The following is a 57,438-nucleotide window of genomic DNA, read 5'->3' as shown; positions in this document are numbered from 1 at the left end:
GGCACTGGTACAGTCGCACTATCCGTTTGCATCCGTGGCGGATTTCGGCTGCGGCAAGGCCGGCTGGCTGCACGCCGCGCGTGGCCTCGGTGTGGAACAGGTCCACGGCTATGACCTGCCGGAGATTGACCTCGCCGAGCGGGGACTGGATGCGCAGGAATTCACCGCCGTCGACCTATCCCAGCCCGTTTCCCTGCCCTGTCGATACGATCTCGCGGTGTCCACCGAGGTCGCCGAGCACGTGCCGCCGGCGGGCCTGGACAACTATTTCGATACCCTCACCGGCGCCGCGCCGGTGGTGTTGTTCTCCGCGGCGCTGCCCTACCAGGGCGGCCTGGGGCATGTGAACGAGAACTGGGTGGAGTACTGGCACCGCTTTTTCGCGCGCCGCGACTATCACTGTATCGACTGTTTTCGCGAGCGGTTCTGGCACGACGCCAGCATTCCCTATTACTACCGCCAGAACTTGTTTTTGTACGTTGCGTCGGAGCAGTTGCCAGGCTTCATTGCCGGGGGCCTGGTGGAGAATCCGGCACCGGTGTCGCTCATCCACCCGGACATGTACCTCAAGCGTGTGCACCGCGATGCTGCGCTGTCGTTGCACCCGCGGCACACGCTCGCCGCGGATATCGCGGCCTACTACGCGGAAGCCGGCGACAGCGCGGACGAGGCGCCGCTCCAGGGCTATGGTTCGGCCTCGTTCCGGCGCCGGCGTCCTGGCTTTCTTGCGCGCTGCCGGCGGTTTCTACGGCGTCTGTTTTCCTGATGTCACCGGGTTTGGCCCGCACTTCACGCCCGGCCGGCAGGCCGCTGGCGTGCGCCCCCGCCGGGACGGTCAGCCAGCCAGCCTGTGCTACCATGGCCGCGACCCTGCGCCGGGGTGTGGGCGGCGCAGGCCACACCGCCGAAAAACAATAACGGGAACGGAGAACAAGCCTTGCTCTGGCGAGAGTGGTTAAGTGCCGAGGACCAGCTGAAGACCGGGCGCTATGCCTGTATCCTCGCCGGCATGCGCACTGGCTCCAACCTGCTGCAGTCCTATCTCAACCAGTGTCCGGGCATTGTGTGCCTTGGGGAGTTGTTCAATCCGGTATTCGTCGGAGTGGATCGCCCCGATATGGAAGAGGGCGGTTTTGGCGGCTATCGCCGGGACGACGTCCAGGCGCGTGACCGCGACCGTATCGCTTTCTTCAACCGCCTGCTCGCCGAGGCGGGAAACCGCGAGCTGGTGTTTCGTCTGTTCGATGGTCACGGTGCCTGGGCCTGGAGGCGCGTCATGCGCAACCGGCAGGCGCGCAAGGTCGTACTCACCCGCGACCCGTTGGAGGCCTATGTCTCGCTGGAACTGGCGCGCGCCACCCGGCAGTGGGTGCTGCTCGACTCCGCTGACCGCAAGGTGACGCAGATTGAATTCAACCCGGTCGACTATCTCGCGTTCGCGCAGGAGCGGGCCACCTACTACAGCAATATCTGCGGCCGACTCGAAGCCAGCGGCCAGGCCTTCGTGCGTATCGACTATGCTGAACTGGACGACCTGGAGGCGGTCAACCGGGTGATCGATTTCATCTGTCCCGGTCAGGCCCTGTCCGCGCTGCCAGACACCCTGGTGCGGCAGAACCCGGGTACCCTGGCCGCCAAGATCGCCAATTACGACGAGGTGGCCGGGTTCCTCGAGGCGCGGTCTACGCGTACGATTCGCCCCTTTTGATGCACTCGCAGCGGTAACAGGCAGGCATGACGCGACATTCAAAACCGAGAGAACAGGCGCGCTCGCTAAAGACAAAGCTGGGCGTGCTCAAGCATCTGGCCATGTTCGCCTTCGCCGCCGCGCGCCGCGTGCGCGACCTGGAGTGTGTGCAGGACAACACCGCGGCGATCGCCCCCGGGGACGTCCTGTTGTTCAGTACCCTGCGCAACGAGCAGTTGCGTATTCCCTATTTCCTCGAGCACTACCGCGCGCTCGGCGTCGATCACTTCTGTTTCGTGGACAATGGGTCGAGCGACGGCTTTCGCGAGTATGTCAGTGGCATGCCGGATGTCTCCGTGTGGTACACCGAAGCTTCCTACAAGGAGGCCGCGTCTGGCATGCACTGGCTCAACGGCCTGCTGCACCGCTACGCCCACGGCCACTGGTGCGTGGTCTGCGATCCGGACGAACTCCTGGTTTACCCCCACTACACCAGCCGTTCGCTGGACGAACTCGGCGCGATGCTCGCCGGCCGACGGCGCTCGTCGATGTTTACACTCATGCTGGACCTGTACAGCGATTACATCGACTCCGGCGAGTATCGTTCCGGCGACGTGCCCTGGGAGGTCTGCCCGTGGTTCGATGCTCATGGGTATCGGGGCACGGACAAGAGCTACTGGCACAACCTGCACGTCAAGGGTGGGGTGCGTGCGCGGCAGTTCTACGGGTCCGGAGACGGCGAGCCGCCGGCCCTGAACAAGCTCAGTTTCGTGCGCTGGAAACCCCACTATTACTTCGTCTCGTCAATGCACAACCTGGCCCCGCGCCGGCCGAACAAGGTGTACGAGGACGATGACATCACCGGCTGTGTACTGCACTTCAAGTTCATATCGGCGATTGTCGACAAGGTGCGCGAGGAAATGCATCGCAAGCAGCATTACAACAACTCCGCCGAGTACCGGAAGTACGCCAGCGCGGTGAGTAGCCGTGAGCGGCTGTACGACGCCGATGTGTCGCAGCGCTACTCGGGCTGGGAGCAACTGGTGGAGTTGCGGCTGATGAATCCCGGCCCCTGGTGGAAGTGACGTGAACAAGGCGTACGTGGTCATCGCACACCAGTGCAACAGCGGGCTGTTCGCCCTGCTGGGTAGTTTGCTGCGCGATGGCAGCCATGTCGCCGTGCATTTCGATCGCGCGGCCTCTCCGGGGGCGCCGCCACGCGCGCTGCTGGAGTTCGCGGACCGGCATCCGAAGCTGCTGCTGGCGGACCCGGTGGCAGTGGTCTGGGGCGAGTGGTCCATCGTGCAGGCGACGCTCAACGCCCTGCAGTGCCTGCGCGAGACCGGCGAGGCATTCGACTACGTGACCCTGCTCAGCGGCGCCTGCATGCCGACCAAGCCGATCGCGCTGCTCGATCAGTTTCTCGCCGACAACCGCGGCAGCGAATTTATCGAGTGTGTGGACCCGGGCTACAACCTGTGGGTGAAGGGCGGTTACCAGCAGGAGCGCTGGCGCTATTACCACTTCGTCAACTGGCGCAAATCGCCGCACCTGTTCGACCTCGCCATCCGCGCCCAGCACGCGCTGGGCATCAAGCGGCAGATGCCGGACGGGCTGGCGCCGCGCATGGGCTCCCAGTGGTGGACGCTCAGCTGGCCGACCCTGTGCCGTATCCTCGACTACCACGAGGAACGCCGTCTCGAAAAGTTCTTTGGTCGCACCTGGGTGCCGGACGAGTTGTTTTTCCAGACCCTGGTGTACGCGCTGGTAGACGATCGCGATGCGATTCGCGGACACGGCCTGACCCATTACGACTTCGACCCGATGGGGATGCCGCGGGTTTACTACGACGACAACTTTGCCCAGTTGATTTGCTCTGCGCGTTTTTTCGGGCGCAAGATCTCCCCCTGGGCGACGTCACTGCAATCCAGCCTGGCGGCAGTAGCGGCCATGGATGTGCCCGCCTTTATCAGCCGGCTGGACGACGCGCACGGAGCGGCCCCGATACCGTTTCCCCGCGACGACCTGGCACTGAAGACCTTGCAGTTTTTCGGTACGCCGGTGAGCGCGCGCCGCTCACGCCCGCGCTGCAGGTTGCGGCGCAACGGCCGTTACTTCGTGGTGGTGTCCTGCGACGAGGGTCGTTCCCGTGCCCTGCAACGGCGCTGCAACGCCCTGCCGGGGTACGCCTGCCATGGGCACCTGCTGGGCAACAGCTGGCAGTCGGTGGTGGATGACATCAATGCGCCGGCGGTGAGCCGTGTACTGTCCCTGGCACAACGCGATGCGGACCGACGCGGCTTCCTGCGCCAGGTACTGTCTTCCAGCGAGGGGGAGTTGCCCGGCTTTCTGCTCAACCCCGAGCGGGACACCGCCGGTCGGGAAATGCTCCGGGAGCTGTCGCGAGACCCCGCATGCACGCTTATTCTCGATCAGCATTGGCGCGCCGACCCGACGCTGCCGGCGCCCGCGGACGTCCTTTCGCTGTTGCCGGACTGCGCTGGCCCGCCGGCGAAGGACGGCAGCGCATCGCTGGTGGAGTATGCGCGCCAGGCCACGCTGCACGACACCAGTGCCGATCGCCTGCGCCTGTTGCGCTGGCTGCATGCCCAACTGGTCGGGAGCGCCTGCGCCACGGTACTGGTGGGCGAGGGTGAACTGGAGAACTGGTCGCCCGGCCTGCTGACGCCCTGAGTCGCTTCAGCGATACAGGCGGCGCCACCAGCGGCGCAGTCCGCTGTGCAGCCGCCGCGAGAGTGGTGCTTCGGGCACCGCGCGCGAATCGTACTCAGCGGCAATGGCCGTCAGTTGCCGGGCCAGTCCGGGGTCGGTCTGCGCCAGCAGGCCGGCGGCCCGCTGGATCGCCGCGAGCTCCTCGCTGTCGAGCAGGGGCAGCTCGCGCACCCCGCGCAGCAGGTGGCGCAGCGCGGCGTTGGCGGAGTCCTCGTTCCAGAGGTCGGCCGCGTCCTCCGGGTAGGCGGAGAAATCCTCGGTGAATGCGGCCGGCGCACTGCCGAGGCCGTAGCGCTCGTGAAGTACCGTGTTGCCCTGGCGGAACCTGTCGTAGAACGCCTGTGCCTGGGCGCGCGAGGGCAGCAACTTGCCGCTGTCGTCCAGGTAGCGGGCGAGTACCGTCCGCGTGCCCGGTTCGAATTCCTGCTCGCTGAGCAGGTGGCCGAGCTTGGTGCGCTCGAAGCCGGTGGATTCATTGACCCGCTGTGCAGCGCCGGGCAGCGGCAGTCCGGCCGCGCGGTAGAAATCCTGTACCACATCGCCCGCGTGCAGGGCGTCGGGCTGGAACAGCCGCAGGCACAGGTTTTCGTGGCCGAAGCTGTCCGCCCACAGTTGCATGCGCTGCGCGTAATCCAGGTAGGCGTGCAGGTGCGGGCCATACACGGGCAGGGCGCGATTGCCGCCGCCGTAGTAGGTCGCGGCGACGATGGCGTCGCGGCGGCTGGCCTGCTGGTACTGGGAGACCGCCTGCTGGTCCTGCCGGCGCAGGTAGGCGATGACGCGCACGCGGGAAAAATGTGCCGACAGCGCCCGGTACAGCTCGCGCAACTGGCCGGCGTCGAACACCCAGGCAAAGGTCTCCGCTGACATCAGTACGTCCCCGGGTTCCCGGGCAAGCGCCGCGGGCAGGTCGCGCCGCGGTACGCCGGCGATGCGTGTGCCCGCCGCAGGACGAAATCCGATCCAGGGCGAGGCATTTCCAGAGCTCAGGGTATCGCCCTCCGGCGAAGTGCAGAACAGAGTGACGCCGTGTTCAGACAGCTGCTGGCGGTCGCGGAACAGGCTGCGCTGGATCGCGGAGGTCCCGGTCTTGTGGTTGCCGATGTGCAGGGTCAGGGTGCGCGTGTCGCCCATGGTTTACCCCGCGCGATCCGCCGGTTTGGCCGGCGTGTTTTCCAGTCGCCCCAGCAGGCGGCAGACGAAAAATACCGCGAGCGGGGCGGCGTAGAGGAAGGCGCGATTGACCTGCGAGTAGTCCAGGGCGAAGCGGTAGCGCCCGGTGAAGAAGTAGACGAACAGCAGGAACGCGACGCACAGCACCAGCGCCAGCCAGCTGCCGAGGGTGGCGCGCAGCAGGCGCGGCCGCAGCAGGCTGAGCACCAGCGCCGCGGCCGTGACGTACCACAGCAGGTGCCAGTTGATCATCAGGAAGTTGGCGCGCAGCAGGGCGTCCTGCACCGGGTGGAACTCGATGCGAAAGTCGCCGACGGCGGGAATGGTCACCTGCTGCGCGGACAGGGTCAGCGGGCCCAGGCCGGGAATCTGCAGGTGGATACCCCAGGTGAGTACCACGACCAGCAGGGCGAGCGCCGGTAGCGCCAACAGCAGCAGGCGGCGCCAGTCCAGGCGTATCGCGACCAGCAGCGCGATGATCATGCCGGCGAGAATGATGCCCGGGATCTTGAGCTGGGCACAGAAGGCGGCGTAGGCGAGTGCCAGGCCGGCGTAGACCAGCGAGCGGCGCTCCTCCCACTCGGTCAGCGCAAACACCGCGGCGGCGAAGGTGGCTGCCACCCACAGGTCGGCGTAACCGGCCAGTGCCGAGTGTACGTTGACGAAGGGCTGGCTGAACAGCAGGTAGACGCCCAGCACCGCCAGCGGCAACGCCGCACCGGCCAGGCGCAGGTGACCATAGAGTATCGCGGCCAGCGCCAGGGCGACGGCGACCCAGGGCAGGAAGACCAGGCTGCTGTCGCTGCTGCCCACCGCAAGCATACCCCACAGTTCCAGCAGCGGTACGCCGACCGGGTATTTCCAGGCGTTGAACGCACCCAGGGTATAGGCGCGGTCTTCCGGCGGCAGGAGCAGCCAGTCGTTGGGGCTGACGAAAGGGGTGAACTCGCGGTAGTGGAACCAGACGATGGCCTTGGGCGACCAGTTCATCCAGGCATCCCAGGGATACAGCGGGCGCAGCAGCAGTTCCTCGCCGATGGTGAGATAGCGCCAGGCGAGCAACAGCAACAACAGCGCCGCCAGCCCCAACTGCCAGCCGGGGAGCGCTGCGCGCGCCGGTGCCGGGGGCTGCAATACCGGCCGGCGCCAGGCGAGGGCTGCCCCGGCGAATCCCAGTAGCGCCAGCGCGCTTGCCGGCCCCCAGAAATTGAGCGCGAGGCCGGTGAGCCCCCAGGCGCGCAGTGCCGCGGTGGCGAGGAAAACACCGAGCAGGTAGCCGTGGCCCAGCACTACGAAGGTGTTGTAGCGGGCGTAGCGCCCGAGCAGCCAGTAGACCCACACGCCGCCCACCAGCCAGGGCAGGGCGATGGCGAGCAGGGCCCCGAGTAGCGCGCTCATGGCGTCTCCCCACGGTAGCGGTACACGCTGCCCGGCGCCCGTCGGTCCACGCGCACTACCGGCAAGGCCTGGTCGCCCCAGCGCAGCTCGCCCCGCCCGCGGTCGAAGCGCAGGCCGGGCACCTCGTCCAGCACGATCAGGTAATCGCCCTCGCGCAGGGATTCACGGATCGGGTGTTTGCCGAAATTGAAGATGTTGTGCGGCAGCAGGTAGTACTGCAACTTGAGGCGCCGGTAGCCGCGCCGGCCCTCTTCATTGAGCAGGTGTACCTTGGCTCCGGGTGGTGGCAGGACCTCGCTGTGCAGGTGTTGCGCGTAGCTGTACAGCTCGCTGTCGATATCGGCCAGGTGTTTTTCGGCCCGCGACTTGCCGCTGAACAGCAGACGCGTCTCCTCCAACTGGTTGGACAGCTTCACCTGCCACAGCAGGTCCAGCGCGATCCACGGCAGCAGCAGGCAGAGCAGGGCGCTGGCTATCAGGCTGGCGCGGACCAGGCGGGCCAGCAGCAGCGCCAGGAGCAGGGCGAGCCCGGCCCAGGCGGCGGCGCCCAGCACCGGCGAGAGCACGGTTTCCGTGGGCGTGCCCGGCAACTGGTGCGCGGAGCGCTGGGTCCAGGTGCGCTGCGCCCGCCACTCCGCCCAGATGGACTGCCACAGGCTGGCGTTGGCCGCCGGCAGCAGGGTGAGCCGGCGGATTTGCGGCGAGACGTCGCGCAGTTCGCCGTAGATGTCCAGCCCCACCTCGATCACCGAGCCGCGCCAGGTCGGGTCCTGAGCCAGCAGTCTTACCGAGCTGTTCTCGCCGGAAAAGGGCAGGGCGATGTGATGCACCGTGTCCGGGTCGTCCGCCGTGCGCCATATAAAGTAGTAGTAGCTCGCCAGGTTGCGCCCGCGGATATCGAACTCGAGGTAGGGGTAGTCCCTTGCGTCCAGGGCCACGCGCCGGGTGAGGATCGCGCGGCTGTCGACACCTTCCTCCAGCCGGGTGACGTGCAGGCTGTCCCCCGCCCCGGGTTCGGCGCCGCCCATGCGCACAATGAGGTCGGCGCCGTTGATAGCCCAGGGTGTCGCCGCTGTGCCGGGGCGGGCATCGACGGCTGCGCCGGGGGTGGTATCGAGTGCCGCCCCGGAGCGCTCGAGCAGCCGTGGGTAGAGCGACAGCAGTACCGCGGCGGAGATGGCCAGGGCGAGCAGGGCCACCAGTGCGGCACGCGCAAACGCCAGGTTGCCGATCGCAGTCGGTTCGGTGGGCGCAGTACTTCCCTGACTGCCACCGCCGTTGAACATCAGCCGACAGTGGCCCCCGGCTCGGCGGCGCTACCGGCGGCGACGGCGGCAGCGCGAATCCCGGGCCAGTGGGCCAGGGCCGCGGCCATGCCACTGGCGAATTCGCGGAAGCGGGCCAGTGCCTCGGTGTCGTCTATCGGTTGCGGCAGGTTGCGCAGTGCGCCCGGCGCCGCGGCCTGTTGTGAGGCCGCCTGCACCGACTGCAGGCTGTCCTGCAGCCACTCCTGCCACTGGGGCGGGCGCAGCATGCCGTCCTGCAGCAGGCGCTGGTACAACAGCATGTCATCGGCCTGCAACTCCGCCGCTTCCCGGCGGAACATGATCGCGAGGTCCACATCGACGGTTTCGGCGCACTCCCCGACCAGGGCAGCCAGGCTGTGCAGGCGGGCTTCGGGAGAGATGCCGGCGCGATACACGGTGCGGTCGGTCACGCACTTGCCGAAGTTGACCTCGGGGCGGCCGTCGCGCGGCGCCGGGTCCGGGTTGGCCGGGCGCGCGTCCAGCGGCAGGTGCGGTACACACCACGGGTAGGTGAGTACCGCCGACTCCGGATGCAGGTACTCGGTCATCGCGCCGAACAGGTAGTCTTCGCCGCGAAATGCGGGGAAATACGGCGGCAGCAGGCGCGAATTGTCGAGACCGGTCACCTGCGACATCACCGCCATCTTGGTGAAACCCGGGTGCGGGTAACCCAGCCAGTAGCTGCGCGAAGCCAGCGCACCCTGGATGCCGCCCGGATACGCTGCCATGCGCCGGGCCGACTCGCCCTGCAGTTCGAACAGCCACTCGGTGCCCTGGGAGCCGGGGTCGCCCAGCGTGCCGTTCTGGGTCACCAGCAGCGGTGAGTCAGCGCTCCACTGCCGCAGCAGGGCGGAGGAACTTCCGTGCAACTGTTGCGGTGTGACCGGGCCCAGCTCGAGGCGGGCGACAGCCTGACCGAGGCTCAGTCCCAGGCATTGCGCGTGGCCGGACAGCGGGTCGAAGTCCAGCACCGGGTTGCGCGCCAGTGCCTCCTGCGCGTCGCGGTAGAACTCGACCTCGCGCGTGGTGGAGCCGAACTGCATGCCCTCGGCGCTGTGCGGGGCGGCATGCGCGCTGCACAACACGTCGTCGTCGAGAACGATGGCGCGGTAACCTACCGAGAGCAGCAGGCACAGGTTGCGCGCCAGTCCATAAGTCTTCGCCCCGGACCAGCGTTCGCGGTCGATGAGGAAGCGGATCGCCTCCTCCGCGGCCGGGTTGGCGGCGATTAGCGACTGCATGAATTGGCGGGTCTGCTCGGCGCCGAAGTAGTGCATGTCGCGCGCGGAAGTCAGGTTGAACTTCTCCACCGCGGCCTGGTTGGCCTGGGCATTGCCGGCGTCGCGGGAATCGTCGATCAGGTAGAGGGCGTCGTGACGGCTGAGCTTGCCGGTGCGCAGCATGGACTCCAGCAGGCGCTCGACCGCCGCCGGGCGGTCGCAGGTAATCACGAACACGCGGGTGGCGGGCAGGTCGACCGGCGCCGCCTGCGCGGCGTTCAGGCGTGCGCAGGCGCTCTCGGCGCTGGTCATGAAGCCGGCGTCGCGCAGCATGCCCAGTACACCCATGACATCGGCCTGCTGGCCGGCCAGTTCCGGGACGCTCGTGGTCAGTATCCCGGTGTGCTCTTCCAGCGTGCGGAAACTGCGGCACATGCGCATGCTCTGCGCCACCGGCGGGGCGACCAGCAGCTGCTGGCCGCTGTCGCGGTCGAGCAGCAACACCGTGCCGTTTTTCATGTCGACCATGTCGCACTCGGCGAAGGCGTAGAGGCCGGAGGAGGGTGCGCCGGCCGCGCCGGCCGGGGTGTGGCTATCGCTCATGCAGTGGTAAAGCCCGGAAAATAAAGCGGTAAGTGTAGGTGCGGGTGCGGGGAGTGTAAACCGCGCTAGCCGCGTGCGGCGGCCAGTCGTGCGGCCAGGGACAGTGCCGCCTCGAGGCTGCCGGGGTCGGCGGCGCCAGTTCCGGCGAGGTCCAGGGCCGTGCCGTGGTCCACCGAGGTGCGCAGGATGGGCAGGCCCAGGGTGACGTTGACGGCGCTGCCGAAGCCGGCGTACTTGAGCACCGGCAGCCCCTGATCGTGGTACATGGCGAACACCGCGTCGCAGTTATCCAGCACACGCGGGTTGAAGGCGGTGTCCGCGGGCAGCGGTCCTTCCAGTTGCATGCCGGCGGCGCGCAGGCGCTGCAGGGTGGGGATGATGACATCCAGTTCCTCGCGGCCCAGGTGCCCGCCCTCGCCGGCGTGGGGATTGAGGCCGAGCACGGCGATCCGCGGTTCGGCAATCGCGAACTTCTCGCGCAGGTCGCGGTGCAGGATGCCCAGGGTCTGTTCCAGCAGTTCGCCGGTGATGGCATCCGCCACCGCGCGCAGCGGCAGGTGGGTGGTGGCCAGGGCGACGCGCAGTTCGCCGGCCGCCAGCATCATGACCACGCGCGGGGTGCCGGTGCGCTGCGCCAGCAACTCGGTGTGGCCGGAAAACGCGATGCCGGCGTCGTTGATCACCGACTTCTGCACCGGGGCGGTCACCAGGGCCGCGAATTCGCCGGACAGGCAGCCGTCGGTGGCGCGCAGCAGCGTGTCCACCACGTAGGCCGCGTTGGCCGGGTCGAGTTCTCCCGGCAGGGCGGGAGCGGCGAGTTGCAGCGGGCACACGGGCAATTGCCCGGGGCGGTGCGGCTGCGGGGGCGCGGCGGGGTCGTAGGGCAGGATATCCAGCGGCAGACCGAGCAGCGCGGCGCGTTCGCGCAGCAGTTGCGGGTCGCACACGGCGACCAGCTCTACCTCCCGCGGGCGCTGGGCGATGGCTGCGACCAGGTCCGGGCCGATGCCCGCCGGTTCCCCCGGGGTGATGGCGATACGCGCGGTCACGCGCCGTGCCCGGCGCCGTCGCGGCGGCGCTTACTTGATATCGACAAAGGCCTCATCGCGAATCTGCCGCAGCCAGGCGTCCAGTTCCTCCTGGTACTTGCGCTGGTGCAGGAAGTTGGTGGCCATATTGCGGCGTGCCTGGTCGCTCATGTCCTGCTCGCGGCGGTCTTCCACCTGCAGAATGTGCCAGCCGAACTGGGAGCGTACCGGGTCGGAGATCTCGCCCACCGCGGTGGCGTTCATGGCCGCCTCGAATTCCGGCACCATCTGCCCGGGCATGGTCCAGCCCAGGTCGCCGCCCTCCTGGGCGGAGCCGATGTCCTCGGAATACTGCCGCGCCAGGGCGCCGAAGTCCTCGCCCGCCTCGATGCGCTGCCTGAGCTCGGTGACCCGCTCGCGGGCCTGGGCGTCGCTGAGAATCTCCGAGGGCTTGACCAGGATGTGCCGCACCCGGGTCTGGTCGACCATCAGGTTGCTGCCGCCGCGCTTGTCGGCCAGGTTGATGAGGTGGAAGCCGCTGTCGGAGCGCAGCACGTCCGAGGTCTCGCCGACGGCGAGCGAGGGGGCGATGTCGGCAAACAGCGAGGGCAGGTCGTCCAGCTTGCGCCAGCCGAGGCTGCCGCCGGAAAACGAATAGGGCCCGGGAGCACCGACCGCCTGCTCGAAGCCGGTGCCGGCGCTGATGCTCGCGCGTACTTTTTCGGCGTAGGCGCGCGCCGCTTCTATTTCCTCTTCGGACGCGTCGGGGGAGACGGCGAGGAGCGCGTGCAGGATCAGGTACTCCTCCTGCACCAGCTTTTTGCCGTCGTCGGTGGCGAGGAAGTTGTCGACTTCCTGCTCGCTGATCTGGATACGCTGGTTGACGTTGCCCTGCTGTACGCGCTGGATGATCATCTCGCGGCGGATGTTCTCGCGGGCCTCCTGGTAGGAGCGGCCCTGCTGCTCGACGGCGCTGCGGAACTGGTCCAGGGTCAGGCCGTTCTGGGCGGCGATGCCCTGCAGGGCCTGGTTCAGCTGGGCGTCGGTGATGCGCACGCCCACGCGTTGGCCCATCTGCAGCTGGATGCTCTCGAGGATCAGCCGGTCCAGGGTCTCGCGGATGATCTCGTCGTCCGGCGGGGCATCGACACCTGCCGAGGCGAGGTTGCCCTTGACCATGGCGATGCGGTCGCGCAATTCGCTGGCCATGATGACATCGTCCTCGACGATGGCCACCACCTGGTCGAGCATTTCCGTCTCTGCCTGGGCGGTCGCACCCGCCAGCAGGGCGCCGGCGAGACACGCGCTGGCGAGTAAGGTCTTAATATTCACTGTCGGTGAAGCCTCGAATCATATCCCTCATGATGCCGCTGGCACGGTTGCCGAAGCCGCCCATGCCCTTGAGCACAATCTGGATCTGGATGGATTTTTCCCGCTCGAGCTGCGGGTCGTCGAAGTCCGGGTTGCGCCCGGGCGTGGTGTCGGTGTCGTAGTAGCGCAGGTGCAGCAGTCGCACCCGATAGCAGCAGCTATCATATTCCACGCCAAACATATCTTCCACGCTGGTATTGGCTTCGACCGAGTAGTTGATCGCGCCGAACACCCGCCAGTTCCGTGCCAGCGGCAGATAGGTGGAGAAGTGCGCCTGCTCGGTGGGCGGCTGGGTCGTGTTCACCGTGGTCAGTGGGCGGCGGTAGGAATAGCCGAGGTTGAACAGGCGTCCGCCGCCGGGCTGGTAGCTGGCGATGAAGTTACCCGAGTTCATCTTGTCGGTGTTCGGGTCCCAGACCAGGCTGGTGCGCAGGCTCATGCTCGGGTTGGGGAAGAAGCCCAGCTCGCCGGCGACCTCGGAGCCCGAGTTGTCCAGCGGCTCGTCGTTCGGCGACAGGCGTACCTCGCGGTCGCGGAAGTAGTAGATCTGGCCGATGCTGGCGTTGAATTTCTCGCGCCCGTCGGCCTCGTCGATCAGGCGCGTGGTCAGGCCCACGGAGAGCTGGTTGGCGTCATCGATGCGGTCGCGGCCGGAAAAACGCGTCTCCCGGAACAACTGATTGTAGGTGAAGGTCAGCTCCGCGCTGTCGAAATCCGGCTGGTCCACCTGCTCCTTGTACTGGCTGTACAGGTAGAACAGGCGCGGCTCCAGGGTCTGCAGCATGCTCTTCTCGCCGAAGCGGGTCTGGCGGTCGAAGAACAGGCCGCCGTCGAGCTTGGCCATGGCCGAGCCGGTTTCCGGGTTGTGGTCCGTATAGCGCGGGTGATCGTTGAGGTCGTAGGTCAGGTAGCGGTATTTCGTCGTCGGCGTCAGGAAACCGTAGGCCCACTGCATGGGATAGGTCGCGCCGGCCTCGGAGTACAGCCGCGAACCGGTCACCCGGTTGTCGTCGCTGTCGAAGTTGGAGTACTGCGCCAGCAGGATCGGGTCGAGCTCGAAGGGCGTGCCGTCCTGGCGGTAGGACAGCGTGAACTGCGGCAGCTTCTTGTAGTCGTTGCTGATGTCGTCCGCCAGCGACTGGAACTGCTGTACGTCGAGGTTGGCCAGCCAGCGGTCGCCCAGGTAGTCGAGGCTGGCCAGCTGCAGCAGGGCGGTGCGGCGGCGCGAATCGAGGCTGGAGCTGTCCAGGTCCTTCATGTAATTGACGTCGCTGGCCTCGCTGTAGTCCACCCGCGAACGCCAGCGCTGGTTGAACAGGCCGTTCTGGCGGACGATCGCCAGCCAGCGGTCGTGGCTGGTCTCGTCGGGGTAGTCGTCCTTGTAGCGCTCGTCGTTGGACATGTAGGCGCCGCCCACCTGCCACATGCCCACCGACGGGTGCAGGAAACGGGCCGTGGCCTCGTGGCTGAGGCCGCGTTCTTCGATGAAACGCGGGGCGTACAGCAGGTCGTAGTTGGGCGCGAGGTTGAAGTAGAACGGCGCCGAGATATCGACGCCACCCTGGGTGTCCGAGCCGAATTCCGGCCACAGGAAGCCGGTGCGGCGGCGGTCGTCCAGCGGGAACTGCAGCCAGGGCGTGTAGAACAGCGGTACGCCGGCGACGTCGATGCGCGCGCCGTAGGCGGTGCCCAGCCCTTCCTCTACATCCAGTTTCATTTCCCTGGCGCGCATCAGCCAGTCGTTTTCCCCGGGCGCGCAGTAGGTTATTACGCCCTGGTGTACGTGCAGTACGCCGTTCTCGTCGCGCTCGAGCAGGTCCGCGGTGCCGTGCATGTGCTGTTCGTGCAACACGAATTCGCTGTTGCTGATGTCCGCCTCGCCGGACTGCGACTCGATGTGGGCGAGGTCGCCGCGCAGCAGCAGGCCGGGTTCGCGCAGCACGATGTCGCCGCGCAGTTCGGCGGAGCGCGCCTCGCGGTCGAGGGTGGCGCTGTCGGCGCTCAGCTGGCGGTATCCCTGGGTGACTTCCACGCCGCCGTAGAACTCCGCGATGCCTTCGCGCAGTTCGGAGCGGGTGGCGCGCGCGTCGATGTCGGACAGGTCCGGCGAGGACTGGCGGTCGGCGTCGGCCAGCGGGTCGATGTAGCGCCCCTCGCAGCTGATGCAGCGCTGGCTGCGCAGGGCCTCGGGCACATCGTGCAGCTCGACCCAGTCCAGGGGGTGAGATGCGCCAGTCTCGCTGCTATCCTGAGCCGCCGCCGACAGGGCGGCCAGCGCCAGTGGAACGGCCAGGCAAAGGGGTTTGATTGTGCGTCGCGCCGCGAAATGGACGGTTCTGCGGGTCATTCGCTATCGGGTATTATTCACAAATAAGAGGCGGATTCTAAAGCATCCCCGGTGCTCTTGTCCGGAAAAATTGGCCACCGCCGCCGCGATCGAGAAGGAGCGCACATTGCCAGCCAGCCCGCCCCCCCAGGCGTTGATTGATTGGGCCCAGGCCGAGCTCGGCTGGGACAGCCCGCAGTGCAGCGTGGTCGCCGGGGACGCCAGTGCCCGGCGCTATTTCCGCCTGCGCCAGGGCGCATCGACCTGCATCGCGGTGCACGCGCCGCCGCAGACCGAGAAAAACACCGCTTTCCTCGCCATGCGCGAGCAACTCGAGCGCGGCGGCATCTGCGTGCCCGCGCTATTGGCAGCCGACCTCGAACGCGGCTTCCTGCTGCTGGGCGACCTCGGCGACCGCCTGCTGCTGGCCGAACTCGACACGCACAGCGTGGACGCCAGTTACCGCACCGCTTTCGGCGTGCTGCTGCAACTCGCCGCCCTGCCCGCCGACGATCCCGCCTGGCCGCACTACGACCGCGCCCTGCTCGGCGAAGAGCTGTCGCGCTTCCCCGAGTGGTTCGCGGGGCGCTTGCTGCAGCGCCCGCTGGACGCGGCGGAGCAGGCCATGTGGCAGGCGCTGTGCGCGGAGCTTATCGACAGCGCCCTGGCCCAGCCCCGGGTGCTGGTGCACCGGGATTTCCACAGCCGCAACCTCATGCCCCAGGCGGACGGCCGTCTTGGCGTCATCGACTTCCAGGATGCGGTGATCGGTCCGGCGACCTACGATCTTGTCTCCCTGCTGCGCGACTGCTATGTGCGCTGGCCGCGCGAGCAGGTGCGGGGCTGGGCACTCGAGTACCTGGAACAGGCGCGGGCCACCGGGCAGTTTGCCGGTGTGGACCAGGCGCAGTTCCTGGGCTGGTTCGACCTCATGGGCCTGCAGCGCCACCTCAAGGTTCTGGGTACTTTCGCCCGCCTGTACCTGCGCGATGGCAAACTGGCCTACCTCGACGACCTGCCGCTGGTCCTGCGCTACGTGGAGGAGGCCCTGGTCGGGTATCGCGACACCTCGCCCGCCGCAGCTGAATTCGCCGACTGGTTCGCCGCCGAACTGCGCCCGCTGATCGATCGCCAGCCCTGGAGCCGCGCCGCGTGAGGGCGATGATCCTCGCCGCGGGCTTCGGCGAGCGCATGCGGCCGCTGACCGAGCACACGCCCAAGCCCCTGCTCAGCGCGGGCGGCCTGCCGCTCATCGAGTACCACCTGCGCGCCCTGGCCGCGGCGGGCATCGAGGATGTCGTCATCAACGTCTCGCACCTCGGCGAACAGGTGGAGGCCTTCTGTGCCGAGGGCGCACGCTGGAGCCTGCGTATTCGTTACTCCCGCGAGGACGCCCCGCTGGAAACCGCCGGCGGCATCCAGCGCGCGCTGCCGTTGCTTGGAACAGAGCCGTTCATGGTGGTCAACGGCGACATCTGGTGCGACTACGATTTTGCCCGCCTGCGCGACTACCGCCTCGCGCCCTGGGAGCGCGCCCACCTGGTGATGGTGGGCAACCCGCCGCAGCATCCGCTGGGGGATTTCCACCTCGACGAGACCGGGCGGCTGCAGTACCGCCCGGACGCGGTCGCCGGCTGCACCTACGCCGGCATCGCCCTGTTCGACCCGCTGTTTTTTGCCGATATGGCCCCGGGCAAACTGGCCCTGCGCCCGCTGCTCGACGCGGCGATTGCCGCGGGTACACTGGGCGGTGAATTCCACACCGGGCAGTGGGAGGACGTGGGCACCCCGCAGCGCCTGGCGGAGCTGGATGCGCGCCTGCGCCGCTGAACTCGTGCCCCCGGCGGGGCTCGGGTAGAATACGCCACCTCGCCTGACCGGAGCCCCACCATGGCCGACTACCTGATCGCCCCGTCCATCCTCTCCGCCGACTTCGCCCGGCTGGGCGAGGAAGTCGACAACGTGCTGGCCGCCGGCGCGGACGTGGTGCACTTCGACGTGATGGACAACCACTACGTCCCCAACCTGACGATCGGCCCGATGGTCTGCAAGGCCCTGCGCAAGCACGGTGTCACCGCCCCGATCGACGTGCACCTGATGGTCTCCCCGGTGGACCGCCTGATCGGCGACTTCGCCGAGGCGGGCGCCACCTACATCACTTTCCACCCGGACGCCTCGACCCACGTCGACCGCTCCCTGCAGATGATCCGCGACGCGGGCTGCAAATCAGGCCTGGTATTCAACCCGGCGGCGGGCCTCGACGCGCTGCGCTACGTCATGGACAAGGTGGACATGATCCTGCTGATGTCGGTCAACCCGGGCTTCGGCGGCCAGTCCTTCATCCCGGCCACCCTGGACAAGCTGCGCGAAGCGCGCGCGTTGATCGACGCTTCCGGACTGGACATTCGCCTGGAGATCGACGGTGGGGTTTCGGCGAAGAATATCGCGGAGATCGCGGCGGCGGGGGCGGATACTTTCGTGGCTGGCTCGGCGATTTTCAACCAGCCGGACTATGCCGCGGTGATTGCTGACATGCGGGCGGAGTTGGCCTCGGTCGGCTGAGTACATCTTCCTAGTTCCCCTGCCGCATGTTGGTTTAACCCGCGACGGACTTGATTGCGGGTTCTTCTGGGGCGGGGCCTGGCTAACCGGGCAGAGGAACGGCCCTCCCCTTCCCGGGACCGCCAAAAAGCGTACGTCCATGTACAGGCTCGGCGGCGGCCATCCATGGCCGCCGACGCCCCGGGAAGGGGATGGCCGTTCCTCTACCCTCTCTCCGGAACCAGCATTGCCGTCTGGCCTGGGGATCGGCCCGAAGTAGTCTCAGCAATCGGAACGGGCCCGGAACTGGTGCACCCGTCCGGTACCATCGGGGTTCGCGGATGGCTGCCGGATGGCCGTTCCTCTGCCCTCTCTCCGGAACCAACATTGCCGTTCGGCGTGGGAATCGGTCCGAAGTAGTCTCGGCATTCAGAACGAGGCCCGGAGCCGGTGTAGCCCCGTCCGGGAACGTCGGCGGCCATGGATGGCCGCCGCCGAGCCTGTACATGGACGTACGCTTTTTGGCGCTTCCCGGGCGGGGGTACACCGGTTCCGGGCCGGGCAGCAAGCGCCGGCCCCAAAAATCGGGCAGCAAGAGCCGACCCCAAACAACGGGCAGCATGAGCCGGCTCCAAAAAACGGGCAGCATGAACCGACCCCAACAGCGGGCAGCCGTGAACCAGGCCACGGGGAGTGCGCGACGAGGCCCCCGTTTGCCATCCGCAAACCGGCATGTACAATACCCGGACCTTGAATTCGGAGACCGCTGTGCAAACAGCCCCGCGTAAGAGCGTCGACCTGTTGTCGATGCGCGAAGTGACCTGCTGGCGATGGTAGCCAGGGCACCGTCACGACCTGATTACGCACATTCAATCTCCGAGGACATTCCATGAATCCGCAGGACTTTGCCGCCCTGGCGGCACGAGAGTACAACCGTATACCGGTCAGCCTGGAAGTGCTGGCCGATCTCGAAACCCCCATCAGCGCCTACCGTAAGCTCGCCGAAGGCCCCTATTCCTACCTGTTCGAGTCCGTGCAGGGCGGCGAGAAGTGGGGGCGGTATTCCATCATCGGCCTGCCCAGCCGCACCGTGATCAAGGTGTTCGACAAGCGCGTCGAGACCTGGGTCGATGGCGAGCTGGCGCAGAGCGAAGAGGTGGCCGACCCGCTCGAGTTTGTCGAGGCATTCCAGGGCCGCTATCGCACCGCCCCGCGCGATGACCTGCCGGTGTTCCACGGCGGCCTGGTCGGCTACTTCGGCTACGACACCGTGCGCTACGTGGAGCCGCGCCTGGCGCCGGGTGTGCCCCCGGATGAGCTGGGCAACCCGGACATCCTGTTGATGGTCTCGGAAGAGGTTCTCGTATTCGACAACCTGGCCGGCACCATCCGCCTGGTGGTGAATGCCGATCCCGCGCAGAACGACGCGCTGGGCCTGGCGCAGCGGCGATTGCGTGAGCTGGCGGACCAGCTGCGCGAGCCGATGCCGCCGCTGCCCGACGTGGCGCTGGATGCTGCGGGCAGCGCGGAGCTGGAGCAGCAGGCGAGTTCGCATTTCACCGAGGAGGCCTACTACGCTGCGGTCGACACGGTGAAAGAGTATGTGCTGGCCGGCGATGTCATGCAGGTGGTGCCCTCCCAGCGTATGAGCGTGCCGTTTGCCGCCCCTCCCCTGAACCTGTACCGCGCCCTGCGCAACCTCAATCCCTCGCCGTACATGTACTTCCTGGATCTCGAGGATTTTCACATCGTCGGTTCCTCGCCGGAGATCCTCGCGCGGCTGGAGAAAGGCGTGGTCACGGTGCGTCCGATTGCCGGCACGCGGCGCCGCGGTTACAGCGAGGAGGAAGACCTCGCGCTGGAAACCGAACTGCTGGCGGACCCGAAGGAGATCGCCGAGCACCTGATGCTTATCGACCTCGGCCGCAACGACGTCGGCCGTATTGCCCGCACCGGTTCGGTGAAGCTGACCGACAAGATGGTGGTGGAGCGCTACTCCCACGTGATGCACATCGTCTCCAACGTGTGCGGCGACCTGCAGGACGACAAGACGGCGATCGATGTGCTGCGCGCCACGTTGCCGGCGGGCACCCTGAGCGGTGCACCGAAGATTCGCGCCATGGAAATCATCGACGAACTGGAGCCGGTGAAGCGCGGCGTGTACGGCGGCGCGGTGGGTTACATCTCCTGGGCGGGCGATATGGACACGGCGATCGCCATTCGCACCGCAGTGATCAAGGGCGGCAAGCTGCACGTGCAGGCGGGCGGCGGCGTGGTCGCGGACTCGGTGCCGCGGCTGGAGTGGAAGGAGACCCACAACAAGGCCCGCGCGATGTTCCGCGCGGCCTCCATGGCCGTGGCGGGCGCTGCCCGGCAGGAGGGTTGAACCATGTTGCTGATGATCGACAACTACGACTCCTTCACCTACAACGTGGTGCAGTACCTGGGCGAACTGGGCGCGGACGTGCACGTGGTGCGCAACGACGAGATCGGCGTGGCCGATATCGCCAGGCTGGCGCCGGAAAAAATCGTGGTGTCCCCGGGGCCCTGTACGCCGAACGAGGCGGGCATCTCCATGGCGGTGATCCGCGAGTATGCGGGGAAGCTGCCCATCCTCGGCATCTGCCTCGGCCACCAGAGCATCGGCCAGGTGTTCGGCGGCAAGGTCGTGCGTGCGCGGCAGGTGATGCACGGCAAGACCTCGCCGGTGCACCACCGTGGCCAGGGCGTGTTCGCCGGGCTGTCCGAGCCCTTCGAGGCCACCCGCTACCACAGCCTGGTGGTGGAGCGCGAAAGCCTGCCGGACTGCCTGGAGATCACCGCCTGGACGCAGCTCGCCGATGGCAGCGTCGATGAAATCATGGGCCTGCGCCATCGCGAGCTGGCCATCGAGGGCGTGCAGTTCCATCCCGAGTCGATCCTCACCGCCCACGGGCACGACCTGCTGCGCAACTTCCTGGAGCAATAGCATGGATATCCAACGGGCCATTGCGGCATTTGTGGAGGGGCGCGACGTCACGCGCGAGGAGATGGCGGCGGTGATACGCCAGGTCATGTCCGGCGACGCCACCGACGCACAGATCGGCGCGCTGCTGGTGGCGCTGCGCATCAAGGGCGAGACTACCGACGAGATCGCCGGGGCGGCGCAGGTCATGCGCGAACTGGCGACGCCGGTGGTGGTCGACTGCCCGCACCTGGTCGACCTGGTGGGCACCGGCGGCGACGGCGCCAACCTGTTCAATGTATCTACCGCCTCGTCGTTCGTGGTGGCCGCCGCCGGCGCGCATGTTGCCAAGCACGGCAACCGCGGCGTCTCCAGTTCCAGCGGCAGTTCGGACGTGCTGGAAACCCTGGGTATGCCGCTGGACCTCGACGCGGGCCAGGTCGCCCGCGCGATCGAGCAGGTCGGTGTCGGCTTCATGTTCGCGCCGATGCACCACAGCGCGATGCGCTACGCGGTGGGCCCGCGCCGCGAGCTCGGCCTGCGCACCATCTTCAATATTCTCGGTCCGCTGACCAACCCGGCGGGCGTGCGCCGGCAGGTGGTGGGCGTGTTCGCCGAATCCCTGTGCGAGCCGCTGGCGCAGGTGCTGGGCATGCTCGGCGCGGAGCACGCCCTGGTCGTGCACGCCCAGGACGGGCTGGATGAGATCTCCATCGCCGCGCCCACCAGCGTGGCGGAATGGCGCGATGGCGCCGTGCGCACTTACCAGATATCCCCGGAGGATTTTGGCATGCCGCGCCAGGACCTTTCCGGCCTCAGCGTGGCGGATTCGCGCGCCTCGGCGGCCCTGATTCGCGCCGCGCTGTCCGGCGAGGACAGCGACGCAGCACGCAAGGCGGCGGCGATCATCGCCCTCAACGCCGGCGCCACCATTTATGTCGCGGGTATCACCGGCGATATCGCCCAGGGCGTAGCCATGGCCGAGGACCTGCTGGCCACCGGCCAGGCCGGCGAAAAGCTCAGCCAGTTCATCGATTTCACCCGCGCCATGCGCGGCGAGGACGGCTGAGCCATGGCGGCGAACCCCCCGACAATTTTGCGCCGCATCCTCGAGCGCAAGGCCGAAGAGGTTGCCGAGCGCCGCGCCCGTTGTTCCGAAGCGCAGCTGCGCGAGCTGGCCAGCGAGCAGTCGGCGCCGCGCGGCTTTGCGGCGGCGATACAGGCGCGGGTGGCCCAGGCACAGCCGGCGGTGATCGCGGAAGTAAAGAAGGCGTCGCCGAGCAAGGGCGTGATTCGCGCGGATTTTCACCCGGCGGAGATTGCCGTCAGTTACGAGCGCGGCGGTGCCACCTGCCTGTCCGTGCTCACCGACGTGGACTTCTTCCAGGGTGCAGACGACTACCTGCGCCAGGCCCGTGCGGCCTGCACATTGCCCGTGTTGCGCAAGGATTTCACCGTCGACCCGTACCAGGTGTTCGAGGCGCGGGCGATCGGCGCGGACGCGATCCTGCTGATCGTCGCCGCCCTGTCCGACGCGCAGATGCTCGAGCTGTCGGACGCCGCCGCCTCAGCCGGCCTGGATGTGCTGGTGGAAGTGCACGACGCGCAGGAACTGCAGCGCGCGCTGGCCCTGCCCACGCCCCTGCTGGGCATCAACAACCGCGACCTACACAGCTTCGATACCAGCCTGCAGACCACCATCGACCTGCTTGCCGATATTCCGGCGGATCGCGTGGTGGTGACCGAAAGCGGTATTCACACCCCCGCGGATGTCGCGCTGATGCGCGATAACGGGGTTTATGCGTTTCTTGTCGGAGAGGCGTTCATGCGCGCCCCGGAGCCGGGCGAGCGGCTGCAACAGCTGTTTTATTGAAGTTCGTGTGAGACGGGAGTGAGGCGGGCGCTACCCGGACCAACGCACCGGATAGCGCCCGAAGCGGATTCAGCGCGTGCCGTAAACCACCATGGTCTTGCCCGAGACCGACACCAGGCCGTCCTCTTCCAGGTTCTTGAGCACGCGGCCGGCCATTTCGCGCGAGCAGCCGACGATCTTGCCCAGTTCCTGGCGCGTGACCTTGATCTGCATGCCGTCAGGGTGGGTCATCGCGTCCGGTTCGCGGCACAGGTCGAGCAGGGTGTGTGCAATGCGCCCGGTGACATCGACGAAGGCGAGGTCGGAGAGCTTGCGCGTGGTCAGGCGCAGGCGTTTGCACAGTTGGCGCGACACCGCGTACAGCACTTCGGGGTACTGCGAACGCACCGCGTGGAATTTCTCGTAGGGAATCTCGGCGACGTCGCAGGCGGTCTTGGCCACCACCAGTGCGCTGCGCGGTTGCACTTCGTCCTCGAACAGCCCCATTTCACCGACGAAATCGCCGGGGTTGAGGTAGCTCACCACCATCATGTGTCCGGGATCGTCGGGGTCTTCGACCATCACCGAAACGGAACCGTCGAGGATCAGGTACAGCGTGTCCCCGGCTTCACCCTGCTTCATCACTGTTGCCTTCGCTTTGTACTGCTTGCGCTGGCAGTGCTGCAGGAAACTGTCAATCGTAGGTATGGCCTTGACGATCTGAGGTTTCAGCACACGTATTCCCCTACGTTAAGTAATAATTTGGCGACAATTCTAGCCCACTCTACGGGCAAGTAAAACGGTACTTGTTATGCTAAGCTGCGCGGCCGATTCGGCAGCGGAGCGCGAGGGTGATGAAAGCGACAGTCAAGTGGACCGATGGCGCCATGTTTGTGGGCGAGTCCGGTAGCGGTCACGCCGTTATCATGGATGGCGCGCTGGAACTGGGCGGCCGCAATCTCGGTCCGCGTCCCATGGAAATGCTGCTCATCGGTACCGGCGGCTGCTCCAGCTACGACGTCATCGCCATGCTCAAGAAGTCCCGCCAGAAGGTGGTGGACTGCCGCGTTGAAATCGAGGCGGAACGCGCCGATGCGGTACCCGCGGTGTTCACCAAAATCCACCTGCACTTCGTTGTTAGCGGCGTCGGCCTGAAAGAAAATCACGTGAAGCGCGCGGTGGAGCTTTCCGCCGAGAAATACTGCAGCGCCTCGATCATGCTCGGCGCCGCCGGCGTCGAGATGTCCCACAGCTACGCCCTGGAGGAATTCGGCGGCGAGAGCTGAGGCGGTGTAGCGCGGCGTCCGGTTAGACGCGGTAGCTGCTGCCGGTCATCAGCGCGGAGACCGTGGTCATCGCATCCTTGACCCGGCGCGGGAACTCGCGACCGCCGGCCTGCATGGCCTGGTCGCCGTGGCGCTGTTCGTCTTCCAGCATCTGTTGCACGATGAGGCGCGACTTGCGGTCCTCGTCCGGCAGTCTTTCCAGGTGGTCGCGCAGGTGATCACACACGCGCTCCTCGGTGGCAGCGACAAACCCGAGGCTGACGTCGTCGCCGATGGCGCCGGCCACCGCACCGAGCGCGAATGACAGGCCGTACCAGGCCGGGTTGAGCACGCTGGTGTGGCTGTCCAGTTCGCGCAGCCGTTCCTCGCACCAGACCAGGTGATCGACTTCCTCTTCCGCGGCTTTTCTCATGTCATCGCGCACGGTGGGCATGCGCGCGGTGAGCGCCTGCCCCTGGTACAGGGCCTGGGCGCAGACTTCACCGGTATGGTTGACGCGCATCAGGCCGGCGGCGTGGCGGCGTTCGGCGTCGGACAGTTCCGCCTCCGTGTGACCGGTCGCGGGCGAGGGCCGCGCAGCGCTGTGGCCGCGGCTGGTGACGGTGCGCATCAGGGTGTCGGCCTCGCAGATGAGGCGGTCGACCAGGGAGAGCCTGCGCTGGCGCATAAGCAATCGTGGGTTGGGGTTCAGTCGCGACTATAGCGCGCCATGGCGCGCCAGCCAATGTCGCGGCGCAGGGTGACACCCTCCCAGCAGATGCCATCGACGGCGGCGTAGCAGGCCTCGCGGGCGGCGGCGATGTCCGCACCGAGTGCGGTAACGCACAGTACGCGGCCGCCGCTGGTGACGACCTTGCCATCGGACTCGGCGGTGCCGGCGTGAAATACCTTTACGTCTGCAGTGTCGGCGCTGTCCAGGCCGCTGATCTCGGTGCCCTTCGCATAGCTGCCGGGGTAGCCGCCGGCGGCCAGCACCACACCGATGGCGCAGCGCTCATCCCACAGGGCGACCGCGGTGTCGAGGCGCTTGTTGAGGGCGGTCTCGCACAGGCTGACCAGGTCGGATTCCAGGCGCAGCATGATCGGCTGGGTTTCCGGGTCGCCGAAGCGGCAGTTGTACTCGATGACCTTCGGTTCACCGGCGGGGGAGATCATCAGGCCGGCGTAGAGGAAGCCGGTGTAGGGGTTGCCCTCTTCGGCCATACCGCGCACGGTGGGCATGATGACCTGCTGCATGATGCGCTGGTACACGGCGTCGTCGACGACAGGCGCCGGCGAGTAGGCGCCCATGCCGCCGGTGTTGGGGCCGGTGTCGCCCTCGCCGATGCGCTTGTGGTCCTGGCTGGTGGCCATGGGCAGCACGTTCTCGCCGTCGACCATGACGATGAAGCTGGCTTCCTCGCCTGCCAGGAACTCCTCGATCACCACGCGGCAGCCGGCGTCGCCGAAGGCGTTGCCGGAGAGCATGTCGGTGACCGCCTCTTCAGCCTGGGCCAGGGTCTCGGCGACGATTACGCCCTTGCCCGCGGCCAGGCCATCGGCCTTGACCACGATGGGCGCACCGCGCTCGCGCAGGTAGGCCAGCGCCGGTTCCAGCTCGGTGAAGTTGGCGTAGTCGGCAGTGGGAATGTTGTGGCGTGCGAGGAAGTCCTTGGTGAAGGCCTTGGAGCCCTCCAGTTGCGCAGCGCCCTTGCCCGGGCCGAAGCAGCGCAGGCCGCGCCCTTCGAAGTAGTCCACCACGCCCTCGACCAGCGGCGCCTCGGGGCCGACGATGGTCAGGCCCACGCCGTTGGCCTCGGCGAAGTCCGCCAGCGCGGCAAAGTCCATCACGTCGATGGCGACGTTCTGTACGCCGGCTTCGCGCGCCGTACCGGCGTTGCCGGGCGCGACGAAAACGGTGTCGACCCGACCCGACTGGGCAGCCTTCCAGGCCAGTGCGTGTTCGCGCCCGCCGCTGCCGATGACCAGTACATTCATGCCAGTAAGTTATGCCTGTGTGTGAGTTGCTATCAGTGGCGGAAGTGGCGCATGCCGGTGAACACCATGGCCATGCCGTGTTCGTCGGCGGCGGCGATCACCTCTTCGTCGCGGATCGAGCCGCCGGGCTGGATAACCGCCGCGATGCCGCGCTCGCCGGCGCTGTCGATGCCGTCGCGGAAGGGGAAGAAGGCGTCTGACGCCATCACCGAGCCGCGCACTTCCAGGCCCGCGTGTTCCGCCTTGATAGCGGCGATGCGCGCCGAGTTTACCCGGCTCATCTGGCCGGCGCCGACGCCGACGGTCTGGCCGTTGTGGGCGTAGACGATGGCGTTGGACTTGACGAACTTGGCCACCTTCCAGGCGAACAGCAGGTCCTGCATCTGCTGGTCGCTGGGCTGTATTTTCGAGACCACCTTGAGGTCGTCCGTGCCGACCATGCCCAGGTCGCGATCCTGCACCAGCAGGCCGCCGTTGACGCGCTTGTAGTCCAGCGCGGGCAGCGGGGCGCCCCACTCACCGCACTCCAGCAGGCGCACGTTTTTCTTCGCCGCCACGGCCGCGACGGCCTCGGCGGTGACTTTCGGGGCGATGATCACCTCGACGAACTGCCGCTCGCAGATGGCCGCCGCGGTGGCGCCGTCCAGTTCGCGGTTGAAGGCGATGATGCCGCCGAAGGCGGATTCCGGGTCGGTGGCAAAGGCCAGGTCGTAGGCTTCGCCGATGCTCGCGGCAACCGCCACGCCGCAGGGGTTGGCGTGCTTGACGATCACGCAGGCCGGCGCGTCGAAGTTCTTCACGCACTCCAGCGCGGCGTCGGTGTCGGCCACGTTGTTGTAGGAAAGCTCCTTGCCCTGCAACTGGCGCGCGGTAGCGATGCCGGCCTCGGCGGGCGCGGCCTCCACGTAGAACGCCGCCTTCTGGTGCGGGTTCTCGCCGTAGCGCATCTCCTGCACCTTGTGGAACTGGGCGTTGAAGGTGCGCGGGAAGTCGTCACTGCCGCCGGGTACCTGGCGGCCGAAGTAGTTGGCGATGGCGCCGTCGTAGGCGGCGGTGTGCTCGTAGGCCTTGATCGCGAGGTCGAAGCGGGTCTCCAGCGAGGTCGCGCCATCGTTAGCGCGCATCTCTTCCAGGATGGCCGGGTAGTCCGACGCGTTGACCACGATGTTGACGAAGCGGTGGTTCTTGGCCGCGGCGCGCACCATGGTCGGGCCGCCGATGTCGATGTTCTCGATGGCGTCTTCCAGCGTGCAGTCGGGTTTCGCGACAGTCGCCTCGAAGGGGTAGAGGTTGACCACCACCATGTCGATATAGTCGATGCCGTGTTCACCGGCGATGGCATCGTCCTGGCCGCGGCGGCCGAGGATGCCGCCGTGCACTTTCGGGTGCAGGGTCTTCACGCGGCCGTCCATCATCTCCGGGAAACCGGTGTACTCGGAGACCTCGGTAACCGCGAGGTCGTTGTCCTTGAGCAGGCGGTAGGTGCCGCCAGTGGACAGCAGTTCTACGCCCATCGCGCACAGTTCGCGAGCGAATTCGACGATGCCCGATTTGTCCGACACGCTGACCAGGGCGCGGCGGACCTTGACGCTATCCGTCATGCCTTAACCCTTCTTGCCGATCAGGTTGTACTGCTTGAGCTTCTTGCGCAGGGTGCCGCGGTTCAGGCCCAGCATGATGGAAGCCTTGGTCTGGTTGTGGCGGGTATAGGCCATGACTTCCTCGAGCAGCGGCGCTTCCACCTCGGCCAGTACCATCTGGTAGACGTCGGTCGACAACTGGCCGTCCAGGTCGTTCAGGTACTTCTGCACCGCGCTGCGCACCGAGTCGCGCAGGCTGGCGATATCGCCGCCTGCCAGCGTGTCGTCATTGGCGGCGGAACCGTCTACGGAAGGAATGGGTTCGGCCCTGGTCATGCGGCGAGCTCCTTGTGGTTGTCTGTGTGAAAAAATCGCTCGATCGTCGCGAGTTGTGCCTGCGCGGATTCCAGGCGGTTGAAGCCGGCGCGCTCGCCCGCGGCGATGTCGCTCGCCTGCAGGTACCAGCCGACATGCTTGCGCGCGATGCGCACGCCCATGAAATCGCCGTAAAAAGCATAGAGATCGAGCAGGTGGCGACGCAGGATGGCCAGCTGTTGCGTCGCGCAGGGTGTGGTGAAGGTCTCGCCCGCAAGATGCGCGGCGATCTGGCCGCACAGCCAGGGCCTGCCCTGGGCGGCGCGACCGATCATCACCCCTGCCGCCCCGGTGCGCGCGAGCACGCGGGCGGCTTTCGCCGGAGAGTCGATATCGCCGTTGGCGAACACCGGAAACTCCGTGGCCTCGACGATGGCGGCGATCGTGTCGTACTCCGCCTCGCCGTTGAATTTGTCGGCGCGGGTGCGCCCGTGTACCGCCAGCGCCTTGACGCCCGCATCCTGCGCAATGCGCGCAATCTCCACCCCGTTGCGCGCATCCGGCGCACTGCCGGTGCGAATCTTCAGGGTCACCGGCACGTCGACTGCGCCCACCACGGCATCGAGAATCTCCCGCACCAGTGCCGGGTCCGCAAGCAGCGCGGAACCCGCCGCCTTGCGGCACACTTTCTTGGCCGGGCAGCCCATGTTGATGTCGATGATCTGCGCACCGTGCGCCACGTTGTACCGCGCCGCGGCGGCCATCTGCTGGGGATCATTGCCGGCGATCTGCACACTGCGCGGCTCGATCTCGGCGTCGTGGCGGCGCCGCCACTCACTCTTGCGCGTGCCGCGCAGGCTGGGGTCGGCGGTGATCATCTCGGATACGACGAGACCGGCACCCATCTCCGCGCAGAGCCTGCGAAACGGCAGGTCGGTAACGCCCGCCATGGGGGCCAGGGCTACCGGATTGCGCAAATTGTAGGGGCCTATCTGCGGCATGCTCTGACCGGGTCGGGGTGGGTGCGAAAAAGAGGCGGTATGATACTCCCCTCCTCGGGAGCGGAAAAGGCCGCTGGGCAAAAAGCGCCCAACTTTTGCGCGGCCGGTCCATCTTGCTCTGCGCTGCCGGGAGTTTTCGTTTTGTTCACTCGGAGCGCAGTGCTATTGAGGTCTAAGGACTCAGGCAGGCGCAGTGACTGCTGGGTGCGGAGAGTCTCTCGGTCTGCACGGCCAGCGAGGCGGTAGGCCCCTCCCGGGAACCGCAAAAGCGCCGTCCATGGCAGCTCGGCCTCCCGGAGCGCCGGCCGGACCATCCATGGCCTCGGACGTTCCCGAGAGGGGCCTACCGCCTCGCTGTCCTGCTCACATCGATGACTACACTTCCCGCTCGGGGAGCATTGCACTTCGAGTTTCTGCCGCATGCTCGGCTAGCAGTTTTCACGCCTGGGATCGTGGAACAACGCGCAACCGTTCCTTGCAGATACCGGGAGAAGGGGTGGGGGCAGAACCAGGGCTCGCCGGGGCGTCCGAGGCCATGGATGGCCGAGGCCGAGCCTGTACATGGATGTACGCTTTTTGGCGGTCCCGGCGAGCCCTGGTTCTGTCCCCGCCCCGCATGGCACGCTGAACCCGGCGAGCCCAGGTTTCGTCCCCGCCCCGCATGGCACGCCGAACGCCTGCACGGCACGCCGAATCCCTGCGTCCCCGCACGGCAAAAAAAAGGCACGCAGCGACCCCAAGAGAGCCAGCAGCGAGAAAGTTAGGAGGCCAGCGCCCCGCGCAAACAGACCCAGCCCTCGTGCTCGCCGGCAATCTCCAGCGCAATCCGCGCAGAGTAGTGCGCGATCATCTCGTCCGCCTGCGTACGCAGCAGCCCCGAGAGCAGCAGGGTTCCGCCCGGCACCAAAAGGTCGAGCAGTGTGTCGGACAGTGACATGAGCGGCCCCGCCAGAATGTTGGCGATCACCACGTGGGCCTTGCCGCGCCAGGCGTCGGCGTCATAGTCGCCGGGCAGTGCGAGGGGGAAGCGGTCGTCCGCGATGCCGTTGCGCTGTGCGTTGTCGCGGCTGGCGAGCAGGGCCTGCGGGTCGTTGTCCACGCCCAGGGCCGTGTCGGCGCCGAGCAGCAGGGCGGCGACCGCGAGGATACCCGAGCCGCAGCCGTAGTCGACGACAGGCTGGTTGGCGAGATCCAGGGCGGCGAGTTCGGCCAGGCACAGGGCCGTGGTCGGATGGGTGCCCGTGCCGAAGGCCAGGCCCGGGTCGAGCAGCAGGTTGGTGGCGTCGGGGTCGGGCGGCGGCAGCCAGCTCGGGCAGACCCAGAAGTGGTCGCCGAATTGCATTGGTTTGTAGTGCTGCATCCACTCGCGTTCCCAGTCGCGGTCCTCGAGAATCTCGACGCGGTGGCTGAACTGTTCGAGCAGGGCCGGGGGGAAGGCGGCGAGCACCGCACCCATGTCGGTGTCCGCCGCGAACAGGCCGGTGATGCGGGTCTGGCCCCACAGCGGGGTTTCCCCCACCGCGGGCTCCAGTACCGGCTGATCGGCGTTGTCCTCGAGGGTTACCGCCACGGCGCCGCTGGCGAGCAGCAGGTCCTCCAGCGACGCGACATCCTGCGAGCTGCCGTGCAGCCGCAGTTGCACCCAGGTCACTACTGGCTCAGCTTGCGCTCGAGGTAGTGAATGCTCACACCGCCGGACTGGAAGGCGGCGTCCCGGGTCAGTTCCCGGTGCAGCGGCGTGTTGGTGCGGATGCCCTCGACCACCAGCTCGTCCAGGGCCTGGCGCATGCGCGCCATGGCGCTTTCGCGGGTGTCGCCGAAGCTGATTACCTTGGCGATGAGCGAATCGTAGAAGGGCGGTACCGTGTAGCCCTCATAGATGTGGGAGTCAACGCGTACACCCAGGCCGCCCGGGGCGTGGAAGGTGGTCACCTTGCCCGGGGAGGGTAGGAAACTGCGCGGGTCCTCGGCGTTGATGCGGCACTCGAAGGCGTGGCCGCGGAACTGGATGTCCTCCTGCTTCACCGACAGCGGCATGCCGGCGGCGATGCGCAACTGCTCCTTGACGATATCGAAGCTGGTGATCATCTCGGTCACCGGGTGTTCCACCTGCACGCGGGTATTCATCTCGATGAAGTAGAAGCCGCCGTCCTCGTAGAGGAATTCGAAGGTGCCGGCGCCGCGGTAGCCGATCTCGATACACGCGGCGACACAGGCCTCGGCCACCTGCTGGCGCAGGTCGTCGGGAATGCCCGGGGCGGGCGCTTCCTCGAGGATTTTCTGGTGGCGGCGCTGCAGGGAGCAGTCGCGGTCGCCGAGGTGGATACAGTTGCCCTGGCCGTCGGCGATCACCTGGATCTCGACGTGGCGGGGCTTTTGCAGGAATTTCTCCATGTAAACCACGTCCGAGCCAAACGCCGCGCCGGCCTCGGAGCGGGTCACGGAAACCGAGGGCAGCAGTGCGGCTTCCGTGTGCACCACGCGCATGCCGCGGCCGCCACCGCCGGCGGCGGCCTTGATGATCACCGGGTAGCCGATGTCCCGGGCCATGGCCAGGATCTGCTCGTCGTCATCGGGCAGGGCGCCGTCGGAGCCGGGCACGGTGGGTACGCCAGCCTTTTTCATGGCGTCCTTGGCCGAGACCTTGTCGCCCATCAGGCGGATGGTCTCCGCGCGCGGGCCGATGAAGATGAAACCGCTCTTCTCGACCTGCTCGGCAAAATCGGCGTTTTCGGCGAGGAAGCCGTAGCCCGGGTGGATGGCGCTGCTGTCGGTGATCTCGGCGGCGCTGATGATGGCGGGTACGTTGAGGTAGCTCTCGGTGGAGGACGGCGGCCCGATGCAGACCGATTCGTCGGCCAGGCGCACGTGCATCAGGTCCGCATCGACGGAGGAGTGCACCGCCACGGTCTTGATGTCCAACTCCTTGCAGGCCCGCAGCACGCGCAGTGCGATTTCGCCGCGGTTGGCAATGAGTACCTTGTCCAGATTGGGCATGTTGGGTTCCTCGGGTGGGCGGACGGCCCTAGACGATGGAGAACAGGGGTTGGTCGAACTCGACGGGCTCGCCGTTTTCCGCGTGGAAGGCCTGCAGCGTGCCGGCCTTGTCCGCCTCGATCTGGTTCATCATCTTCATCGCCTCGACGATGCAGATCACGTCGCCCACCTTGACCGTCTGCCCGGGTTCCGCGAAGGACGGCGATGTGGGCGAGGGCGCACGGTAGAACGTGCCCACCATGGGCGACTTGACCACGTGGCCGGCGATGGCGGCGGGGCTCTCCTGCGCGGCGGCCGGTGCCTCGGCGGCGGGGGCCGCTGCGGGTGCTGCCGGCGCCGGCGGCGGTGCGGCGTACATCGGCTGCGGCGCTGCGATCATGCCGCGGGCGCTATTGCGGCTGATGCGAACCGACTCTTCGCCCTCCTTGATCTCGATTTCGTCGATGTTCGACTCCTCGAGGAGTTCAATCAGCTTTTTAACCTTGCGAATGTCCATACGGGGTTGCTCTTCGTCAGGTGGTCAGGAGTTTTCGAGGTAATTCAGGGCTGCCTGCAGCCCGAGTTCGTAGCCCTGGGGGCCGAGCCCGCAGATCACGCCCACGGCGATATCCGACAGGTAGGAATGATGGCGGAAGGCCTCGCGCGCGTGCACGTTGGACAGGTGGATCTCGATAAACGGGATCTGCACGGCGGCCAGCGCATCGCGCAGGGCGACGCTGGTATGGGTCAGGGCGGCGGGATTGATGAGGATGAAGTTGACGCCCTCGTGGCGCGCGTCCTGTACCCGCTCGACCAGTTCGTACTCGGCGTTGCTCTGCAGGCTCAGCAGGTGGTGGTCGCTCTCGCGAGCGAGTTGCTCCAGGCGCTGGTTGATCTCCGCCAGCGTGGTCCTGCCGTAGATATCCGGTTCGCGCTCGCCCAACAGGTTCAGGTTGGGTCCGTGCAGAACGAGGATGGTCGCCATAAAGGAGCTCCGGTGGCGGGTCGATTGCGTAGCAGTTTGGCTCAAGATCGTGGCACTGTCCACGCAAATTGCGGATTTTTACGAATTTACCGGCATTTAACCGCTTTATTGTGGACGTTAGCTATTTTTATGAAAATGCGTCGATCTACGGGGTACTTTCAGGCTGAATTGGCGAAAATCCGACAAGGTCCAAGAACGTTCAGTTATTTGCGGCAATATTGCCGCCAAATTCGCCAGACGTGTTCGATATGGACTCCAGCGCGCTTAATACGGTGGCGCGGGTGAGGATTTGCGGCAGGATCAGCGGTTCCGCGTCGGGGTCGGCGGGGTACATGAGGTACAGCGGAATGCCGGTGCGTCCGTAGCCGGCGATGTAGCGGGCGATGGCCGGGTCGTAATTGGTCCAGTCCGCCACCAGGTAGGCGACGCCGTGGCGCTCGAAGGCCGCGTCCACCTCGTCGGTGAGCAGCACCGCGCGCTCATTGGCCAGGCAGGTGATGCACCAGTCCGCGGTCACATCCACGAACACCGGCTGGCCGGCTGCGCGCAGCTCCGCCAGGGTCTGTTCCGACCAGGCGGTCTTGCCGCGGGCGTCACCGTCCTGGCGCGGGTCGAGTTCGTGCAGGGAGCCCAGACCTATGGCCAGCACGGCGCTGGCCACGGCCAGGGCGCGGCGCCAGCCACCCAGGCTCCACAGCCACAGTGCCAGGCTCAGGGCCAGCGCACCGGCCAGCGCCGCGGCCATAGTGTTCACCCCGGTCTGCCGTCCGGCCACCCACAGCAGCCACACCGCCGCCGCATAGAGCGGGAAGGCGAGGAACTGCTTCAGGGTTTCCATCCACGGGCCGGGGGCGGGCATCAGCGAGCGCGCGGCCCCGCTGTAGCCGAACAGCAGCAGCGGCGCCGCCATGCCCAGGCCCAGGGCGGCGAATACCGAGAGCCCGACCAGCGGCGGCTGGGTTACGGCAAAGCCCAGCGCGGTGCCCATGAACGGGGCAGTGCAGGGGCTGGCGACCACCACCGCGAGAACACCGGTGAAGAAACTGCCGGCCAGGCCACCGCGATTGGCCAGGGTGCTGCCCGCATTCATCAGGCTGCCACCCAGTTGCACCAGGCCGGACAGGGACAGGCCCATGGCCAGGAACAGGTAGGCGAGGGCGATGACGAAGCCCGGCGACTGCAACTGGAAGCCCCAGCCCACCGCGCGGCCCGCCTGCTGCAGGGCGATGAGCACGGCGGCGACGGCGACAAAGCTGGCCACCACACCGGCGGTGTAGACCCAGCTGTGCAGGTGGCGGTTGTGGTCGCTGGCGCGGGCGAAGCTCAGCACCTTGAGCGAGAGAATCGGGAACACGCAGGGCATCAGGTTGAGGATGGCGCCGCCAAGGAAGGCCAGCAACAGCATGTAGGGCAGTGCGCCGACCCCGGCCGCGGGGGGCGTCGGGGCCGCGGTGCGCTCGCCGCCGGCGGAGGCCTTGCGCGGGGCGGGCGCCACAGCCGTGGCCTCGCCGCTGGCCGGGTCCAGGGTGAAGTGCTTGGTCTCCGGCGGGTAGCAAAGGCCGGCGTCGGCACAGCCCTGGTAGGTCACCGATAGCCGCGCGCCCGCCGGGATGTCCCGCTGTGCGCGCAGCAGCACGTCGGCGTCGTTGTAGTAGACGTGCACTTCACCGAAAAAGTCGTCGAAGCGCTGGATTGCCTCAGGGTAGGCCGGTTCCAGGGTAATGGCCTCGCCGTCGCTTTCGAGTACGAACTTGAAGGCGTGCTGGTACAGGTAATAGGCCGGGGTGATCTGCCAGTAGGCGCGCACGTGGGTGGCGTCCGGCACTTCTATCGCCAGTTGGTAGGCTTCGTCCACGGGCAGGAATTCTGGTGCCGAATCCTGGCCGAAGCCGCGCGAGGTCTCTCCCGGCAATGTCTGGGCGAGGACCGTCTGGGCGAATACCGCGGTAGTAACGAGCAGCAGGAGTGAGGCTAGCAGGGCGCGCATGGGTTTCCTTGGGGTCGGCGGCCGGGTTCGGGGAGTTTACCAGTCGCGAGCGCAGGTCCCAACGCAATGCGTTGCCCGCTGCCGCGGTGATATAGTGTCAGATGTCTGGCCACCGGTTTAGTTTCCCGCGGAGTGAGTTCCCCTGTGTTGCGTCGTTTGTCCCTGTTGTCCGTATCGCTGTTCGCCGTTTCGCTGTATGCGGCGGAACCCGCGGTCACCTTGTCCGGCGCCTGGGTGCGCGCGCTGCCGCCCACGCAGGCGGTGACCGCGGCCTATGTAGAAATCCACAACGCCGGGGAGCAGGCGGTCACCGTCGAGGGTGCCAGCGTGGCAGGCGCGGGCCGGGTGGAGATGCACGAGACCCTCACCGAGGCGGGACTTACCCGCATGCAGCAATTGACTACACTGACGGTGGCCCCGGGCGAAACCCGCGCCCTGCAGCCCGGCGGCGCGCACCTGATGCTGTTCGAGCTGGAGCGCATGCCGCGCGAGGGCGAGTCGTTGCGCCTGTGTATTGAGGTCGCCGGCGGGGAAACCGTTTGCGCCGATGCGCTGGTGCGCAAGGCAGCCCCGGGCAACGACGAGATGGATCACAGCCATCACCACTAGACGGTTCATAGCAGAACCGCACCACAACAATAGAAACCGGAAACCACTGGAACACAAGGTAGCGAATCCATGAACGCAATCACGCAACTTCTGGCAGACTGGCGCGACTCCCTGATCGAGCGGTTTCCCGCGGGCCGCACCACGCGCTGGGCGGTGATTTTCGTCGGCATCTACCTGCTGGTGACGCTGGTGCTGGGCATTTACTGGAGCTTCACACCGGCGCCCTTCGACGTGCGCGAGAGCGCGGCGCAATACGCCGCCGAGGAAGGCGGCGACGTGGTAGTGGGTTCGGTGACCACCGCGGCGCTGATGGGGGTGATGGATACCCTGCTGAACAAGCCCGGCGGCTACCTGCACAACGACCGCTTCCCGCCGGGACTGTGGCTGGACAACATGCCGAACTGGGAATACGGCGTGCTGGTGCAGGTGCGCGACCTGTCGCGGGCGATGCGCGAGTCCTTCAGTCGCTCGCAGTCGCAGTCCACCGAGGACAAGGACCTGGCCGAGGCCGAGCCGCGCTATCACTTCGACTCCAACAGCTGGATCCTGCCCTCCTCGGAGTCCGAGTACGGCAAGGCCCTGGGCTACACCCGCGACTACTTCCGCCGGCTGTCAGACCAGCGCAGCCCGGAGGCGCAGTTCTTCGCCCGCGCGGACAACCTGCGCTACTGGCTGTCCACGGTGAATACCCGCCTGGGTTCACTTTCGCAGCGCCTGTCCGCCAGCGTCGGCCAGCGCCGCCTGAACACCGACCTCGCCGGTGAGCAGGGCGCCAGCCAGTCGACCCCGGCGCCGGGGGAGATGATCGTGAAAACCCCGTGGCTGGAGATCGACGACGTATTTTACGAAGCGCGCGGCACCACCTGGGCGCTGGTGCATTTCCTGCGCGCGGTGGAAGTGGACTTCGCCGACGTGCTGAAACAGAAGAACGCGCTGGTCAGCCTGCAGCAGATTATCCGCGAGCTGGAGAGTTCACAGGAGACGGTGTGGAGCCCGATGGTGCTCAACGGCACCGGTTTCGGCGTGCTCGCCAATCACTCGCTGGTGATGGCGTCCTATATCAGCCGTGCCAACGCGGCGATCATCGACCTGCGCGACCTGTTGCTGCAGGGTTGAAGCGGCGCTGCCGGGCGCGCCTAGCGGCTGTAGCGCAGGCGCGTGCCGGTATCCAGGGACAGGCGGATTTCCTCGGCGGGCAGCTCCCGCGGGAAGTAGGTGCCGGAGAGCTTGGCGTCGAGCAGGCTGGCGCCCTCGAGGTTGGTGTTGCGAAAGTCGATGCCGGAGAGGTCCGCGTTGCGGAAGTAGGAGTCGCTGAAATCCAGCCCGTCGGCGTTCATGTTGCGCAGGTCGCGCCCGCGGTAGTCCCCGCTTTTCAGCTCGCTGGTGTCCAGTTTGTCCCGCATCTCGTTGAAGCCCTTGATGTCCTCGTTGCGCAGCAACTGGTACAGGGGGTCGGGCTTGATCACCGGCTTGTTCATGGGGGTCCCTTCTGGATGATGTCCGCTTCAGCGCGGCATAGCTTACGCGCTGCCGAGCAGCCGTGACAAGGGAAGCCGGCCTGGCCGCACAGACGATTCAGGGTTTCCTGCTTACCCGCCACTGGCGCGATACCGCCGCCGGCGTCGAGCTGGAATTCTGGTTCGCTACCGACCGCGGCCCCCTGTGCGCGCAGGTCGCCGCGGCCGAGGCGGTGTTCTTCCTGGCCGCCGATGCCCTGCCCGCCGCGCGCGCCGCGCTGGCCGGGCACTCCGGGGTCAGCGTGCGCGAGCTGGCGCTGCGCGACTTCCGCCTGCAGCCGGTGGTCGGCGTCTACTGCACCAGTTACCGCACGGCACGGGGCCTCGCCGACCGCCTGCGCGAGCAGGGCCTGGACCCGCTGGAGGCGGACATCAATCCCGCCGATCGCTACCTGATGGAGCGCTTTGTCGCCGGCGGCGCCGAGCTGCGCGGGGAGATCAGCGAGCGCGGCGGCTGCCTGCGCATGCACAACCCTGGCCTGCGCGGTGCGCCCTATCGACCGCGGTTGCGCGTGCTCTCCTTCGATATCGAGACCAGCATGGAGGGCCTGCAGCTGTACTCCATCGCCGCCCACGGCGTAGACGGCGATGCCGAGGTGCGGCAGGTGTTCATGCTCGGCTCAGGGGCGCAGCAGCCGCAGGTGCAGGACTGCCCCAGCCAGGAAGCCCTGCTCGACCGTTTCGTCGACTGGTTGGCGGACTACGACCCGGATGTGCTGATCGGCTGGAGCGTGGTCAACTTCGACTGCTGGTACCTGCAGCGCGTGGCGGACAGCCTCGGCCGCCGCCTGTGCCTGGGCCGCGACCGCAAGCCGGCGCACTGGCGCGAGGCGCGCGATGGCGGCGAGCGCCGCACCCTGCAACTGCCAGGTCGCGCGGTGCTCGACGGTATCGAGTTGCTGCGCGCCGCGTTCTACAACTTCGAGAGCTTCTCCCTCAACCATGTCGCCGGCGAACTGCTCGGCGAGGGCAAGCTGATCCAGGGCGCGGACCGCGGCGAGGAGATCGGCCGGCTGTTCATTCAGGACAAGCGCGCGCTGGCCGCCTACAACCTCAAGGACTGTGAGCTGGTATCGGCGATCTTCGCCCACACCGCCCTGCTCGACTTCGCCGTCGCCCGGGCGGCGATGACCGGCCTCAACCTCGACCGCATGGGCGGCTCGGTCGCCTCTTTCGACAACCTGTATCTGCCGCGCCTGCACCGCGAGGGGTTTGTCGCACCCAATGCCAGTCCCGATCTCACCGCCAGCCCCGGCGGCTTCGTGCTCGACTCGCTGCCCGGAATCTACCGGCACGTGCTGGTGCTCGACTTCAAGAGCCTGTACCCGAGCATCATCCGTACCTTCCGCATCGACCCGCTGGGTCTGGCCCTGGGTACTGCGGGCGAGCTGGACACGGCGCAGACTGTGCCCGGTTTTATCGGTGCGCGCTTCGCCCGCGAGGGGCACATCCTGCCGGAGCTGATCGAGCAGCTGTGGCGCCAGCGTGACGCGGCCAAGGCGGCCGGAGACGCGCCCCTGTCCCAGGCCATCAAGATCATTATGAACAGCTTCTACGGCGTGCTCGGTTCACCGGGCTGCCGCTTCTTCGATGCGCGGCTGGCCAGTTCCATCACCCGCCGCGGTCACGAGATCCTGCAGCGCACCCGCGACCAGATCGAGGCCGGCGGCCACCGGGTAATCTACGGCGATACCGATTCGGTGTTCGTCTGGCTGCCCGACGCCCGCGACGACGAGCAGGCCGAGGCCATCGGCCGCGCACTGCAGGCGCAGCTGAACCAGTGGTGGCGCCAGTGCATTGCCGACGAATTCGGCCTGGATTGCGCGCTGGAGCTGGAGTTCGAAACCCACTACCGGCGCTTCCTCATGCCCACCATTCGCGGTTCCAGTGAGCGCGGGAGCAAGAAGCGTTATGCGGGGCTGGTGCGCAGTGGTAACGGGGAGCGCCTGGTATTCAAGGGCCTGGAGAACGTGCGCACCGACTGGACGCGGCTGGCGCGGGACTTCCAGGAGCAACTCTACCGGCGCGTGTTCGCCGAGGAGCCCTACGCGGACTACGTGCGCGAGGTGGCGGCGCGGTTACGGGCAGGGGAGTGCGACGGACAGCTGGTCTACCGCAAGCGCCTGCGCCGGCGCCTGGACGAGTACGAGCGCAACGTGCCGCCCCACGTGCAGGCGGCGCGCCTGTACGCCGCGCGCAAGCTGCCGGCGCCATCGCGCGGGGACTGGGTGGAGTACGTGATCACCGCCGCCGGCGCGGAACCCGCGGCGCGTCCGCTGGCGCCGCTGGATTACGAGCACTACCTGGAGCGCCAGTTGCAGCCGGTGGCCGACGGCATCCTGGCTTTTCTCGGCACGTCATTTCACGAGTTGGTCGACAGCCAGATCGGCCTGTTCTGAAGCACGCCTGCCGCAGTGGCGGGCTAGCGCGAGTGAGGTTTGCGGCAATCGGGGGCCGGCCGGGGAGATTCCCGACCGGCGCCCCGGTGCGCGGCGTTCAGTCGCCGAAGAATTCCCGGCGCAGGTCGCGGTAGTCCCCGGCGGGCAGCCGTGGGCCGTACTGGGAGACCACACGCCCGGCAGCGAGGCTGGCGAAGCGGCCGGCGGTGGGGTAGTCCTCGCCGCGGGACAGGGCATACAGGAAGGCGCCCGCGAACATGTCGCCGGCGCCGTTGGTGTCCACCGCCATCACCCGGTGCGGGGGAATGGATACCAGTTCGCTGCCGTCGTATGTAATTGCGCCCTCGCCGCCGCGGGTGACGACGAAGGTGTCTGCCACCTGCTTGAGCCGCTCCACCGCGACATCGAGGTTGTCGGTCTGGCCCCAGCCGCAGGCCTCGGCGGCGTTGCAGAACACCAGGTGGACGCGCTCGCCCATCATGGCCACCAATCCCTCGCGGAAGAACTCGACCATGCCCGGGTCGGAGAAGCTGATGCTGGTTTTCACGCCCGCCGCCTCGGCGATCTCGCGCACGCGAATGGCGGCGGCGCGGCCGGTGTCCGAGGTGACCTGGTAGCCCTCGAGGTAGATGTACTCGCTGGCCTCGACCGCTTCCGGCACTACCTGTGCGACCCCCAGGCTCTCGCTGATCGCGAGATGCGTGTTCATGCTGCGCTCGGCGTCCGGGGAGATCATTACCAGGCACTTGCCGGTAGTACCGGGCTCGCGCTCGCCGGTCATGCTGTGGTCGACACCGGCGGCTTCCAGGTCGCGCACATAGATGTCGCCGTCGGTGTCGGCGGCGACCTTGCAGCTCATGAAGGTCGGTGCACCGAAGCGCGCGGTGGCGATCAGCGAGTTGCCGGCGCTGCCGCCGCTGGCGTGGCTGGCGCGCACCAAATGCCCTTCCAGGTGGTCCAGCAGCTGCGCCTGGCGCCCCGCGTCCACCAGGGTCATCAGTCCTTTCTCGACGCCCATGTGCTCGAGGTCGGCATCGTCCACGTTGATTTCGGTGTCCACCAGTGCCGCACCGATTCCGTACACCGCGTATTTTTTCTGCATTGGCTGTTCTCCGTTTGCGCGCCCATTATCCGTATATCGGCACACAGGGGAAGACAATGCAGTGCTTTCGGGTGAATTGCGTGGGTGGCCGCAGGGCGCTGGTGTACACTCGCTGACCATGTTCAAGACCCGACATCTGCTGCTCAAACTGCTCACCGTCTGCCTGGTCATCGGGGGTGGCTACCTCGTCTATCTCGACGCGCGCATCACCACCACCTTCACCGAAAAAATGTGGGAGCTGCCGGCCAAGGTGTACGCCCGGCCGCTGGAGCTGTACGCCGGCGCCAGCCTGGCCCCGGACGACCTGGCCTACGAGCTGGAGATCCTCGGCTACCGCAAGGTCGGCCACACCGCCGGCCCGGGCCAGGTGGCGCGCAACCGCGGCCGCTTCGAGATCTACACCCGCGGCTTCGACTTCGTCGGCGAGCGCGAACCGGCGCGACGGGTGCTGGTGGACCTGGCCGGCTCGCGCGTCGATTCGATCAGCGAGGCTGGGCGCCCGGTGGACCTGATGCGCCTGGACCCGGTGCAGATCGGCGGTATCTACCCTTCGCACGGGGAGGACCGCGTGCTGGTGCGCCTGGGCGAGGTGCCGCCGACCCTGGTCAAGGGGCTGCTGGCGACGGAGGACCAGCGCTTTTACCAGCACTGGGGCTTCTCGATTACCGGCATTGCCCGCGCCGCCTTCCACAACATGCAGTCCGGCCGCGTGGTCGCCGGCGGCAGCACCATCACCCAGCAGTTGGTCAAGAACTACTACCTCACCCCGGAGCGCACCCTGGTGCGCAAGCTCAACGAAGTCCTGATGGCCGTGTTGCTGGAACTGCACTACGACAAGGACCAGATCCTCGAGAGCTACGTCAACGAGGTCTACCTGGGCCAGGAGGGGCCGCGCGCCATCCACGGTTTTGCACTGGCGGCGAGGCACTATTTCGACACTTCGCTGGAACACCTGGACCTGGCCCAGCAGGCGCTGCTGGTCGGCATGATCAAGGGGCCCTCGCTGTACAACCCGCAGCGCAACCCGGAGCGGGCGAAGACGCGACGCAACGTGGTGCTCGACCTGATGGCGGAGCAGGGCGTGGTCACCCAGGCGCAGGCGGATGCCGCCAAGGCGAAGTCGCTGGGGCTCAACCGCGCGCGCCGCGTGCGCGACAGCTTCCCCGCCTACCTCGAGCTGGTGCGCCGCCAGCTGCGTCTGGAGTACCGCCAGGAGGATCTCGCCACCCTCGGCCTCAGCATCTTCACTGCGTTCGACCCCATCGTGCAGCGCCAGCTGGAGCTCTCCACCACCGCCGTACTCGACCAGCTCGACAAGGGCGGCCAGCTGCAGGCCGCCTCGGTAGTGACCCGGGTCGACAGCGGCGAGGTGGCGGCGCTGGTGGGCGGTCGCCGGGTCAGCTACGCGGGTTTCAACCGTGCCCTGGATGCGGCGCGCCCGGCGGGCTCGCTGCTCAAGCCCGCGGTGTACCTGGCCGCGCTGGAGCGGCCCACGCACTACTCGCTGGCCAGCGTGGTGCCGGACGAGGAGTTCGCAGTGCAACTCCCCGACGGCGATATCTGGGAGCCGCGCAACTTCGATCGCATGGCCCACGGGCCGGTGCTGCTCTACCAGGGCCTGGCCAATTCCTACAACCTGGCCAGCGCCAAGCTGGGTATGGACCTCGGTATCGACGCGGTGGTCGACATGCTGCGTCGCCTGGGTATGGAAGGTTATATACCGCCGGTGCCGGCGGTGACCCTGGGGGTGGGCGAGTACGCGCCCATCGACCTGGCGGCGATGTACCAGACTATCGCCGCCGGCGGTTTCCGCACGCCCCTGCGCAGCATCCGTGACATCGTCGATGCGCGCGGCGAACCGCTGCGCCGCTACCCCCTGGAGTACGACCGCACGGTCAGCCTGCAGGCGGTGAACCTGCTCCACTACGCCCTGCGCGCGGTGGTGCGCGAGGGCACCGGCAAGGGCGTGTACCGCTACCTGCCCGAGGAGTTCGACGTCGCCGGCAAGACCGGCACCACCAACGACGGCCGCGACTCCTGGTTTGCCGGTTTCTCCGGGGATTTGCTGACGGTCAGCTGGATCGGTCGCGACGACAACGGCGGCACCGGCCTTACCGGCAGCAGCGGGGCGCTCAAGCTGTGGGCGCATTTCATGGCGCGCGCCAGCCACCGCTCGCTGGCATATCGCATGCCGGACGGCATGGAGACCGCGTGGATCGATGCCGAGACCGGCCAGCTCACCGGCGAGGGCTGCCCCAACGCGCGCCTCATGCCGTTTATCACCGGCTCGGAGCCGCGCCAGCGCAGCAATTGCTCGGGGCGCAAGAACCCGCTGCGCGACTGGTTCCAGTCCCTGTTCGGCGACTGACGAGGTCGGAGCGCGGCGCGGAATCGGTTACACTGCGCCTCCCGTAAACCGCCGGAGATTGCCGTGTTCCGCCTGCGTCCCCTGTATGCCTGCGCGCCCCTGCTGGCGCTGTTGCTCACCGCCTGCGGCACCACGCCCTCCGCGCCGCCGCGCGTCGAAACCGGCGAACCCGCGGTGACCACCGAGCCGTCGCGGCCGACGCCCCCGGTCACCCCGAGCAGACCCAGCGAACCCGAGCGCACCTCGACCACGCCGTCGAGCCTGCTGGCCAAAGCCGACAGCGCCCGCACCCGCGGCGATTACGACCAGGCCCTGGCGATCCTCGAACGCGCACAGCGCATCGACCCGGACGACGCCGACATCTACCTGCAGATGGCGCGCACCCACGCCGCCGCCGGCCATGCCGGCAAGGCGCGCACGGTCGCCGAGCGCGGGCTGTTGTACTGCTCCGGCAGTGCGCAGTGCAACGCGCTGCGGGCCTTCATCGACTGATCGACTGCGCCCGGACCAGGCATAGTCCGGGCTCAGTCTGAGTAGGTCACAACCTCGAACCCGTCCGCGCGCGGCTCGAATACCAGCCGCTGGTTGATGCAGGCGGGCATGTCGCCCACCGAGTGGCTGACAAAAATCACCTGGGTATCGCAGTGGCTGGCGATGTGGTCTATGGCGCGCAGCACCAGGCGGCGGTGGCCGCCGTCCAGGCCCAGGGTGGGTTCGTCGAGCAGCAGGATGGCCGGCGATTTCACCATGGCCCGAGCCAGCAGCACCATGCGCTGCAGGCCGAAGGACAGTGTGTCGAAACCGTCTTTCGCCAGCCCGCCCAGGCCCAGCGCATCCAGCCACTGCAGGGCGCGCTCGCGCTGCCGGTCGCCCCAGTCGTCATACAGGCCGATGCTGTCGAAAAAGCCGGAGACGACCACTTCCAGTACGCGCATGCCGCGGGCGAAATTCAGGTGCAGCTGGGTGTCCACCTGCCCGTACTTCTGCTTGATGTCCCAGATGCTCTCGCCGGAGCCGCGGCGGCGGCCGAACAGGGTGATGTCCTGGCCGTAGGCCTTGTGGTTGTCGCCGGTGACCAGCGACAGCAGCGTGCTCTTGCCGCAGCCGTTGGGGCCGGCGATGGCGCAGTGCTGGCCGCGCTCGAAGCGCCAGTGCACATCGCGCAATACCCGGGTATCGCCGTAGCTGACATTCACGCCGTGCAGTTCGAGTAGCGGGGTGTCGGCGGGCAGGGTGTAGGGGCGTTCCGCCGGCTCTGGCGGCGGCGCCAGCGGCGGCAGGGGCGGGCGCATCAGGGCCTCCACACGCGAGTCCGCGAGTACCTCTTCGCGCCGGCCGCTGCACAGCGCCCGGCCCTCATCCAGCACCAGCAGGTGGCTGCATCCGGTCGGCAGGTCGTCGAGGTCGCGGCACAGGAGCAGCAGCGGCAGCCCGGATTGCATGAGTTCGTCGATGACCGCCATCAGCTCTTCGCGGGTGGCGCGGTCGACGCCGTCCAGCGGGCTGTCGAGGATCAGCAGGCCCGGGTCGCTTAACAGGGCGCGGATGAACAGCGTCTTGCGCATCTCGCCGGTGGAGATGTAGCGCAGGCCGCGCTGCAGGATGTGGCCTATACCCAGGCGCTCGACCCAGTCGCGGAAGCGCTGCTCCGGCTCGCGCGCGCCGAGAATGGCGCTGGCCACGGTGGTGCCGGGGTCGCTGGCATCGGCGCGGGTCTCGGAGTCGTCGAGCTTGCGGTCGCGGTCGCACAGGGCCCGGGCCTGCTCGAAGCACACGTAGGCCACGCCCTGCTTGGCGAGTGCGGGGTCGCGCTGGTAGCTGCCGGCGAAATGCGGCGCCTCGCCGCTGAGCACGCGGGCCAGGCTGGTCTTGCCGCTGCCGTTGGGGCCGATGCAGGCCCATTGCTGGCCGGGCAGCACCTGCCAGTCGAGCTGGTCCAGGGCGGGGCGCGCGCGATAGACCAGCTGCACCTGGTCGAGGCTGAAAAGCGGAACGTCGTTCATGGCTGCACCGGCCGCGCGCTTGAGTCGGGGAAGCGGGGCTGGCTTAATCCTCCTTCTACCGGGGGAGTTGATCTTGTCGCAGTTGCTGTTGGATGACATCCGGGCCCGCCTGGCCCGGCAAAAACCGAAAAAACCGCTGTTGCGCCCGCTCATGCGGCGCTCGGCGGTGGCGCTGATCCTGCAGCTGCGCGAGGGCGAGTCGCACATTCTAATGATTAAGCGCGCCGAGCGGGAGGGCGACCAGTGGTCCGGCCATATGGCCTTCCCCGGCGGCCGCATGGAGGAGCATGACGCCCACGGTTTCGCCACCGCTGTACGCGAGACCGAGGAGGAGATCGGGCTGTCTCTGGACGCTGGCGACGTTTGTATCGGGCGCCTGTCGGACAAGACCGCGCGGCCGCGCAAGGGTTGGGGGATGGCGGTCAGCCCGTTTGTCTTCCAGCTCGAGCGCGAGGCACAGCTCCAGCCCAACTACGAGGTGGACGAGGTGGTGTGGGTACCGCTGTCGTTCCTGCTCGATACCGCCAACCGCGAGCAGATGGTGTGGCAGCGGCGGCCGTTCTCGGTGCGCCTGCCCTGTTACTACTGGGAAGAGCGCTGCATCTGGGGCCTGTCCCTGCGCATGCTCGACGAGCTGCTCGGGCTGGAAGGACTCAAGCCCTAGTCGCTGTCTGTGCCGGTCTCCGGTGCAGGGCTGCCGCCCTGGCGCAGGAACGCGCGGGTATCCAGCATCAACTCGCGCAGTGCGGGGTCCTCGCGGCTGGCCTGCCTCAGGGCCTGCGCATCGACCTCGCCGGCGATGAAGCCGGCCACCAGGTCGTACAGCACAGGCGTCATCTTCGGTTCGCGCACCCAGCGCGGCGCGTCCACCAGTGCGCCGGTCACGTGTTCGTCGTGCAGGCTCAGCCAGTAGCCGCCGCAGCTGGACAGGTAGTAGTCGCCGACGCGGCCGTAGCTGATGTTCGGCGTGCCGGGGTCGAAACCGCCGGGGACCTCTTGCTCGATGCGCTGCAGGGCCATTACCCAGCGCGAGCCGGGCGGGAAGTCTTCCACCGGTGGGCGGCAGTAGTCGCGGGCCTGCAGCCAGATGCGGATTTCCGCGAGGTGCGAGGTGCCGCGCAGGGTGTCGAGTATCGCCAGGTCTACCGAATTGCCCTTGCTGCCCAGGATGTCGCCGGCGACCACCAGGTCGGCCTCGTCCTGCACGTCGGTGAAGGAGCCCTGCCACAGGCAGCTGCAGTCCTGGGCCGCCAGTGTCGGGGCGATGGCGAGTGCCAGCAGTGCGATTAACCGGCGCATGCAGTTAGCGGAGACCCTGCCTTCGCGGCGTCACTGCAGCAGTTGCGCCGCCGCGATGGCGAAGTAGGTGAGGATGCCGTCGCACCCGGCGCGCTTGAAGGCGAGCAGGGATTCCAGGGTCACCGCGTCGCGGTCCAGCCAGCCGCGCTCGAAGGCGGCCTGGTGCATGGCGTACTCGCCGCTCACCTGGTAGGCGAACACCGGCGCCTTGAGTTCATCTTTTACCCGGCGCGCCACGTCGAGGTAGGGCATGCCCGGCTTGACCATGATCATGTCGGCGCCCTCGGCGAGGTCCAGGGCGCATTCGTGCAGGGCCTCATCGCTGTTCGCCGGGTCCATCTGGTAGGAGAACTTGTTGCCGCCCTTGAGGTTGCCGGCACTGCCCACCGCGTCGCGGAACGGGCCGTAGTAGGCGGAGGCGTATTTCGCTGCATAGGCCATGATCAGCGTGTTCACGTGGCTGTCGCCTTCCAGGGCCTGGCGGATGGCGCCGATGCGCCCGTCCATCATGTCCGAGGGGGCGACCACGTCGGCGCCGGCTTCTGCGTGGGACAGGGCCTGGCGCACCAGGGCCTCGGTGGTGACATCGTTGAGCACGTAGCCGCTGTCGTCGATGATGCCGTCCTGGCCGTGGGTGGTGAACGGGTCCAGGGCGACGTCGGTCATCACGCCGAGCTCGGGCACCGCGTCCTTGAGGGCCTTTACCGCGCGCTGGGCCAGGCCGTCGGCATTCCACGCTTCCTCGGCCTGCAGGGATTTTTTCTCGCTGCCCACAACCGGGAACAGTGCCATCGCCGGGATACCCAGGCTGTGGGCCTCGCGCGCCAGTTGCACCAGCAGGTCGATACTCAGGCGCTCCACGCCGGGCATGGAGGGCACGGCTTCGCGCTGCCCGGTGCCCTCGAGGACGAACACCGGGTAGATGAAGTCCGCCGGGGTCAGCGTGTGTTCGCGCACCAGTTGGCGCGAGAACTCGCTGGCGCGCAGGCGGCGCATGCGGGTGGCGGGGAAGGGGCCGCGCTGGCTGCTGAAACTCATGGGCGTCGCTCCGTTACAGGGCGGCGAAGGCGTCGCGCGCCGCCGCGATGGTCGCCTCGATATCCGCGTCGGTGTGGGCGCTGGACAGGAAGCCGGCCTCGTAGGAGGCGGGCGCCAGGTAGACGCCCGCGTCCAGCATCAGGTGGAACCAGCGGTTGAAGCGCTCGGTGTCGCAGGCCATGACCTGGGCGTAGTTGTGGATCGCCGGCTCGGCGGTGAAGAAGCCGCCGAACATGGTGCCCGCGTGGTTGGTGGTGAAGGCCACGCCGGTCTCGGCGGCTGCCGCTTCGAGGCCCTGGCACAGCGCCTCGGTGCGCGCGAACAGCGGGGCGTAGAAATCCGGTGCGCTGATGATGTCCAGGGTGGCGAGTCCGGCGGCCATCGCCACCGGGTTGCCGGACAAGGTCCCCGCCTGGTAGACGGGGCCGAGCGGCGCGATCTGTTCCATGATCTCGCGCTTGCCGCCGAAGGCGCCCACCGGCATGCCGCCACCGATGACCTTGCCCAGTGTGGTGAGGTCGGCCTCGATACCGTAGAAGCCCTGCGCACCCTGCAGGCCGAAGCGGAAGCCGGTCATCACCTCGTCGAGGATAAGTACGGCGCCGCTGGCCGTGCATACCTCGCGCAGGGTCTCGAGGAAGCCGGGCTGCGGCGGTACGCAGTTCATGTTGCCGGCCACCGGCTCGACGATGACACAGGCGATCTGCTCGCCGAGGCGGGCGAAGGCCTCGTGCACGCCCTCGGCGTCGTTGTAGGTCAGGGTCAGGGTGTGGTCGGCCAGCGCCGCGGGCACGCCGGGGGAACTGGGGATGCCCAGGGTCAGCGCGCCGGAGCCGGCCTTGACCAGCAGCGAGTCCGAGTGGCCGTGGTAGCAGCCTTCGAACTTCACGATGGTGTCGCGCCCGGTGTAGCCGCGGGCCAGGCGAATCGCGCTCATGGTCGCCTCGGTGCCGGAGTTGACCATGCGCACCAGGTCCATATTGGGCATGATCGCGCACAGGCGGTCCGCCATGGCGATTTCCAGCTCGGTGGGTGCGCCGAAACTCAGGCCCATTTCCGCCTGGCGGATCACTGCCTCGCGTACCGCCGGGTGATTGTGACCCATGAGCATCGGCCCCCAGGACAGCACGTAGTCGATGTAGCGCTTGCCCTCGCAGTCGTAGACGTAGGCGCCGTCGCTGCGCTCGAGGAATACGGGGGTGCCACCCACCGCCTTGAACGCCCGCACGGGTGAGTTCACGCCGCCGGGAATGTGCTGGCGGGCGCGGTCGAACAACTGGACTGAGGTACTCATGCGGGTCTGGCTCCGGCGGTTGGTGTGCTTGCGGCTCGGGGTAGCGAATTATCCGGCCTCAATCGCCGAATATCCAGTTTCAGAAGGGCTTCAGCACGACCAGCAGCACGATGGCCAGCAGGAAGAGCACGGGAACCTCGTTGAAAAATCGGTAGAAGTGCGGGCTGTGGTTGTCGGTATCGGCGAGCACATCCTTCACGTAGCGCCCGCACTGCTGGTGGTAGCCGATCAGGAACAGCACCAGCGCCAGTTTCACCCACAGCCAGGGCGCGCGCAGGTAGTAGCCGGGGTTGGTGAGAATCAGGCCGATACCGAGGACGATGAGTATGTGCATGAACGGCGTGACGAAGCGGTACAGGCGCCGCGCCATCTGCGCCAGGTGGGCGCGGGTGTCGGGGTTGTCGCTCTCGGCGAAATTGACCAGGATGCGCGGCAGGTAGAACAGGCCCGCAAACCAGCAGACCACGAAAAAAATATGCAGTGCCTTGAGCACCAGAAACAGCATCGTCTTATTCCTCGGCCTGTAGCCGTCCCAGTGTGAATTTCTCGATCGCCTCGCGCGTTACCACCCCGTGCAGCACTGGCTGTTTGGCACTGCGACTGCGCTCGTAAATGCACGCGGCCTCTGTGGTGCGCCGGGTAATGCTGTCCATGACCTGGCGCAGGCTGGCCTGCAGCGGCACGTTGGTGAACGTCCAGCGGCGTATATCGGCGTTGGTGACGTCAAAGCTCTCCGCGTCCGGTGTGAGCGCCATCCACTCGAGCAACTCGTCGCCGCGGATCAGGTACAGGTCCTCGCCCTCGCGCGTGACCAGGCACCAGGTCGGCGTCGATTCGAGCAGGGTGACGTGGTCATCCGCCCCCAGTTCCGTTGGCACGCGCACCACGCGGCTGTCCATGATGGCGGCGGCCTGGGTGCGGTGCAACAACTGGTTGAGCGGGTCGTCGGGAACCAGGCGGCGCAGCTGGCGCAGTATGGTGCGGTGCAGTGAGCGCTCCCGGAACAGGCCCGAGCAGGTCAGGTTGGCGGCGACGATGGCGAGCATCGCCGGCATGCCGATACCGATGCTGCTGGTCAGTTCGATCACCGCCAGCAGGGCGGCCAGGGGTGCGTTGAGCACAGCGGCCATCGCCGCGCCCATGCCGAGTACCACGTAGAGGGTCGGCCCGGAGGCGTAGTCGGGCATGAACTGCTGGCCGACGATCCCGAGCGCGCCGCCGATGCAGCCGCCGATCAGCAGGTTGGGGCCGATGACTCCCACCGGCATCCCGACACCGGCAGTGATCGCCGTGGCGATGATTTTTGCCGCGGCAATGGCCAGCAGCCACCACAACACGATCTCGCCGCGCAGGGCCATGGTCAGTGTGTCGTAGCCGATACCCATCACCTCGGGCACCAGCAGGGCGATGGCTCCGGTGAGGCAGCCGGCCATGGCGAAGCGCAGGATGACGTTGTACTTCGATTGTCGCGCGGTGAGCTTGCTCAGGCGGATGAAGGCGACCACGGCGAAGCCGCAGACAAAGCCCAGCAGCATCACGTACGGCAGTTCCCACAGGGAGGTCAGTTCCAGCGGTGGAATGTCGAAGCCGGAGCCGCCGGGATTGATGGTGCGGGCGACGGCAGAGGCGGCCACCGCTGCGAGCATCACCGGGATGAAACCGGCCACCGTGTACTCCGCGGCAATCACTTCCATGGCGAAAATCACGCCGGCCAGGGGCGTGTTGAAGGCCGCGGAAATACTGCCAGCGGCGCCGCAGGCGATGAGCATGCGCAGGCTGTTGTTGGGCAGCGACAGGCGCTGGCCGAGCAGGCTGTTCACCGCGCCGCCCAGGTGTACGCCCGGCCCCTCGCGGCCGCCGGACTGGCCGGTGGCGAGGGCGAAGGCGCCGGCGATGAACTGGACCAGGGCGTTGCGCGCCGGCAGCGCGCCGTAGTGCGAGTGCATGCGGCTGATCACATGCACGATGCCCGTCTCGCGCTGCTCCGCGTGCAGGAACTGGAAGGCGATACCCAGCACCAGCGCGCCCAACGCCGGCAGGGCAAAGCGCCAGCGCTCGGGTAGTGCCTCGAAGTTGTCCGCGTGATCCTCCACCTCGAGCAGCGCGGCGAGCTGGATGATGGTTTCCTCGAACAGCACCACCACCAGGCCGGAGGCGATGCCGCCGATAACCCCGAGCACGGCATAGGCGAGCACCGAGTTGTAGTCGGTGAGATAGCGGCGGTATTTGCTGATCAGTGTTGGCACGCGAGGACTTCCCTGGCCGATGGTCCAATATTAACAGTTAATCGACAGGGGATTATCCTTATACTGTCCCGCGCCCGGCCGCGCGCTGCTGGTGCGCGGCATCGAATACGACAACGACAACGACAACGACAACGACAACGACAACGACAACGACAACGACAACGAAAAAACTGAAGGTGGAAAGCATGGCCAGGATTGCGATCGTCGGCGGGACCGGATACACGGGGGTGGAGTTGCTGCGCCTGCTCGCAGCCCACGAGGCGGCGGAAGTGGTGGCGATCACCTCGCGCGCCGAGGCCGGCCGCCGCGTCGACGACCTCTATCCCAACCTGCGCGGTTTCTACGACCTGGCGTTTACCGAGCCGGACGACAAACTGCTCGCCGAGTGTGACGTGGTGTTTTTCGCCACGCCGCACAACGTGGCGATGCAGAGCGTTCCCGGCCTGCTGGCCGCCGGCGCGCGGGTGATCGACCTGTCCGCGGACTACCGGGTGCGCGATGCACAGCTGTGGTCGCGCTGGTACGGCGAACCGCATACCAGCGCGGACCTGCTGCAGCAGGCGGTTTACGGCCTGCCCGAGGCCAACCGCGAGCGCATCCGCGACGCGCAACTGGTCGCCTGCCCGGGCTGCTACCCGACATCTATTCTGCTCGGCCTCAAGCCGCTGCTGGCCAACGATCTGGTGGACTCGCAGCACCTGATCGCCAGCGCCGCCTCCGGTGCCAGCGGCGCGGGGCGCCAGGCCAAGATCGACAACCTGCTCACCGAGGTGGATGGCAGCTTCAAGGCCTACGGCGTGGGCGGCCACCGCCACCTGCCCGAGATCGAGCAGGAACTGGCGCTGTTCGCCGGTCACCCGGTGCAGCTGACCTTCGTGCCCCACCTGCTGCCCATGGTACGCGGCATTCACGCCACCCTGTTCGCCACGCTCACCGACGCCCACCGCGACCTGCAGGCGTTGTACGAGGAGACCTACGCCGACGAACCCTTCGTCGATGTGCTGCCTGCGGGCATGTTCCCGCAAACGCGCACCGTGCGCGGCGCCAACCGCTGCCAGATATCGCTGCAGGTGCCCCAGGGGCGCGACACGGTGGTGGTCATGTCGACCATCGACAACCTGGTCAAGGGCGCATCCGGCCAGGCGATCCAGAACATGAACATCATGCTCGGCCTGCCGGAGACCATGGGCCTGGACCAGGTCGCCCTGTTGCCCTGACGGCCGCCCCGCATGCTGGCGAAACTGAGCGAGTTTGTCGTCGAGAACATGCCGCAGCGCACGCTGCGCATGACCCTGCTTGTGCTCAGCATGGTGTCTATCCTGATGCTTGCCGGGGCGTTCTACCTCGGCGAGCAGGCGGCCTACAGCGGCATGCGCCTGGACCCGGAGCGTTACCACGCGATGCAGGAGGAACTGCCCGCACTGCGCGAGCAGCTGGCGCAGTTGCAGGGCGAGAACCAGGCGCAGCAAACCCGCGCCGGGGTCGACAAGGCCGCGCTGGAGTTGCTGCGCAAGGACCTCGCCGCCCAGGAGGAGCAGATCGCCTCCCTGGAGGAGGGCCTGCGCTTCTACCGCAGCCTGATGGCGCCGGGCGAGATCGCCCAGGGCCTCAGCCTGCGTCCGCTGGAACTGGTGGCCACGGCAGAGGAGGGCACCTACGCCTTCCGCATTGTCGCCCAGCAGGAGGCGCGCAAGCACAACCTGTTGCGCGGGGAACTCACCGCCGAGTTGCACGGTGTGGAGGCGGGCGAGGAAGTGGTCTATCCCCTGGCTGCCCTGAGCGAGGATATCGAGGGCGAGCGCATTGTCCTGCGCTTTCGCTATTTCCAGAGTATCGAGGGCACCCTGCGGCTGCCCGCCGGTTTCGAGCCGCAAGGCCTGTGGGTGACGGCGAGCGCCCGTGAACCGAGCAAGATGGATGTCGAGGAGCGGTTTCCCTGGCGCCTGAAAGAGCGTTTTTCCAATGTCGGGGGGTGACGCGTCGTCGGCCGTAGCGGCTCGCTTTAAATTGACTAAATTACTCAGGTATTAGATACTGGGACCTAATCCAGTATGATATGACCGGTGTCGGTCACGAGTTCAGGTAATGTCTGTCGCAGCGTCGTTCAATCCTTCCAGCATCAACCTCTCCGCCAACGCGGTGCGCAAGGTGCGCGAGCTGTTGGAGGAGGAAGGCAACCAGTCGCTCAAGTTGCGGGTGTATATCACCGGCGGCGGCTGTTCCGGTTTCCAGTACGGATTCAGCTTTGAGGAAGACACCGCCGAAGACGACACCGTGATCGAGGAAGGCGGTGTGAACCTGGTGGTAGACCCGATGAGCTGGCAGTACCTGGTCGGCTCCGAGGTGGATTACACCGAGGGCCTGGAAGGCTCGCGCTTCGTCGTCAACAACCCCAATGCGACCACGACCTGTGGTTGCGGCGCTTCATTCTCCATTTGATCCCGGGCGCGACTCGCTCTCGCCTGTCGCCGCTTCTCTACTGTCTATCCGACCTCTGGCGCCTGCGTGGCGCTGATTGCCGGTCCTCGCCCCGGGTAAACCCCCCCAAGAATTCGTTCCTCGCTGGCGCCGGTGACGGCGGGCGCATTGCCGTGTAACCCCGCCATTGTGCGGCTGGCCAGCCAGGCGAAGGTCGCCGCCTCCACCCAGTCCGGCGCGATGCCCAGGGCCTCGGTGCTGGCTACCGCGATTGGCGCCAGCAGTGTCCCGAGTACGCGCATCAGTTCGCGGTTGTGGGCGCCGCCGCCGCAGACGAACACCGCATCGATCCCGTGCTCCTCGAGCACCGGGGCGGCGATGGTCTGCGCGGTGAAGAGCGCCAGGGTGGCCTGAACGTCGGCGGCGCCGGGTTGGCTGCCGCTTGCCTCCAGTACCTCGTCCAGCCAGGCGAGGTTGAATGCCTCCTTGCCCGTGCTGCGCGGGCCGCGCAGGGCCAGGTAGGGGTGCTGCAGCAGTAATGCCAGCAGTGCGTGGTCGACCTTGCCGGTTGCCGCCCACGCCCCGTCGCGATCGAACGGTTCCCCCAGGTGGCGCTGGATCCAGTGATCCATCAGCGTATTACCCGGGCCGCTGTCGAAGCCGGCAACCAGGGTTTGCCCGTCGAGCAGGCTGATATTGCTGATGCCGCCGATGTTGACCACCGCCCGGCGGCTGCCCGGGGATGAGAAGGCTTGGGCGTGAAAAGCCGGCGCCAGCGGTGCCCCCTCGCCACCGGCGGCGATGTCGCGACGGCGAAAGTCGGCGACGGTGGTAATGCCGGTCAACTCGGCGATGGTGTTCGGGTCCGCCAGTTGCAGGGTGAACGCCTCTTCGCGGGAGTGGCCGCCGGAGGGAGGGCGGTGGCGCACGGTCTGCCCGTGGCTGCCGATGGCGGTGACGGCTTCGGGGGCGGTGTTTGCACTTTCGAGCAGTGCCAGCGTGGCCTCGGCAAACAGAGCCCCCAACTGGCGGTCGAGCACGCCCAGGCGTTCGATTTCATCCGCTCCGCTGTGGCTGATCGCGGCAATAGCGTCCCGCAGGGCGGGCGGCAGGGGGTGGGAATGGCAGTGTTCGAGGGCGATATCCTGGTCGATGCGGACCAGGGCGGTGTCGATGGCGTCTACGCTGGTGCCGGACATGAGGCCGGCATACAGCCCCCGCGGCGGGTGGGTCATCCGTGGCCGTCTTGGTGCTCGGCCATCGCCATGCGGGTGGCCTCTTCGCGCTCGCGCAGCTGCGCCAGTTGCACGGCGGTGTCCGCGATGGCCGAGCGGAAGGCCGGCATTTCTGTATCGGGCAGGGCCTTGGCCTTGGGCAGGAATTTATGCACGGTGCGCGGATCGCGGTGCACGCCATTCATCAGGAATTCGTAGTGCAGGTGGGGCCCGGAGGCGAGTCCGGTGGCGCCGACATTGCCGATCACCTGGCCCTGGGTCACTTTCTGGCCGACGGTGGCCCTGCGCTTGCTCAGGTGCAGGTACTTGGTCTCGAACTGGTCACCGTGGCGAATAAACACATAGTTGCCGTTGGCACTGGAGTAGCCGGACTTGACCACGCGGCCATCACCGGCGGCGTAGACCGGGGTGCCAGTGGGTGCGGCGTAGTCAGTGCCACGGTGCGGGCGCAGCGTGCCGAGCACGGGATGTAGGCGCCGCGGGTTGAAATTGGAGCTGATGCGTGTGAAATCCACCGGCGCCAGCAGGAAGGCGCGGCGCAGGCTGATACCGTCTTCGCTGTAGTAGCCGACATCGCCGTTGCTGTCGGTGTAGCGGAAGGCAGTGAAGGTCTTGCCGCGGTTGGTATAAGACGCGGCCAGGATGGCGCCGTCGGCGAAGCGCTTGCCGTCGAGGAATTCCTGCTCGAACACCAGTTCCATGGTGTCGCCCTTGCGCGGGTCTCCGACGAAGTCGATGACGCCACCGAAGATGTTGGCCATGTCCATGATGGTGGTCGTGGACAGTCCGGCTTCCTTGCCAGCCATATAAAGGGAGGAGGTGATCACGCCGCTGGCGCTGCCGCGTCTGACCTCCGGGGTACGGGTGCTGACCTCGCTGCTGAAGCCGTCCTCACCCCGGTAGTAAGTGATTGTCTCCAGAGCATTTTTCACGTGGCGAATGGCGCTCAGGGTGCCGTCTTCATCGCCGTGAAAGGCTATGGTCTGGCCGGGATAGATGCGCGCCAGGGCCTTGCCGTCCGGAGAGTTGGTCACTTCATAGACATCGCGCGTGGTGTAACCGGCGCGCTTGAAAATCAGGGAAAGGTTGTCGCCGGAGCGGACGGTTTCCTCGACCCATTCCGGGGCCGGCGGCGCGGGTTCGGCGATGGTCACCGGCTCCGCGACGGGTTGTGCCTCGACCAGGGCAGTGGCCTGGGCCACCGGGTTGGTCAGTTCGTCGATACTGGTGTGAACGTCGCTGCCGGAGGGCGCTGGTCGCAGGCCGATCGCCAGCGCAACACCCAGTGCCAGAACGGCACCCGCTGCCACGTGGCCGCGCAGCTGCGTGAGCTGGGCGGCAATTGCGGTGCGTGTCTGTTCCGGGCGGAGTGCTGTCGCACCCCGCGGGCGATTCGTGCTCGACATGTCCCTGGCCGATAGTTCGGTTATTTGCATCAACCAGTATATAAAAGAATCAACTAGTTACCTAGCGGGGAATGGCGAAAGCTTGCATTTGGGGGGCGGTATTGTATGGTTGGCGCCCCCCGTTTGGGGTACCTACCACGGTTCACGACGAGAACAGCCCATGAGCAGCGCCTTACTCGAGGATCTCCGCGCGCGCGGACTGATATTCCAGATGGCTGGCGAGGCGGAACTTCCCGCCTGGCTGGACGGCGGGGTGCGCACCCTCTATTGCGGTTTCGACCCTACCGCTGACAGCCTGCATATCGGCTCCCTGGTACCTCTGTTGATGCTGCGCCGTTTCCAGTTGGCCGGGCACCGCCCGCTGGCCCTGGTGGGCGGTGCGACGGGCCTCATCGGCGACCCCAGCTTCAAAGCCCAGGAGCGTCAGTTGAACACGCCCGATGTAGTCGCCGGCTGGGTTGATAAGATCAAGAACCAGGTGTCGCGCTTTATCGATTTTGACGCCGGCGAGTCCTCGGCCGAGGTGGTGAACAACCTCGACTGGACCGCAGAGATGGATGTGCTGACCTTCCTGCGCGACATCGGCAAGCACTTCTCGGTGAATGCGATGATCCAGAAGGAGTCGGTCAAGCAGCGCATCGAGCGCGAAGGCAGTGGCATCAGCTACACCGAGTTCACCTACATGATCCTGCAGTCCTTCGACTTCGCGGAGTTGTACAAGCGCCACAGTTGCACGCTGCAGCTGGGTGGCTCGGACCAGTGGGGCAATATCACAGGGGGCATCGACCTCACCCGTCGCCTGCACGGCGGGCAGGTGTTTGGCCTGACCATGCCGTTGATCACCAAGGCCGATGGCACCAAATTCGGCAAGACCGAGTCCGGTACCGTGTGGCTGGACCCGGCGCGCACCTCGCCCTATGCCTTCTACCAGTTCTGGCTGAATTGCGCGGACGACGATGTCTACCGTTTCCTGCGCTACTTCACCTTCCTCGATGTGGCAGAAATCGCGGAGGTCGAGCGCGCCGATGCCGAGCGCGCCGGGCGGCCCGAGGCCCAGGCGATCCTGGCCCGGGAGGTGACCCGGTTGGTGCATGGCGAAGAGGGGCTGGCAGCGGCGCAGCGCATTACCGAGGCGCTGTTCAGTGGGTCGCTCGACGGCCTCTCGGCGGATGATTTCGGCCAGCTGCGACTGGATGGGTTGCCCGCCAGCACCCTCTCGCGCGGCGAATTGCCCGAGACCCTGACCCATATGTTCAGCGAGGCGGGTCTCGCCGCCTCGGGTAAGCAGGTCAAAGATGCCCTGGGCCGCAATGCTGTTACCGTCAACAACCGCGTTGTGGGCTGGGATGAAAATGCCGCGGTAGCGACCTGCTTTGCCCCTGAACATGCACTCTACGGCAGCTATTACCTGGTCAAGCTGGGCAAGAAGAAGTACCACCTGTTCGAAATCGCCTGAAGAAATTCGCGCCCTGCGGCTGCCCGTTTTGCGAGCAGCCGCAGGGCGTTAACAGTGCGTTTCGGGCGAATTTTCACCACTGTCCAAAATATTTTTCGAAAGGGCTTGCGCGGCTATCAGCGGCTGCGTATAGTTCGCGTCCCTTCACCGGACACGGCACTGTTCGCAGGGCTGGCAGGGAAGGCAAATACATAAAGGTTTCAGTTGTTTAGCCTGTATTTGTCGATCCACCGGGAAGTCTGGCAAAGGCAAAATTTCGCAAAAATTTTGTTGCCAAGCGGAGGCCCAGCTGTATAATACGCCTCCTTGCTTCGGGGTGACCCGGGCAGCCAACCCCAAACCCTCGCGTTTCGGGTGCTACTTAACAATCAGACGAAGACAGATGTGTGGGCACTTGTTGGGATAGTTGACACGACTATTCAGACACAACAAGTGACTCATTGATTCTTTGAACTTTGATTTCGAATTGTGTCTGAGCCGAGATTTGGTTGTTGCCGTGGGGTAACCACGTAAATGACCCCTCTTGTGCCCTTCGGGGATTGCAGAGGTAAAAGATTAAACTGAAGAGTTTGATCATGGCTCAGATTGAACGCTGGCGGCAGGCCTAACACATGCAAGTCGAGCGAGAAAGGCCTTCGGGCTGAGTAGAGCGGCGGACGGGTGAGTAACGCGTAGGAATCTACCCGGTAGTGGGGGACAACATGGGGAAACTCATGCTAATACCGCATACGCCCTTCGGGGGAAAGCGGGGGACCTTC

General features: G+C 66.8%; 50 protein-coding genes and 1 rRNA gene (1 of these 51 only partly in view). 23 read left to right on the top strand and 28 right to left on the bottom strand.

Features of this window, described 5'->3' with window-relative positions; all coding sequences use genetic code 11:
• The 4 genes from E4634_RS13180 to E4634_RS13165 form a co-directional block, all read left to right on the top strand.
• On the top strand, window positions 1-766 hold the 3' portion of the coding sequence (locus tag E4634_RS13180; protein WP_135444639.1) for a methyltransferase domain-containing protein. Its footprint begins 104 nt before the window's first position; only the last 766 of its 870 coding nucleotides appear in the window; the start codon falls outside the window, past its left edge; it ends in the stop codon at window positions 764-766.
• A gap of 171 nt (window positions 767-937) precedes the next feature.
• Window positions 938-1,708, top strand: a complete 771-nt coding sequence (locus tag E4634_RS13175) for a hypothetical protein (RefSeq protein WP_135444637.1) — start codon at window positions 938-940, stop codon at window positions 1,706-1,708.
• A gap of 83 nt (window positions 1,709-1,791) precedes the next feature.
• A complete protein-coding gene (locus tag E4634_RS13170; RefSeq protein WP_167854904.1) occupies window positions 1,792-2,772 on the top strand; it encodes a glycosyltransferase family 2 protein in 981 nt (326 codons plus the stop codon).
• A 1-nt stretch (window position 2,773) separates the two neighbouring features.
• Window positions 2,774-4,381 carry a beta-1,6-N-acetylglucosaminyltransferase gene (locus tag E4634_RS13165; protein ID WP_167854903.1) on the top strand — a complete coding sequence of 536 codons (1,608 nt, stop codon included), beginning with the start codon at window positions 2,774-2,776 and terminating at the stop codon, window positions 4,379-4,381.
• A gap of 6 nt (window positions 4,382-4,387) precedes the next feature.
• Here the strand turns inward: E4634_RS13165 and E4634_RS13160 are convergent, their stop codons facing one another.
• From E4634_RS13160 to E4634_RS13130, 7 genes are all read right to left on the bottom strand, one after another.
• Entirely contained in the window at window positions 4,388-5,554 is a 1,167-nt protein-coding gene (locus E4634_RS13160; protein ID WP_135444631.1) for a hypothetical protein, read from the bottom strand.
• Between the two features lie 3 nt (window positions 5,555-5,557).
• Window positions 5,558-6,991 (bottom strand): hypothetical protein, encoded by a 1,434-nt coding sequence (locus tag E4634_RS13155; protein WP_135444629.1) that lies wholly within the window; start codon window positions 6,989-6,991, stop codon window positions 5,558-5,560.
• Window positions 6,988-8,277 (bottom strand): hypothetical protein, encoded by a 1,290-nt coding sequence (locus E4634_RS13150; protein ID WP_135444627.1) that lies wholly within the window; start codon window positions 8,275-8,277, stop codon window positions 6,988-6,990. Before E4634_RS13150 ends, E4634_RS13155 begins: the two co-directional genes overlap by 4 nt.
• Window positions 8,277-10,121: a hypothetical protein gene (locus tag E4634_RS13145; protein ID WP_135444625.1), complete on the bottom strand. Its 1,845-nt coding sequence runs from the start codon at window positions 10,119-10,121 to the stop codon at window positions 8,277-8,279. Before E4634_RS13145 ends, E4634_RS13150 begins: the two co-directional genes overlap by 1 nt.
• Window positions 10,122-10,186: 65 nt before the next feature.
• A complete protein-coding gene (gene pdxA / locus E4634_RS13140; protein ID WP_135444623.1) occupies window positions 10,187-11,170 on the bottom strand; it encodes a 4-hydroxythreonine-4-phosphate dehydrogenase PdxA in 984 nt (327 codons plus the stop codon).
• Between the two features lie 30 nt (window positions 11,171-11,200).
• Complete coding sequence (locus tag E4634_RS13135; RefSeq protein ID WP_135444621.1) at window positions 11,201-12,481, bottom strand: peptidylprolyl isomerase; 1,281 nt, start codon at window positions 12,479-12,481, stop codon at window positions 11,201-11,203.
• Window positions 12,471-14,867 carry an LPS-assembly protein LptD gene (locus E4634_RS13130; protein ID WP_135444619.1) on the bottom strand — a complete coding sequence of 799 codons (2,397 nt, stop codon included), beginning with the start codon at window positions 14,865-14,867 and terminating at the stop codon, window positions 12,471-12,473. The genes E4634_RS13135 and E4634_RS13130 overlap by 11 nt, the downstream gene beginning before the upstream one ends.
• A 106-nt stretch (window positions 14,868-14,973) precedes the next feature.
• On the opposite strand from E4634_RS13130, the gene E4634_RS13125 reads away from it, so the two are divergent.
• The 7 genes from E4634_RS13125 (at window position 14,974) to trpC (ending at window position 22,204) form a co-directional block, all read left to right on the top strand.
• Window positions 14,974-16,002, top strand: a complete 1,029-nt coding sequence (locus E4634_RS13125) for an aminoglycoside phosphotransferase family protein (protein ID WP_240725181.1) — start codon at window positions 14,974-14,976, stop codon at window positions 16,000-16,002.
• A 5-nt stretch (window positions 16,003-16,007) separates the two neighbouring features.
• Window positions 16,008-16,676, top strand: coding sequence for an N-acetylmuramate alpha-1-phosphate uridylyltransferase MurU (gene murU / locus E4634_RS13120; RefSeq protein WP_434783506.1), 669 nt, complete (start codon window positions 16,008-16,010; stop codon window positions 16,674-16,676).
• Between the two features lie 60 nt (window positions 16,677-16,736).
• Window positions 16,737-17,408, top strand: a complete 672-nt coding sequence (gene rpe / locus E4634_RS13115) for a ribulose-phosphate 3-epimerase (protein ID WP_135444615.1) — start codon at window positions 16,737-16,739, stop codon at window positions 17,406-17,408.
• A gap of 868 nt (window positions 17,409-18,276) precedes the next feature.
• Window positions 18,277-19,773, top strand: coding sequence for an anthranilate synthase component I (gene trpE, locus E4634_RS13110; protein WP_135444613.1), 1,497 nt, complete (start codon window positions 18,277-18,279; stop codon window positions 19,771-19,773).
• A gap of 3 nt (window positions 19,774-19,776) precedes the next feature.
• Window positions 19,777-20,355 carry an anthranilate synthase component II gene (locus E4634_RS13105; protein WP_135444611.1) on the top strand — a complete coding sequence of 193 codons (579 nt, stop codon included), beginning with the start codon at window positions 19,777-19,779 and terminating at the stop codon, window positions 20,353-20,355.
• A 1-nt stretch (window position 20,356) separates the two neighbouring features.
• Window positions 20,357-21,400 carry an anthranilate phosphoribosyltransferase gene (gene trpD / locus E4634_RS13100; RefSeq protein ID WP_135444609.1) on the top strand — a complete coding sequence of 348 codons (1,044 nt, stop codon included), beginning with the start codon at window positions 20,357-20,359 and terminating at the stop codon, window positions 21,398-21,400.
• A 3-nt stretch (window positions 21,401-21,403) separates the two neighbouring features.
• A complete protein-coding gene (trpC, locus tag E4634_RS13095) occupies window positions 21,404-22,204 on the top strand; it encodes an indole-3-glycerol phosphate synthase TrpC (RefSeq protein ID WP_135444607.1) in 801 nt (266 codons plus the stop codon).
• Window positions 22,205-22,273: 69 nt separating this feature from the next.
• Here trpC and crp read toward each other — a convergent pair whose 3' ends face one another.
• A complete protein-coding gene (crp, locus tag E4634_RS13090) occupies window positions 22,274-22,918 on the bottom strand; it encodes a cAMP-activated global transcriptional regulator CRP (RefSeq protein ID WP_135444605.1) in 645 nt (214 codons plus the stop codon).
• Between the two features lie 119 nt (window positions 22,919-23,037).
• On the opposite strand from crp, the gene E4634_RS13085 reads away from it, so the two are divergent.
• Window positions 23,038-23,469, top strand: coding sequence for an OsmC family protein (locus E4634_RS13085; RefSeq protein WP_135444603.1), 432 nt, complete (start codon window positions 23,038-23,040; stop codon window positions 23,467-23,469).
• Between the two features lie 22 nt (window positions 23,470-23,491).
• Here the strand turns inward: E4634_RS13085 and coq7 are convergent, their stop codons facing one another.
• The 10 genes from coq7 to E4634_RS13035 all read right to left on the bottom strand — a co-directional run bounded on the left by coq7 (window position 23,492) and on the right by E4634_RS13035 (window position 34,290).
• Window positions 23,492-24,136, bottom strand: coding sequence for a 2-polyprenyl-3-methyl-6-methoxy-1,4-benzoquinone monooxygenase (coq7, locus tag E4634_RS13080; RefSeq protein ID WP_135444601.1), 645 nt, complete (start codon window positions 24,134-24,136; stop codon window positions 23,492-23,494).
• Between the two features lie 20 nt (window positions 24,137-24,156).
• Window positions 24,157-25,446, bottom strand: coding sequence for a phosphoribosylamine--glycine ligase (gene purD, locus E4634_RS13075; RefSeq protein ID WP_135444599.1), 1,290 nt, complete (start codon window positions 25,444-25,446; stop codon window positions 24,157-24,159).
• 32 nt (window positions 25,447-25,478) lie between these two features.
• Complete coding sequence (purH, locus tag E4634_RS13070; RefSeq protein WP_135444597.1) at window positions 25,479-27,047, bottom strand: bifunctional phosphoribosylaminoimidazolecarboxamide formyltransferase/IMP cyclohydrolase; 1,569 nt, start codon at window positions 27,045-27,047, stop codon at window positions 25,479-25,481.
• Window positions 27,048-27,050: 3 nt separating this feature from the next.
• Window positions 27,051-27,362, bottom strand: coding sequence for a DNA-binding transcriptional regulator Fis (gene fis / locus E4634_RS13065; RefSeq protein WP_135444595.1), 312 nt, complete (start codon window positions 27,360-27,362; stop codon window positions 27,051-27,053).
• Window positions 27,359-28,342: a tRNA dihydrouridine synthase DusB gene (gene dusB, locus E4634_RS13060; protein ID WP_135444593.1), complete on the bottom strand. Its 984-nt coding sequence runs from the start codon at window positions 28,340-28,342 to the stop codon at window positions 27,359-27,361. The genes fis and dusB overlap by 4 nt, the downstream gene beginning before the upstream one ends.
• Window positions 28,343-29,102: 760 nt before the next feature.
• On the bottom strand, window positions 29,103-29,993 hold the full coding sequence (gene prmA / locus E4634_RS13055; protein ID WP_135444591.1) for a 50S ribosomal protein L11 methyltransferase: 891 nt from the start codon (window positions 29,991-29,993) through the stop codon (window positions 29,103-29,105).
• Entirely contained in the window at window positions 29,993-31,339 is a 1,347-nt protein-coding gene (accC, locus tag E4634_RS13050) for an acetyl-CoA carboxylase biotin carboxylase subunit (protein WP_135444589.1), read from the bottom strand. Before accC ends, prmA begins: the two co-directional genes overlap by 1 nt.
• Window positions 31,340-31,367: 28 nt before the next feature.
• Window positions 31,368-31,835, bottom strand: coding sequence for an acetyl-CoA carboxylase biotin carboxyl carrier protein (gene accB / locus E4634_RS13045; protein ID WP_135444588.1), 468 nt, complete (start codon window positions 31,833-31,835; stop codon window positions 31,368-31,370).
• Between the two features lie 24 nt (window positions 31,836-31,859).
• Window positions 31,860-32,303 carry a type II 3-dehydroquinate dehydratase gene (aroQ, locus tag E4634_RS13040; protein ID WP_135444586.1) on the bottom strand — a complete coding sequence of 148 codons (444 nt, stop codon included), beginning with the start codon at window positions 32,301-32,303 and terminating at the stop codon, window positions 31,860-31,862.
• A gap of 199 nt (window positions 32,304-32,502) precedes the next feature.
• On the bottom strand, window positions 32,503-34,290 hold the full coding sequence (locus E4634_RS13035) for a protein-disulfide reductase DsbD family protein (protein WP_135444584.1): 1,788 nt from the start codon (window positions 34,288-34,290) through the stop codon (window positions 32,503-32,505).
• Window positions 34,291-34,434: 144 nt separating this feature from the next.
• Between E4634_RS13035 and E4634_RS13030 the strand changes: the two genes are divergently transcribed.
• Window positions 34,435-34,899, top strand: coding sequence for a copper chaperone PCu(A)C (locus E4634_RS13030; protein ID WP_167854901.1), 465 nt, complete (start codon window positions 34,435-34,437; stop codon window positions 34,897-34,899).
• Between the two features lie 69 nt (window positions 34,900-34,968).
• Entirely contained in the window at window positions 34,969-36,015 is a 1,047-nt protein-coding gene (locus tag E4634_RS13025) for a DUF2333 family protein (RefSeq protein WP_135444580.1), read from the top strand.
• A gap of 20 nt (window positions 36,016-36,035) precedes the next feature.
• Here E4634_RS13025 and E4634_RS13020 read toward each other — a convergent pair whose 3' ends face one another.
• On the bottom strand, window positions 36,036-36,377 hold the full coding sequence (locus E4634_RS13020) for a pentapeptide repeat-containing protein (protein WP_135444578.1): 342 nt from the start codon (window positions 36,375-36,377) through the stop codon (window positions 36,036-36,038).
• Between the two features lie 62 nt (window positions 36,378-36,439).
• Between E4634_RS13020 and E4634_RS13015 the strand changes: the two genes are divergently transcribed.
• Window positions 36,440-38,815: a DNA polymerase II gene (locus E4634_RS13015; RefSeq protein ID WP_240725180.1), complete on the top strand. Its 2,376-nt coding sequence runs from the start codon at window positions 36,440-36,442 to the stop codon at window positions 38,813-38,815.
• Window positions 38,816-38,912: 97 nt separating this feature from the next.
• Here the strand turns inward: E4634_RS13015 and E4634_RS13010 are convergent, their stop codons facing one another.
• A complete protein-coding gene (locus tag E4634_RS13010) occupies window positions 38,913-39,917 on the bottom strand; it encodes an adenosine kinase (RefSeq protein WP_135444576.1) in 1,005 nt (334 codons plus the stop codon).
• A 118-nt stretch (window positions 39,918-40,035) separates the two neighbouring features.
• On the opposite strand from E4634_RS13010, the gene mrcB reads away from it, so the two are divergent.
• Window positions 40,036-42,285 carry a penicillin-binding protein 1B gene (mrcB, locus tag E4634_RS13005; protein ID WP_135444574.1) on the top strand — a complete coding sequence of 750 codons (2,250 nt, stop codon included), beginning with the start codon at window positions 40,036-40,038 and terminating at the stop codon, window positions 42,283-42,285.
• Window positions 42,286-42,348: 63 nt separating this feature from the next.
• Window positions 42,349-42,777: a tetratricopeptide repeat protein gene (locus E4634_RS13000; RefSeq protein ID WP_135444572.1), complete on the top strand. Its 429-nt coding sequence runs from the start codon at window positions 42,349-42,351 to the stop codon at window positions 42,775-42,777.
• 32 nt (window positions 42,778-42,809) lie between these two features.
• Here E4634_RS13000 and E4634_RS12995 read toward each other — a convergent pair whose 3' ends face one another.
• The gene (locus E4634_RS12995) at window positions 42,810-44,288 is read right to left on the bottom strand and encodes an ATP-binding cassette domain-containing protein (RefSeq protein ID WP_240725179.1); all 1,479 of its coding nucleotides are present in this window, start codon (window positions 44,286-44,288) and stop codon (window positions 42,810-42,812) included.
• 73 nt (window positions 44,289-44,361) lie between these two features.
• On the opposite strand from E4634_RS12995, the gene E4634_RS12990 reads away from it, so the two are divergent.
• Window positions 44,362-44,952, top strand: a complete 591-nt coding sequence (locus E4634_RS12990; protein ID WP_240725178.1) for an NUDIX hydrolase — start codon at window positions 44,362-44,364, stop codon at window positions 44,950-44,952.
• Here the strand turns inward: E4634_RS12990 and E4634_RS12985 are convergent.
• From E4634_RS12985 to E4634_RS12965, 5 genes are all read right to left on the bottom strand, one after another.
• Complete coding sequence (locus E4634_RS12985; protein WP_135444566.1) at window positions 44,949-45,587, bottom strand: delta-aminolevulinic acid dehydratase; 639 nt, start codon at window positions 45,585-45,587, stop codon at window positions 44,949-44,951. The two genes, E4634_RS12990 and E4634_RS12985, sit on opposite strands and share 4 nt — an antisense overlap.
• 30 nt (window positions 45,588-45,617) lie before the next feature.
• On the bottom strand, window positions 45,618-46,625 hold the full coding sequence (gene hemB, locus E4634_RS12980) for a porphobilinogen synthase (RefSeq protein WP_135444564.1): 1,008 nt from the start codon (window positions 46,623-46,625) through the stop codon (window positions 45,618-45,620).
• 13 nt (window positions 46,626-46,638) lie between these two features.
• Window positions 46,639-47,919, bottom strand: a complete 1,281-nt coding sequence (gene hemL, locus E4634_RS12975; RefSeq protein ID WP_135444563.1) for a glutamate-1-semialdehyde 2,1-aminomutase — start codon at window positions 47,917-47,919, stop codon at window positions 46,639-46,641.
• 79 nt (window positions 47,920-47,998) lie between these two features.
• Complete coding sequence (locus E4634_RS12970) at window positions 47,999-48,424, bottom strand: CopD family protein (protein ID WP_135444561.1); 426 nt, start codon at window positions 48,422-48,424, stop codon at window positions 47,999-48,001.
• Window positions 48,425-48,428: 4 nt separating this feature from the next.
• Window positions 48,429-50,165, bottom strand: coding sequence for a chloride channel protein (locus E4634_RS12965; protein ID WP_240725177.1), 1,737 nt, complete (start codon window positions 50,163-50,165; stop codon window positions 48,429-48,431).
• A gap of 185 nt (window positions 50,166-50,350) precedes the next feature.
• On the opposite strand from E4634_RS12965, the gene argC reads away from it, so the two are divergent.
• The 3 genes from argC to erpA all read left to right on the top strand — a co-directional run bounded on the left by argC (window position 50,351) and on the right by erpA (window position 52,604).
• Complete coding sequence (gene argC / locus E4634_RS12960; RefSeq protein WP_135444557.1) at window positions 50,351-51,382, top strand: N-acetyl-gamma-glutamyl-phosphate reductase; 1,032 nt, start codon at window positions 50,351-50,353, stop codon at window positions 51,380-51,382.
• 12 nt (window positions 51,383-51,394) lie between these two features.
• Window positions 51,395-52,141, top strand: a complete 747-nt coding sequence (locus tag E4634_RS12955) for a DUF6776 family protein (protein WP_135444555.1) — start codon at window positions 51,395-51,397, stop codon at window positions 52,139-52,141.
• 109 nt (window positions 52,142-52,250) lie between these two features.
• A complete protein-coding gene (gene erpA / locus E4634_RS12950) occupies window positions 52,251-52,604 on the top strand; it encodes an iron-sulfur cluster insertion protein ErpA (RefSeq protein ID WP_135444553.1) in 354 nt (117 codons plus the stop codon).
• A 44-nt stretch (window positions 52,605-52,648) separates the two neighbouring features.
• On the opposite strand, the gene E4634_RS12945 is transcribed toward erpA, so the two are convergent.
• Together E4634_RS12945 and E4634_RS12940 are read right to left on the bottom strand one after the other, a co-directional pair.
• A complete protein-coding gene (locus tag E4634_RS12945) occupies window positions 52,649-53,818 on the bottom strand; it encodes an anhydro-N-acetylmuramic acid kinase (protein ID WP_135444551.1) in 1,170 nt (389 codons plus the stop codon).
• Window positions 53,815-55,128, bottom strand: coding sequence for a peptidoglycan DD-metalloendopeptidase family protein (locus E4634_RS12940; protein WP_240725176.1), 1,314 nt, complete (start codon window positions 55,126-55,128; stop codon window positions 53,815-53,817). The genes E4634_RS12945 and E4634_RS12940 overlap by 4 nt, the downstream gene beginning before the upstream one ends.
• Window positions 55,129-55,384: 256 nt before the next feature.
• Between E4634_RS12940 and tyrS the strand changes: the two genes are divergently transcribed.
• The gene (gene tyrS / locus E4634_RS12935; RefSeq protein WP_135444547.1) at window positions 55,385-56,680 is read left to right on the top strand and encodes a tyrosine--tRNA ligase; all 1,296 of its coding nucleotides are present in this window, start codon (window positions 55,385-55,387) and stop codon (window positions 56,678-56,680) included.
• Between the two features lie 557 nt (window positions 56,681-57,237).
• A 16S ribosomal RNA gene (locus E4634_RS12930) occupies window positions 57,238-57,438 on the top strand; the annotation flags it as partial.

Source organism: Mangrovimicrobium sediminis, from assembly GCF_004745945.1.
Taxonomy (GTDB): domain Bacteria; phylum Pseudomonadota; class Gammaproteobacteria; order Pseudomonadales; family Halieaceae; genus Mangrovimicrobium; species Mangrovimicrobium sediminis.
The sequence above is the reverse complement of the archived record's forward strand: the minus strand, read 5'-3'. Positions and strand labels throughout refer to the sequence as shown.

Bases quoted from the DNA above. Each gene is read 5' to 3' on its own strand.
- E4634_RS13035 (WP_135444584.1), bottom strand. From the start codon at position 34,290: ATGCGCGCCCTGCTAGCCTCACTCCTGCTGCTCGTTACTACCGCGGTA.
- coq7 (WP_135444601.1), bottom strand. From the start codon at position 24,136: ATGCGCCAGCGCAGGCTCTCCCTGGTCGACCGCCTCATCTGCGAGGCC.
- E4634_RS13020 (WP_135444578.1), bottom strand. From the start codon at position 36,377: ATGAACAAGCCGGTGATCAAGCCCGACCCCCTGTACCAGTTGCTGCGC.
- argC (WP_135444557.1), top strand. From the start codon at position 50,351: ATGGCCAGGATTGCGATCGTCGGCGGGACCGGATACACGGGGGTGGAG.
- fis (WP_135444595.1), bottom strand. From the start codon at position 27,362: ATGACCAGGGCCGAACCCATTCCTTCCGTAGACGGTTCCGCCGCCAAT.
- E4634_RS12955 (WP_135444555.1), top strand. From the start codon at position 51,395: ATGCTGGCGAAACTGAGCGAGTTTGTCGTCGAGAACATGCCGCAGCGC.
- erpA (WP_135444553.1), top strand. From the start codon at position 52,251: ATGTCTGTCGCAGCGTCGTTCAATCCTTCCAGCATCAACCTCTCCGCC.
- E4634_RS13145 (WP_135444625.1), bottom strand. From the start codon at position 10,121: ATGAGCGATAGCCACACCCCGGCCGGCGCGGCCGGCGCACCCTCCTCC.
- hemL (WP_135444563.1), bottom strand. From the start codon at position 47,919: ATGAGTACCTCAGTCCAGTTGTTCGACCGCGCCCGCCAGCACATTCCC.
- mrcB (WP_135444574.1), top strand. From the start codon at position 40,036: ATGTTCAAGACCCGACATCTGCTGCTCAAACTGCTCACCGTCTGCCTG.
- accC (WP_135444589.1), bottom strand. From the start codon at position 31,339: ATGCCCAATCTGGACAAGGTACTCATTGCCAACCGCGGCGAAATCGCA.
- hemB (WP_135444564.1), bottom strand. From the start codon at position 46,625: ATGAGTTTCAGCAGCCAGCGCGGCCCCTTCCCCGCCACCCGCATGCGC.
- E4634_RS12985 (WP_135444566.1), bottom strand. From the start codon at position 45,587: ATGCGCCGGTTAATCGCACTGCTGGCACTCGCCATCGCCCCGACACTG.
- purD (WP_135444599.1), bottom strand. From the start codon at position 25,446: ATGAATGTACTGGTCATCGGCAGCGGCGGGCGCGAACACGCACTGGCC.
- E4634_RS13085 (WP_135444603.1), top strand. From the start codon at position 23,038: ATGAAAGCGACAGTCAAGTGGACCGATGGCGCCATGTTTGTGGGCGAG.
- aroQ (WP_135444586.1), bottom strand. From the start codon at position 32,303: ATGGCGACCATCCTCGTTCTGCACGGACCCAACCTGAACCTGTTGGGC.
- E4634_RS13150 (WP_135444627.1), bottom strand. From the start codon at position 8,277: ATGTTCAACGGCGGTGGCAGTCAGGGAAGTACTGCGCCCACCGAACCG.
- E4634_RS13025 (WP_135444580.1), top strand. From the start codon at position 34,969: ATGAACGCAATCACGCAACTTCTGGCAGACTGGCGCGACTCCCTGATC.
- E4634_RS13130 (WP_135444619.1), bottom strand. From the start codon at position 14,867: ATGACCCGCAGAACCGTCCATTTCGCGGCGCGACGCACAATCAAACCC.
- purH (WP_135444597.1), bottom strand. From the start codon at position 27,047: ATGACGGATAGCGTCAAGGTCCGCCGCGCCCTGGTCAGCGTGTCGGAC.
- rpe (WP_135444615.1), top strand. From the start codon at position 16,737: ATGGCCGACTACCTGATCGCCCCGTCCATCCTCTCCGCCGACTTCGCC.
- trpE (WP_135444613.1), top strand. From the start codon at position 18,277: ATGAATCCGCAGGACTTTGCCGCCCTGGCGGCACGAGAGTACAACCGT.
- E4634_RS13010 (WP_135444576.1), bottom strand. From the start codon at position 39,917: ATGCAGAAAAAATACGCGGTGTACGGAATCGGTGCGGCACTGGTGGAC.
- tyrS (WP_135444547.1), top strand. From the start codon at position 55,385: ATGAGCAGCGCCTTACTCGAGGATCTCCGCGCGCGCGGACTGATATTC.
- trpD (WP_135444609.1), top strand. From the start codon at position 20,357: ATGGATATCCAACGGGCCATTGCGGCATTTGTGGAGGGGCGCGACGTC.
- E4634_RS13105 (WP_135444611.1), top strand. From the start codon at position 19,777: ATGTTGCTGATGATCGACAACTACGACTCCTTCACCTACAACGTGGTG.
- accB (WP_135444588.1), bottom strand. From the start codon at position 31,835: ATGGACATTCGCAAGGTTAAAAAGCTGATTGAACTCCTCGAGGAGTCG.
- murU (WP_434783506.1), top strand. From the start codon at position 16,008: ATGATCCTCGCCGCGGGCTTCGGCGAGCGCATGCGGCCGCTGACCGAG.
- trpC (WP_135444607.1), top strand. From the start codon at position 21,404: ATGGCGGCGAACCCCCCGACAATTTTGCGCCGCATCCTCGAGCGCAAG.
- E4634_RS13160 (WP_135444631.1), bottom strand. From the start codon at position 5,554: ATGGGCGACACGCGCACCCTGACCCTGCACATCGGCAACCACAAGACC.
- E4634_RS12995 (WP_240725179.1), bottom strand. From the start codon at position 44,288: ATGAACGACGTTCCGCTTTTCAGCCTCGACCAGGTGCAGCTGGTCTAT.
- E4634_RS12970 (WP_135444561.1), bottom strand. From the start codon at position 48,424: ATGCTGTTTCTGGTGCTCAAGGCACTGCATATTTTTTTCGTGGTCTGC.
- E4634_RS13155 (WP_135444629.1), bottom strand. From the start codon at position 6,991: ATGAGCGCGCTACTCGGGGCCCTGCTCGCCATCGCCCTGCCCTGGCTG.
- dusB (WP_135444593.1), bottom strand. From the start codon at position 28,342: ATGCCGCAGATAGGCCCCTACAATTTGCGCAATCCGGTAGCCCTGGCC.
- E4634_RS12945 (WP_135444551.1), bottom strand. From the start codon at position 53,818: ATGACCCACCCGCCGCGGGGGCTGTATGCCGGCCTCATGTCCGGCACC.